This is a genomic window from Roseomonas sp. BN140053 (genome assembly GCF_047690175.1).
Lineage (GTDB): Bacteria > Pseudomonadota > Alphaproteobacteria > Acetobacterales > Acetobacteraceae > Roseomonas.
In genome coordinates, this window is record NZ_JBLLEB010000013.1 from 1 (window position 1) to 57,671 (window position 57,671).

Here is a 57,671-nt window from a genome sequence, read left to right on the forward strand (position 1 = left end):
CGCGGGGCCCGCGGCGCGGGTGCCTCGGCCTCGGCGGCGGCACGGCCGCGCTTGGGGGCGGCCGCCGCGGCGGCACGGGAGGTTCCCGCCTTGCCGGCGGCGGGGCTCTTCGCCGGGCTGCGGCGGGGCTTGGGGGACTTGGTCGCGTCCTCGGGGGTGCGGGCGATAACCGCCTCCTGTGTTCTCGTGGATGTGGCCGCCGCCCCGCCCGCGCCGGAGATGCCCGGGGCGGGCGGGGCAGCGGCAGTTCTAGTCAGCCGCAATGCGCGGACCGGCGCCGCGGTTGCGCCGCCCGGCGATCGGCGGGATGCCCCAGGGCGCGTGCAGCGCCCGCAGCGCGGTGGCGGAAGCGGCGTCCTCGCGCGCCGGGATCAGTGTCCAGCGCGGCGTGCCGTCCGGCGGGGCGGCCAGCAGCGCCCCCGGCCGCCGCCGCCCGTGCTGCAGCGCCGCGGCGGCCTGCCCGTGCAGCGCTCGGCGCGTCCAGTCCGGCCGCGGCAGCACCGCCAGCGCCGTGCGCCGCGCCAGGCGCCGCCAGCCGCCCCAGCGCGGCAGCTGCCACAGGTTGTCGGCACCGATGATGAACACGAAGCGCACGCGCGGAAACAGCTGGTGCAGCCGCGCCAGGGTGCGCTCCGTGCGGCGATAGCCCAGCGCCGCCTCGATCTCCGTGGCCAGCACCCGCCGGCCGTCGGCAATGGCGCGCGCCGTGAGGAGGCGCTGGCGGAACGGCGCCATGCCGGCCCGCGCCTTCAGCGGATTGCCCGGCGACACCAGCAGCCACACCGCATCCAGCCGCAGCGCGCGCAGGGCGCATTCCGCCACGTGCTGGTGCCCGCGGTGGGCGGGGTTGAAGGACCCGCCCAGCAGCCCGATCCGCGCCTGCCGCCCGTCGCCGCGCGGGCCGGGCTCGGCCAGGGGGCGGCGGGACGGCAGCACCTCGATCACGTCGTCCGGCAGCGCCTCGGCCGACAGGGAGCGCGGGGGCAGGGCGGTCACGCCGGCACCCCCCGGCCAGGCAGCGCGCCGAACAGCGCGGGGCGTTGCGCCGCCCGCGCCGGACCCAGGTCCGGCAATCCCGTGCGGCAGGCGCGGCACCACCCCGCCGGGCACGGCGGTGGCCGCCGGACCCGCGGGCGCGGCCACGCGGCGGCCCTGTTTGCCCGGGTGCTCAGCGCAGCGAAACGCTGACGGACACGGGCTGCTCGCGCAGCCCCGTATAGGTCGCCGTCACCGTGCGCCCCGCTTCCGCCGGCAGGGCAGGGGAAAACCCGCCCAGCGAGATCAGGTCCCCCGGCTTCAGTGCCGTGCCCCGCGCCGCGAGGTCGCCCACCAGCCAGGGGATCACGTTCAGCGGATGGCCCAGCAGCGCCGTGCCGGGGGCCTCGCTCAGCTCGCGCTGCTCGTTGACCAGCCGCACGCGCATGCTGCCCAGCCGGGCGGCGAACTCGGCGGTGGCCGGCGGCTCGAAGGCTTCGCCCACCACGCCCAGCCGGGCGCCCACGCCCACCGCCAGCAGGTTCGGCCCGTCCATTTGCCCCAGGTCGGCCAGCGCCAGGTCCGGCAGCTCGATGAACGGGATCACCTGGTCGAGGTGCCGCAGGATCGCCACGTGGTCCGCGCCCGCGGTGTTGATGCCGGCGTCGCGCACCCGCACCAGCAGGTCGGATTCCACCACCGGCACCGCGGCGAAGCGCGCCGGCAGCGTGTCGCCGGATCGTGCCCGCACCGTGGCCTCGTAGATCGGCGCGGCCAGCGGGTGCGGCGTGCGGAAGCGGGTCTGCGCCGCGTCGTTGGTCAGCCCGACCTTCCAGCCCACCACCCGCCCCAGCGAGCGTTCCATGATGGGGACCAGCCTGTTCTGGGCGCACAGCCCCTCGGCCAGGGACATGCCCGGCGCCGGCGGCGGCACGGGGGTGTTGTTCAGCAGCGAGGCCGCCATCGCCGCCATCGCGGCATCGTCCGGACAGGCGGCCCGGGCGGCGCCGGCCAGGACCAAGGGGGCCAGCGCCAGGGCGGCGAGGGTGTTGCGACGCATCTCGGCTCGTTCTCCCGGAAACCGGTGGCGGCGCCTTCAGGGGCGCGTCTGGCCGGTTCCCAGGACATGATAGCGGTAGGTGCAGAGTTGCTCCACGCCCACCGGGCCGCGCGCGTGCAGCCGGCCGGTGGCGATGCCGATCTCGCCGCCGAAGCCGAACTCGCCACCGTCGCAGAACTGGGTGGAGGCGTTCCAGATCCCCACCGCCGAGCCGATGCCGTCCAGGAACTGCCGCGCCGCGGCCTCATCCTGCGTGATGATCGCTTCCGTGTGCTCGCTGCCGAAGCGGGCGATATGCGCGACGGCACCCTCCACCCCGTTCACCACGGCGATGCTCAGCATCGCGTCCAGCCATTCGGTGGCGAAATCGGCCTCGGTGGCGGCGGGCAGTTCGGGCAGCACCGCGCGCGCCCGCTCATCGGCGCGAAAGGCGCAGCCCAGGGCGCGCAGCTCCTCCACCAGGGGCGGCAGCAGCGACGCCGCCACGGGCGCGTCGATCAGCAGCGTTTCGGTCGCCCCGCACACGCCGGTGCGGCGCATCTTGGCGTTGGCCAGCACCGCCCGCGCCATCTCCGGGTCGGCCGCGGCGTGCACGAAGGTGTGGCAGAGCCCTTCCGCATGCGCGAGCACGGGCACCCGCGCCTCCTCCAGCACCCGCGTCACCAGCCCCTTGCCGCCGCGCGGCACGAGGAGGTCGATCAGCCCCGCCGCGCGCAGCATGGCGCCTACGAAGGCGCGGTCGGTGTTGGGGGGGATCTGCACGCAGGCTTCCGGCAGCCCGGCCTGGCGCAGCCCAGCGGCGATGCAGCGGTGGATCGCCGCCGCCGAGCGCGCGCTTTCCGACCCGCCGCGCAGGATCACCGCGCTGCCCGCCTTCAGGCACAGCCCGGCGGCATCGGCGCCCACGTTGGGCCGGCTCTCGTAGATCATGCCGATCACGCCCAGGGGCTGCGCCACCCGGCGGATCACCAGCCCGTTGGGCCGCGTCCATTCACCCAACACCCGGTTCACGGGATCGGGCAGGGCGGCGATCTCCTCCAGCCCCGCGGCCATCGCCTCCACCCGCGCGGGAGTCAGGGTGAGCCGGTCGCGAAACGCCCCGGTCAAACCCTGCGCGGCGTCGAGGTCGGCGGCATTGGCTGCCAGCACCGCCGCCTGGTCCGCCCGCAGCGCCGCCGCGGCGGCGCGCAGGGCGGCATCCCGCACTGGCCCCGGCGCGCGGGCCAGCACGCGCGACGCGTCGCGGGCGGCCTGGGCGGCGGTGGCGAGTTGCGCCGAAGCGCTGTCGGGAATGGCGTTCATGGTGACCCCGGCGTAGCGCTTCCGCACCGGAGGGGGAAGCGCGTTCCGCCGCCGGACACGGTGCATCCGTCCCGCCCGCCGCGTCCCCGCCCCGCAACGCCCGCCCCGCAACGCCCGGCCCGCCGCCATGCCCGGCGCAGCCCGCGACGCCTGGCCGCCCAGCAACGCCGGCGCACCGCGCGGCCGGTCGTGCAATTCACCTGGGGCTTGGCTGCAACCTCTCCCCAGCCGGGGAATTACCCGGACCACGCGTGTTCTTCCCACAAAAACTCAACTTGGGGTTGATGCCATCTCCCGTATAAAGCGACCCATGTTCAAGAGCAGCCCCAACCCCGAAGCCCGCCTCGCCCGGTACTTGGTGCTGGGCGTCGTCCTTGCCGTGCTGCTGGGCAGCGGCGCCGCCGTCCAGGGCAACTGGGAAGGGCTGCGCATCCAGGCCGCCGAGGAACAGGCGGCCGATGAAGCCGCCGATGCCCGCCAGCTGCTCACCGCCCTGCTGGAAAGCGAGGCCGCGCTGCGCGGCTACATCCTCTACGGCAACCCGCAGGAACTCGGCCGCTTCGACCGTGCGGCAACCCTGCTGGAGAATGGCGATGCCCGCCGCATCGCCGCCGCCGTGGACGCGAGCCCCGTCGATGCCAACACGCCGCCCATCCTCGGCCCGGTGATCCGCGTCGTCGCCGCCCGGCGGGAGGTGCTGGCGCGCCTCCAGGCCGGCGAGCGCGAGCAGGTGATCGCCGAGGCGCGGACCGGCGTGCCGCAGCAGCAGGCGGGCGGCGTGCGCATGGTGCTGGAACGCTACATCGCCCACCGCAGCACCCTCGCCGAGGCGCTGGCGCGCGAGATGGGGCAGGTGCAGACCCGCATCCTGTGGCTGGTGCTGCTCAGCACCGCCGTGAGCCTGGGCGCCCTGGTGCTGGCCGCCCTCCAGCTCCGCCGCCGCAGCCTGTCCGAGGTTGCCGCCCGCAGCGAGCTGAACGCCCGCAACGAGGAGGTCGGCAGCCTGCTGCGCATGAGCGAGATGCTGCAGGCCTGCCAGGACGAGGCCGACCTGCGCCGCGTCGTGCTGCACACCGCGCCCGAGGTGCTGCCCGGCGTGCCCGGCGCGCTGTTCGTGTTCAACAACAGCCGCGACCGGCTGGACTGCACGGCCGTCTGGCCCGACGGCATGGTTCTGGCCGGGCCGGACCATTTTTCCCCCGGCGAGTGCTGGGCGCTGAAGCGCGGCCGGCCGCATCTCTACGGCCCCGCCCTGGGCGTGCCCTGCGAGCATGTCCACAACGGCCTGCCCGGGCTGGAAGTGCCGATGACCGCGCGCGGCGAACTCTACGGGGTGATGCAGTTCGGCTGCGCCGTGGCCGGCCGCCCCGGCCCGATCCCGAATCGCGACCTGGCGGTCGCCTTCGCGGACGGCGTGTCCATGGCGCTGGCCAACCTGTCGCTGCGCGAGAAGCTGCGCGGCCAGGCGCTGCGCGACCCGCTCACCGGCCTGTACAACCGCCGCTTCCTGGAAGAAGTCTCGGAACGCTACGCCGGCCAGGCCGACCGCCGCGGCGAAGCCCTGTCCGTGGTGATGCTGGACGTGGACCACTTCAAGCAGGTCAACGACCGCCACGGCCACGCCGCCGGCGACGCCGTGCTGCGCGCCCTTGGCGCCCTGATCACCGGCACGCTGCGCCGCGGCGACGTCGCCTGCCGCTACGGCGGCGAGGAGATCCTGCTGCTGCTGCCCGATTGCGACCCCGCCGCCGCTCGCGACCGCATGGAGGACCTGCGTAACCGCGTCGCCGCCATGCACGAGGGCGCCGATTCCGCCCTGCCGCGCGTCACCATCTCTGCCGGCGTGGCCGCCATCCCCACCCACGGCGGCAACGTCACGGAAACCATCCGCCTGGCCGACGCGGCCCTCTATGCCGCCAAGCAGGGCGGCCGCAACCGCGTGGTGCTGGCGCCGACCGCGGCGGAAAAGGCCGGCCCGGGCCTGCAGTTGCTCGACGCCGGCTGACCCCGGCCGCCGCGCGTGATCCGCTGCCGGGGGCGCGGGGCGGGTGGTGCGGGTTGGTTCTGGGATGTTCTGGCGTTGGCCAGAGGCGCTGCCCCTGGACCCCAGGGCAAAGGCGAAGCCTTTGTCCCGAGCCGGGGAGTTACGAACTCCCCGGACCCCGCGTGAGTGCCTCCAGCGGGGGCGGGATGGCTGACGTTGGCCACCCGGAGAACGCTGTCCCGGCCCGCCCCCGCCGGAGGCACTCATGAGGTCGAGGAGCCTAAGCTCCTCGCGCGGGACGAAGGCTTCGCCTTCGCCCTGGGGTGTCCAGAGGGGCAGAGCCCCTCTGGCCCAGGCCGGAACATCCCGGAACCACCGCCCCACCCGACACGCGCACCGCCCGGCCGCGAGACGCGCCGGCGTCAGGGGCCGGCGAGGACCACGAGCACGACGCCCAGCACCACGGTGACGGCGCCCAGCACTTCGGCGCGGGTGAAGCTTTCGCGCAGGAAGAAGCGGCCGAACAGCAGGGTGAACACGATCTCCGTTTGCCCGACGCTGCGCACCAGTCCCAGCGGTGCCAGCATGAAGCCCAGGAACCAGCAGGCCGAACCCAGGGCCGAGAGCGCCCCCACCGGCAGCGCCGTGCGCCAGCCGGCAAAGGCGCCGCGCAGCTGTTCCGGCTCCCGCCAGGCCATCCAGCCGCCCTGAGCCAGGCTCTGCAGGAGGTTCATCGCCAGCAGCACGCACAGGGCCCGGCGCAGCGCCCCCGTTTCCGTCGGCAGGCCGGAGGCGGCCAGCTTCACGCAAACCCCCGTGGCGGCGAAGCACAGCCCGGCGCCCAGCCCGCACAGCGCCGCCGGCTGCACCGTGGCGCGCAGCAGCGCCAGCGGCCGCAGCGCCCGCCCCGCCAGCGACAGGGTCAGCGTCCCCACCACCCCCGTGACCACCCCCAGCCAGGCCAGGGCCGGCAGCCTTTCCCCCAGCACGGCGGCGCCCAGCACGGCGCCCTGGATCGCGTCCGTCTTGCTGTAGGCCGTGCCCACCACGAAGTTGCGGTAGCCGAAGGCCATGATCAGCAGGTTGGTGCCGAGGATCTGGCACAGCCCGCCTGCCAGCGCCCAGCCCGCGAAGCCCCAGCCTGGCCGCGGCAGCCCGCCGCCCACGGCCAGCAGCTCCGTCCCCAGCAGCACCGCCGCGGTGGGCGCGCCGTAGAGGTAGCGCACCAGACCCGCCGCGTTCACCGACATGGCGCCGCGCAACCGCTGCTGCAGCGCCGTGCGCCAGGATTGGAACAGCGCCGCCAGCAGGGTGACCGGCAGCCAGAGGGGCGACAGGATCACGCCGGTCGCGGCCCGGAGGGTAGAGGGTTCGGCATGGCTCTCCGGTGCTCCCGCAGGGGCGGGCGCGGCCCCGGCGCGGGACCCTCCTGCCACAGGTCCCGTTAGCGCCGCGCGGCCCGGCGCGGAACCCGCGGCGCACCGGCCGCGGCACGAAAACTGCGGGCCACCGCCCGGGTGCGGAACCGCTCCGCCGACGCTTCCCGCCACCGTCGCGCGCCCGGCCCGGACCTGCCCCGCAGCCGGGCAGGGAACCTTTGGCCCCCCCGACGCTTCCGGGAACAACCGATCTGCTCCCGGGAGGCCCGATTCTCCATGTCATCCGTGACCACGCCTGCCAGCTTCGAAACCGACGTGCCCGCCCGGCTCGACCGCCTGCCCTGGTCGCGCTTCCACTGGCTGGTGGTGGTGGCGCTGGGCATCACCTGGATCCTGGACGGTCTGGAGGTCACGCTGGTGGGCTCGCTGGCCGGCGCCATCCACCAGAGCCCCTCCCTGCGGCTGACCGAGACGCAGGTCGGGCTGACCGCCTCCGCCTACCTGCTGGGAGCCGTGGGCGGCTCGCTGTTCTTCGGCTGGCTGACCGACCGGCTGGGGCGCAAGAAGCTCTTCACCGTGACGCTGCTGGTCTACCTCGTGGCCACGATCTGCACTGGGCTGAGCTGGGATTTCTGGAGCTTCGCCTTCTTCCGCTTCCTCACCGGGGCCGGCATCGGCGGCGAATACGCGGCGGTGAACTCCACCATCCAGGAACTGATCCCCGCCCGCCGCCGCGGCGTCACCGACCTGGCGGTGAACGGCACCTTCTGGGCCGGCGCCGCCTTCGGCGCGCTGGGCGCGGTGGTGCTGCTGGACCCCGTGGTGATCGACCCCGAGCTGGGCTGGCGCCTGGCCTTCGGCATCGGCGGCGCGCTGTCGCTGATCGTGCTGCTGCTGCGCCGCTGGCTGCCGGAAAGCCCGCGCTGGCTGATGACCCACGGCCGCCCCGAGGAAGCCGCCGCCATCCTGCGCGACATCGAGGCCCAGGTGGAGCGCGAGCACGGCCCGCTGCCCCCCGTGCAGGGCCGCCCGATCCGCCTCAACCCCCGCAGCGGCACCTCGCTGGCCGAGGTCGCCACCACCCTGTTCCGCACCTATCCCCGTCGCGCCGTGCTGGGCGTGGTGCTGATGGCCTGCCAGGCCTTCTGCTACAACGCGGTGTTCTTCACCTACGCGCTGGTGCTGACCAAGTTCTACGGCATCTCCGCGGCTTCCATCGGCTGGTTCATGCTGCCCTTCGCGCTGGGCAACCTCGCGGGGCCGCTGATCCTGGGCCACTTCTTCGACAGCATCGGCCGCCGCCCGATGATCACCGCCACCTACGCCTTGGCCGGGCTGCTGATGGCCGCCACTGGCTATGCCTTCGCGCAGGGCTGGCTCTCGGCGGTAGAACAGACTGCGGCCTGGACGGTGATCTTCTTCTTCGCCTCCGCCGCGGCCTCCGCCGCCTACCTGACGGTGGGGGAAAGCTTCCCGCTGGAGATGCGCGCCATGGGCATCGCCATCTTCTACGCCATCGGCACCGGCGTCGGCGGCGTGGCCGGCCCCGCCCTGTTCGGCGCGCTGATCCAGGGCGGCGAGCGCACGGATATCTTCTGGGGCTACCTGCTCGGCGCCAGCCTGATGCTGATCGCCGCCGCCACCGAGTGGAAGCTGGGCTTCGCCGCGGAACGCAAATCCCTGGAGGACGTGGCGGCGCCGCTATCCAGCGCCTGAGGAGCGCTGCGCCGGGTGGCCCGCGGGGGGCTCTGCCCCCCGCCGGGGACCTCGTAGGTCCCCGGACCCCGCCGTGAGTTGGCGCTGGCGGACACGGGATCACTTCGCGGGCGTAGCCGCCGCGAAGTGATCCCGTGTCCGCCAGCGCCGTTCTTTTACGAACAAAAGGTCCAGGAAACTCAGTTTCCTGGCGGGGGAGCGCGAGGGGGCAGAGCCCCCCGCGGGCCACCCGGCGCAACGCCCCTCACGCGCCGGGCGGCAGCGCCCCACCCCGCCGGGATCGCGCCCCGCGGCGGCGCTTCACGGCACCACGCACCGGAAGCTCGCCGCGTCGTCCGGCGACCCGCTGCCCTCGAAGCGCGGCCAGCTCGGGTAGCGGCACATCGGGCGGCTGCGGTTGGCACCCGGGTTGCCGTCGCGCGCCACGGGCGCGTCCGGCGCCTCGCCACTCTCCACCCAGCGGTCCAGCAGCCCCAGCCCGTCATACCTGGCGTTAAAGGCGCCGAAGCCGTGCCCCAGCCCGGGGATCACGAAGAAGCGCAGGAACCCGTCCAGCCCCTCCTGCCCGAAGGCCGCCCGCTGCCGCTCGTAATAGTTCACCGTGTTGTGCGGCGTGATGAAGTCGTCCGCCGTGCCGTGCAGCAGGATGATCTTGCCCCCGCGCGCCCGGAACGGCGCCAGGCTGATATCCGTCACGTCCATGATCCGCCCGGACTCCTCCAGCCGCGCCCGCCAGGCGGCGGGGTCGAAGCGCAGCGCGTCGAAGCCGGGCTGCCGGGTGACGATGAACTGCACCGTGGCGGCGCCGGCGTTGAACAGCAGCGCGTCCTCCGCCGTGGGCGGGTTGTTCGGCACCGGCCGCGTCCCGAAGGTCGAGCGTCCCTCGAACCGCGCCCCTTCCAGCAGCGCCCAGCGCGGGAACTCCGCCATCCCCGCGATCGGGAAGCCCGGCCGGTAGGGCGAGGCGATCCGCTCCACCGCCGCGATCTGCGCGTCCGACAGGCAGCCATCGCCCGCGTCGCGCCCCTCCGGGCAGCGCAGCCGCTCGCGCAGCGTCGCCACGCCGAAGGCGGCATTGCAGCCCGCCACGTTGCTGATCAGCCCGTCCGCTGCGCCGTCCAAACCGTCGCAGGCGGCGAACACGGCGTCGGTGATCAGCCGCGTCTTGGCCGGGTTGATCCACCCCGCCCCGCCCTCGCCGTACAGCGCCTGGCCGGCGTTCAGCGACCCCAGGTGCAGCAGCGTGACGTTGTAGGCGGGGTAGTTCGCCACCACCCCGTCGTAGTCGGCGGCGTAGCGCGCGGCGGCGTCCAGCGCCTCGTGCCCGCCCTGCGAGTTGCCGATGAAGTAGAAGCGCCGCGGCGCCGCACCGTAGCGCGCCCGGATGATGGCCGCCGCAACGTCGTGCGTCTTCTTGACCGACTGCTGCCCGAAGTTCAGCAGCGCCTCGTCGTTCAGCCCGAAGGAGCCGTCGAAGCCCGGCGCGCCCTTGTGGCCGCCGTCGCTGCCCAGCGTGGCGAAGCCCTGCCGCAGCGCGCTGGGCGCCTCCGCCGGCTGCAGCCCGGCCGGACCCAGCCCCGTCACCAGCGTCCCGTCGTAGCCGCCGCCGCCCAGCTGCAGCGCCTTGCCGTTCCATTCGCTGGGCAGGTTGACCTGGAATTCCATGTTGGGCGCGGCGGCCGAGGCCGGCACGATCAGCCCGCGCACGGCGCAGTATTCCCCGTGTGGGTTGTCCGCCGCCCCCGCCGCCACGAAGCTGGCCGACTGCACCACCGCGCCGGAGGTCGGCAGCCCGATCTCGTCCGCCCGCACGAACATCCCGGCCAGCCGCGCGCAGCTGTCGCGCGGCGGCGTTTGCGCCGCGGCCGCCGTGGCCAGCACGGCCGGCAGCAGCAGGGCGCCCCCGGCCCGCGCCAACAGCCCCGCCCAAGGGCGCGATCCCCGTTTCGCCATGTGAATTCTTCCTCCCGCGTCCCGCCACGCTACGCGCGGCGCGGCGCCTTGCAAGGCGCCGCGGGCGTCGGGCCAACTCGGAAGCACCTACCCGCCGTCGGCAGCGCGGCGCGGACGCCCGGCCAGCCCGCAAGCGCCCGGCGGCCGCCGGCAGCATGGCGCGTGACGCGGGCGCCCGGCCAGCCCGGAAGCACCCGCAGGCTGCCCGCAGCGCGGCGCACGGCGCGGCACGCGGCATCGGCGCGGCAGCGTCGCTCTCCCACGGTCCCCGGGTCGCGGCGGTGTCGGGCTGCCTCCGCCGCCGCCTCACACCGGCTGCACCACCACCCAGCCGCCGTCCCGCAGCGCCTCCGTCGCGGCCAGCGCCAGTGCCAGCGACCGCGCCGCATCCCGGTAGGGCGAGCGCACCGCCGCCGGGTTGCCGGCGCGGGCGGCGTCCAGGAAGCCGCGCAGCGCGGCGAACCAGCTGGGGCCGCCGAAGCCGTCGGCGCCGCCCGCCGGCCAGTCCGGCTCCGCCGACACGGAGCCTTCCAGCCGCTCCGGGCCCAGCTGCCACACCAGCGTGCCCTCCGGCGTCAGCGCGGTGATGTCCCAGGCCGCGCCGCGGTGTGCCCAGCTGACCTGCGCCGAACCCATCGCACCGCTGCCGAATTCCAGCTCCAGCAGCGCCGTGTCGGGCCCGCGCCGGCCGCCGGGATCGGGGTCCAGGGACGCGCCGCTGCCCCGCACCCGCACGACCTCGCCGCCCACGGCGCGCATCGCGTCCAGCAGGTGGGAGCCGAATTCCACCAGCAGCCCGCCGCTCAGCGCCGCGTCGAAGCTCCAGGCCGGGCCGGGCGGGCCGTTCAGCAGCCGCCCCAGCAGCGCGTGCGGCTCCCCCTTCAGGGCGCCGCGCAGGGCGCGGGCGGCGGGGGTCCAGCGCCACATGAAGCCCACCGCCGCCACCACCCCGGTGCCGTCCACCATCGCGGCGGTGCGGCGCGCCTCGGCCAGGGTCAGGGCGGCGGGCTTCTCGATGAACAGGTGGACACCGCGCGCCGCCGCCTGCGCCACGATGTCGCCGCGCGCGAAGGCCGGCAGGCACAGGATCAGCGCGTCCGGCGCCGCGGCGTCCAGCAGTTCCTCGGCATCGGCGAAGGCGCGCGCCCCGCGCGGCTCGGCCGCGGCGCGCGCCCGGTCCAGCGCGGGGTCCGCCACCCCCACCAGCTCGACATCGGGCATGCGGCCGAGGTTGCCCAGGTGCACCCCGGCGATGATGCCGGCCCCTACCACGCCGACGCGCAGGCGCTCGGGAGAAAGCTGGTCGGACATCGCGCGGGGACTCCGGTGCGGCGGGGGCCGGCGCCGGGTCCGGGAAGCGGTTCGCGCCGCGCCGGACCCGATGCCGGGGTCCATTCCTACGGTCGGGGGACCGGGCGAAACAAGCGCGGCGTGACGGCGCGCGGCACCGCCCCCCGGTCGCGCCTCGGTCGCGTCCGGCCTAGCCAGCCAGGGGCGCGGTACGGAACAGCGTCACCCGCAGCCCGCCATGCGGCACCGGCGCCGCGGTCGGCAGCCAGGGCAGCCCGGTGGCCCGGGCCAGCCGCGGCTCACTGGTCACCAGCCCGACGCGCCAGCCCGCGAAGCGGCCGCGCAGCACCTGCCCCAGCGTGCGGTACAGCGGCGGCAGCGCCGCCGGGTCGCCCAGCCGCGTGCCGTAGGGCGGGTTGCAGATCACCAGCCCCGGCGGCCCTTCGGGCGGCAGCAGCTCGCTGATCGTGCCCTGCCGGAATGCCGTGTGCCCGGTCACGCCCGCCCGCGCGGCATTGGCCAGGCTCATGGCGATCGCCCCGGCATCGCGGTCGCGGCCGTGGCAGGGGGCGGCCGGCGGGCGCTCGCTCCGCACCGCGCGCAGCCGCGCCCAGGCCTCGGCGTCGAAGCTCGCCAGCTGCTCGAAGGCGAAGTGCCGGTTGCGGCCGGGGTTGAGCCGCGCCGCGATCTCCGCCGCCTCGATCACGAAGGTGCCCGAGCCGCACATCGGGTCCAGCACCGGCTCGCCGCCCGTGAAGCCGCATTGTCCCAGGAACAGCGCGGCCATGGTTTCGCGCATCGGCGCGGCGTTCACCGCCTCCTTGTAGCCGCGCCGGTGCAGCAGCTCGCCGGAGGTATCGACGCTGAGCGTGCACAGGTCGTGCTCCAGCCGCGCCCGCACGGTGACCGCGGCCTCCGGCGCGTCCCGCGCGCCGGTGCGGTCGCGGATGGCGGTGGCGACGCGCTGGGCCACGGCGTCGGAATGAAACAGGCGCGAGGCCGTGCAGGAAGCTTCCACCCGGAACGGCACGTCGCGGCGCAGCACCGCCGCCCAGTCCACGCCGTGCGCCAGCGCGTCGAGCTGGGCGAAATGCGTCGCCCGGAACGCCGCGATCCGCGCCAGCACGCGCCCGGCGCCGCGCAGCCACAGGTTGGCGCGCCACACCTCCGGCCAGCCGCCGCGGATGACCACGCCGCCGGGCACGGTGCGCGGCCGCTTGAAGCCCTTGCCCCGCACCTCCTCGTGCAGCGCGGCTTCCAGGCCCGGCGGCGCCGCCAGGAAGATCTCGAATTCGCTGTGCGTGGTCATCGCGCTCGCCGGCAGGGCAGGGAAGGGGGCGGCTCGCGGCGGCAAACCCGGCCCGCGTGGCGACGGCGGCCGCGGGAGGGGCGGCGGCGCGTCGCCGCGACCCTGTATCATCGCGCGGGGCGAAGAACCACCGCGGCGGCCGTTGCGGGCCGGCAGCCCGACCCGGCTACCCGGCCGCCCCCGCCTCGGCACGCCAGGCCGGAAGCGGGAAGAGGCGGTCATAGGCCAGGTTGAAGGCGAAGCCGTAGGCCACGTAGAAACCCGCGATCGCCACGTCCATCAGGAAGGCCTGCAGCAGGCTGATCCCGAGGTACCAGGCGATCGGCGGCAGCAGGATCAGCAGCAGCCCCGCCTCGAACAGCACGGCATGTGCCACCCGCAGCCCCAGCCCCTTGCGCGTATGCCCGGCGAAGCGCTGCATCGCGTGGTCGAAGCCCAGGTTGTAGACGTAGTTCCACGCCGTGGCGGCGAGGCTGCTGCCCACCCCGATCGCGCCCATCTGGGCGGCGTGCAGGCCGAACAGCAGCGTCCCCAGCGGGATCATCAGCAGGAGGCCCACCCCCTCGAAGAGCAGGGCGTGGCGGATACGGTCGCGTGTGCTGCGCATGGTTCTTCTTGCCCCGGAAAGCCTGGGTGATGCGCCGCTTTCTATCTGCCATACTCCGGGCAGCAAGTTAGGACGTATCGGGAAACCGGATAGATGGCCGTCTCCCTCGACCAGCTCCAGTGCTTCGTCGCGGCCGCCGAGGGCGGCTCCTTTTCCGCCGCCGCGCGCCGGCTGCGAAAGGCGCAGTCCGCGGTCAGCACGCAGGTCGCCAACCTAGAAGCCGACCTCGGCCTGGAACTGTTCAGCCGCGCCGGACGCAATCCCAGCCTCACCCCGGCGGGGGAGCGGCTGCTGGGGGAAGCCCGCGTCGTGCTCGACCGGCGCGAGCACCTGATCGGCGTGGCCAGCAGCCTGGAGCGGCGGGTGGAGAACCGCTTCGTGGTGGCGATCGACGAGCTCTACCCCGAGCACGCCCTGGGCGCCCTGTTCGCGGATTTCGCCCGGCATTTCCCCTTCGTGGAGCTGGAACTGCTGTTTCCGCTGATGGAGGATGTCAGCCGCATGGTGCGGGACGGCCGCGCCGACCTGGGCGTGATGTGGCGGCAGGAAGCGCTGCCGACGGAGCTGGGCTTCCAGACCATCGGCTGGGTGCCGCTGAAGCTGGTCTGCGGCCGCCACCACCCACTGGCCAAGGCGCGGGTGGAATGGGAGGAGCTGAAGCGCCACCGCCAGATCCTGGTCGCCGCCCGCAGCGACGGGCCGGAAAAACGTCGCCTGCGCGTGGCCGCCGAGGTGTGGTGGGTGGAAAGCCACTGGGTGATCCTGGAGATGGTGAAGCACGGCATCGGCTGGGCCTTCGTGTCCGACCACGTCATCGCCGCGTCCCCCGCCGCGCCGGACCTGGTGACGCCCGACCTGCAGTTCGACGACGGCGACTGGCCGATCGCCCTGGAGCTGGTGTGGCACAAGCAGCGTCCCTGCGGCCCCGCCGCGGCCTGGCTGCGCGAGCGCTTCGCGGCGCAGCGCATCGGCGGCCTGTCCGCCCCCGGCACCGGCCCGGGATGAGGCGCCGCCGGGGCCGGCCGGGGCGCGCGCCACGTTGCCGGGGCGGCAGGGCGGCCATAGGCTGTTCCAACGAGGGAGCAGTGCGGTGAGCGACAATCGACCCTGGCGGCCGACGGGCGGCAAGGACAGCATTCTCGAGATGCGGCTGAACGCGGGGCTGTGGAACGGCAACCCGATCTACATCCACGTCACCTCGCACGAAGGGCTGGCCGGCATCAACAAGGCGGGCCTCATCGCGAAAACGCCGAAAAAGGACCGCAGGGGCAACGCCGCCAAGGCCGGCATCTACCTCAACCCCTCCTTGCAGGCATTCGGGCCGGCCGATGCCCTCACGCTGCTGTTCTTCGACAACGAGACGTACCGCGCCAGCGCGACGAACTGCATCGTCTTCTCGTTCCTGAATCAGCCAGGGGCCAGCTGGTTCAAGGACGGTTTCATCACCGAAGGCAGCTGGGTCAAGGAGATCATCTATCTCGATGATATCCCCTTCAAGAACATCGACATCCTGTATCGCGGCCCCAATCCCTTCGTCGAACTGCGGCACCAGAACCACCCGAACCCGACGGTGCGGGAAGCCTTCCGGTCGCCGCGGTCGATCTGACGCCGCCCTCCGGGCGGTGGCCGGTGGCTCGCCCGTGGCAGGATGGCGCGGATCTGTCATTTCCGGCCATTCCTGCCATCCGCGCCGCCCCGAACACCCGTGAAGCTTGACGAACGGCATGGTTATACTGTTGAATATACTGAAAAATCATGGCGAGATCGACGCCCTGGCCCGCCGTCCGGCGAAGGCCGCGGTAAGGAAGTAAGATGGTAAGGAAGTAAGGCGAAGGCCTGCCCGCGCCGCCGGTCCCCGTCCGCTTCCGCTCCGGCCCGCGCCCCGCTATGCCTGCACCCCGCGAAGCACCGGAAACCGGGTGGGGAAAAGGAAGCGCGCATGCTGCCGTTGCAGGGGCTCCGGATCGTGGAGCTCGGCCACTACATCGCCGGCCCCTTCGCCACCCGGCTGCTGGCCGATCTCGGCGCCGAGGTGATCAAGGTCGAACCCCCCGAGGGCGACCCGATCCGCGGCTGGGGCGAGGCGGTGGACGGCCACGCGCTGTGGTTCTCCGTCCATGGCCGCAACAAGCGCTGCGTCACGCTGGACCTGAAGTCGCCCGAAGGGCAGCGCCGCGTCCGCGCCCTGTTGCGCCGCGCCGACGCGCTGGTGGAGAATTTCCGCCCCGGCTACCTCGAACGCACCGGCCTCGGCCCCGAGGAATTGCGGGCGGAGAACCCGCGTCTGGTGGTGGTGCGCGTGTCCGGCTACGGCCAGGACGGCCCCTACCGCGACAAGCCCGCCTTCGGCGCCATGGGGGAAGCGATGGGCGGGTTGCGCCACCTCACCGCCTCGCCGGGGCAGGACCAGTATCCGCCGCCGCGCTGCGGCGTGAGCATCAGCGACGACCTGGCCGGCATGTACGCCGCCCTGGCCCTGGTGGCGGCCTGCTGGGGCCGCGACCGGCAGGGCGGCAGCGGGGTGGGCACGGTGGCCGACGTGGACCTCGTCTCCTCCGTGTTCTCGCTGATGGAGGGGATGCTGCCGGAATACGGCCGCCTCGGCCGCGTCCGGCAGCCGGCCGGGGCGGCGATCCCCACGGCCTCCCCCACCAACACCTACCCCTGCTCGGACGGCAAGTGGCTGGCCGTGGCGGGGAATTCCGACCCCATCTTCACCCGGCTGATGCGCATCATCGGCCGCTCCGAACTGGCCGCCGACCCGCGCTTCGCCACCAATGGCGGCCGCGTCCGCCACGCCGCCGAGCTGGACGCCGCCATCGCCGAATGGACCCGCACCCTGCCGGCGGCCGAGGCGCAGGCGCGGCTGGACGCGGCGGATGTGCCCTGTTCGCGCCTCTACGACGTGCGCGACTGCGTCGAAGACCCGCATTTCGCCGCCCGCGAGATGATCCTGCCGGTGGAGGACCCGATCCTCGGCACCGTGCTGCACCCCGCCGCCCCCTTCCGCTTCCAGGGCGTGTCGCCGCGCGACATGGTGCGCTGGACCGGCCCGGCGGTGGGCGCCGACAACGATGCGGTGTTTCGCGAGTTGGAGGGGGAGGCGGCGGCCACCCCCGCGGGCAACCGCCCCGGAGCCTCCGCGGGCGGCGGCGCGGCCCGCGCCTGAAGCACGGAAATGGCCCGGGGTTTCCATCCCGGCCTTTCCCACACCGGGCGCCGGGGATGCGGCGCGGGAAACACGCTGTTCAGCGAGGACGCATGAGCGAACCGGCCATCATCAGCGACGTGTCGCCGCGCGACGGGCTGCAATCCGTCGCGGAATTCGTGCCCACCGGCACCAAGGTCGCCCTGGTGCGCGCGCTCTACGACGCCGGGGTGCGACGGATGGAGGTCGGCTCCTTCGTGTCGCCCCGGGCCGTGCCGCAGATGGCCGACACCGCCGAGGTGCTGGCCGAGGCGCTGCGCCTGCCCGGGCTGGAAGCCACCGTGCTGGTGCCCAACCGCCGCGGCTTCGAGCTGGCCCTGGCCGCGGCCGGCAACCGCGCCGACCAGATGCGCCTGGGCCTGTTCATGTCGGCCACCGAGAGCCACAACCAGGCCAACGTGAACCGGTCGCGCGAAGCCAGCTTCGAGGCGCTGGCCGGCATCGTGCGCGACGCGGCCTCGGCCGGGGTGCCCGTGCGCTTCAACCTCAGCTGCACCTTCCACTGCCCCTTCGAGGGCGTGGTGCCCGAGCCCGAGGCGCTGGACTGGGTGGAGCGCGTGGTGGCGCTGGACCCCTCCATGGAGATCGCCCTGGCCGACACCACCGGCAACGCCGCCCCCGACCAGGTCAGCCGCGTCTTCGCCCGCGCCCTGGCCTCCTGGGGCGAGCGCTTCGCCTTTCACGGCCACGACACCTACGGCATGGGCGTGGCCAACGTCGCCGCCGCCTGGAACGCGGGCTGCCGGGTGTTCGACGCCGCGGCCGGCGGCATCGGCGGCTGCCCCTTCGCCCCCGGCGCGTCCGGCAACGTCGCCACCGAGGACGTCGCCTGGCTGTTCACCCGCATGGGGATCGACACCGGGCTGGACTGGACCGCGCTGCTGGCGGCGGCCGACCTCGCCGCCGCCGTGCCGGGCGCGCTGCCCGGCGGGCGGCTGCGCGGCGTACCGGCGGCGCGCCGCCCGATGTGAGCACCGCCGGCGACCGCTGCGCGACTTCGCCCAGGCCGCGCTGCGCGAGGCGATCGGGCGCAACCGGGACGCGGCCCTCGCCCTGCGCGCGGTGCTGGACGACATTGGGCGCGACCACCCGGCTCTGGGCCCCTTTGCCCAGGCCGAGGCCGCCTGGCGCAGCCTGTTCCGCTGAACCCCGCCCGCCGCCCCCGGTGCGACGCGACGACGCGATGCAAAGGGGGGCAGGAAACGGCCGCCAACCCGGCCTACATGGGACACCATCGACAACGGCGAGGAGTTTGGGGATGCGGTTCGGCGCGGTGATCCTGGCGGGCGTGGCGGCGGCGGTGTTGCAGGCGTTTCCCGCCCGGGCGGCCCCGGGCTACGTCAGCGACCGCATCCCCCTGCGGGCCGGGCCGGGCACGCAGTATCCCCGCCTGGCCGTGCTGCGCGCGGGCGAGGCGGTGGAGATCCTGGGCTGCCTGGACGGCTGGAACTGGTGCGACATCGGCGTCGCCGGGCAGCGCGGCTGGGTGTCGGGCAGCCTGCTGCGCCAGGACTACCGGGGCCGCCGGGTGCCGCTGCCGCAATCGGGGTCGCTGGCCGGGGTGCCGGTGGTAACCTTCCGCTTCAGCGACTACTGGGGCGAGCATTACCGCGACCGCCCCTGGTTCGCCGAGCGCGACCGCTGGAGCGGCCCGCGCAGCCGCGCGCGCGGTTCCGACCGTGATGGTTCCGGCCGTGGTGGCCCAGACCACGGTGGCCCAGACCGCGGTGGTCCCGACCGGGGCGACGCCGGCCGCGGTGGTTCCGACCGTGCTGACCCCAACCGGGGCGACCCCGGCCGCGGGGGTCCCGACCGGAACGGTTCCGCCCGCCCCGGACCCGCGGCGGACCCCGGCGACCGCGGCGGCCTCGGGCGCTGATCCGCCGTTCCGGCCGGGGCGGCCGTCCCGCACGGCCGCGACGGCGCTTCAACCGCTGCCCTTCCCCGCGCTAGGCTCGCCGCACGGCGGGTGGGGACCCGCCGGGGGGGAATCACCGACCGATGCGTCCTTCGCCCGGCCTCGGCGCGCTGCTGCTCGCGCTGGGGGCCTGCGCCGCGCCGCCGGGCTCGCCCGGCTATCGCGGCGCCTTCGATGCCGCGCAGGGCTACCAGGCCGGGCAGGGCTACCAGAGCTGCGTGCCCTTTGCCCGCGAACGCTCCGGCATCCGGCTGGGCGGCGATGCCTGGCAATGGTGGGACGCGGCGGCGGGGCGCTACGCGCGCGGCGGCCCGCCGCGGCCGGGCAGCGTGCTGGTTTTCGCGCGCACCGCCCGGCTGCGCGACGGCCACCTGTCTGTGGTGACGGAGGTGATCTCGGACCGCGAGGTGCGGGTGGACCACGCCAACTGGGCCTCGGGCGGGCTGAAGGGCCGGGTGGCGCTGGACCAGGCGGTGATCGACGTGTCGCCCGGCAACGACTGGAGCGCGGTGCGCGTCTGGTATCCGCCGATCGGCGCGGTGGGCAACACGGTGTTTCCCGCCCTGGGCTTCGTGCACCACGACATCCTGCAGGCCGCGGTCGGGCCGGACCAGTCCTGACGGCGCGCGGACAGGTTGCCCGTGCCGGAATGCGGCGGGGCTGCGCTCAGGCTACCCGTGACGAACCGCGGATGGGGCAACTCGTGACGGATTGAGGGCGGGCTATTCCCGATCGGGCGCCGCGGTACCGGGGTCGAGAAGGGCTTGCGCCAGCGCCGCCATCAGGCCCGGTGGCAACCGGATGCTGCCGTCGGCGGTGAAGGCGAGGTACGTCTCGTTGGCCCAGTAGCCATCGGGCAGCATGCGGCCGTCACGCACCTCGAAGCCGCCGATGATGTCGTGGAACGGCACCTTGCCCTGCGGCCCGTCGGGGGTGCGCAGGTCGATCACGTAGAGCCAGCCCTCGCCCTGCCGCGCCGCGCCCTGCTGCCAGTCCGGCTCGCCCGGTAGCACCCGGCGCAGCGTGTCGTGCAGCAGGGCGGTGAAGGCGGGATTGGGCACGAAGCGCTCGGTTCCGCCGGCCTCCTCCTCCAGGAAGCCCAGGATGGCCGCGTCGGGCAGTTGGCCGAGCCCGGCCACCTGCTCGGGCGCCAGAAAGGACAGGGCGCGCCGTCCCGGCGGCCCGGCGGGTGGCGACGCGGCTGGGGGCAGGGGCGGGGACACGGGCGGCGAGCGGCGAAACGGCCACATGCGGAACCTGCCTTCGTTGCGGCCCACGAATTATGCCGCGAACCACGGCCGGAACCAGCCCACATCCCCGTGGCTCGTCGTAGGTCGCCCCGGCTCCCTGGCCCATCCCCCCGGGATATCCCGGTCCGCATCTCCGGGACCGCCCCCTCCGCCCCGCCCGGCGCCCCCAGCCGCCCCGCCCTGGACGCCGCCGGAACGACGTGCTGAGGACCCCGGAGGGAACCGCCAGAAGGAACCGCCATGCCCATCGCCCCCGGCCGTCGCCGCTTCCTCGCGGCAGCTGCCGCCCTGCCCGCCGCGGCCCTTGCCCGTCCGGCCCGGGCGCAGGCCCCGGCCGCCTGGCCCGACCGGCCGCTGCGGCTGATCGTGCCGTTTCCCGCCGGCTCCACCCCGGACCTCGTGGCGCGCGCCATCGGGCCGCAGCTGGCGGCCGGGCTGGGCCAGCCCGTGGTGGTGGACAACCGCGCCGGGGCGGGGGGCAACATCGGCACCGACATGATTGCCAAGGCCACGGACGGCCACACGATCGGGCTGAGCATCAACGCCCCCATCACCACCGCCCCCGCGCTCTACGGCAACCTGCCCTACGACCCCCGGCGCGACCTGCGGCCGATCGCCATGGCGGTGCGGGCGCCGCAGCTGCTGGTGATCGCCCCCGGCGTGCCGGCGCGCGACCTGCGCGGCTTCCTGGCGCATGTCCGCGCCAACCCGGGCAAGCTGAGCTTCGCCTCCGTCGGCGCCGGTTCCGGCGGCCACCTCGCGATGGTGGAGCTGATGGCGCGCGAAGGGCTGCAGATGGAGCACGTTCCCTATCGCGGCTTCCCGCAGGCGGTGCTGGACCTGATCGCCGGCCGCATCGAGACCATGGTGGTCACCATCGGCGCCGTGCTGCCGCAGGTACGCGAAGGCCAGGCCATCGCCCTGGCCTGCACCGGCGAAAAGCGCGCCCCCGAAGTCCCCGAAATCCCCACCCTGGCCGAGGCCGGGGTCAGCGATGCCACCTCCTACGGCTGGTCCGGCCTCTTCGCCCCCGCCTCCATGCCCGAGGCGCATCGTGCCCGGCTGGAGGAACTGGCCGTGGCCGGCTTCCGCGAACCCGCCGTCCGGGCGCCGATGGAAGCCGCGGGCTTCGAGGTGATGGGCCTGCCCGCCGCCGAGTTCGCCCGCTTCATCGAGGAGGAAACCAACCGCTGGGGCGGGCTGATCCAGCGCCTGGGTATCCGCGCCGAGGGCTGAGACCGGAAGGGCAGGGAAGGCCGGGGGAGTGAACTCCCCCGGACCCCCTCCTTCTTTCGGGAGTTTAAAGAGCTCTGGCGGCCACGGGCGCCCCCGAAAACTCCCGAAAATAGAAGGGGGTCCGGGGGGATACTTCCCCCCCGGCTTGCTGTGTCGCCCCGCGCCGCCGACACCGTTACGCATCGTTGCGCAGGTCTTGCCCCCCGCCCCGTTGTTCGCGGCGGGGGGCCGCCCCACGTCCCTGTCTCGTACCGGTTTGCGCCGCGGGGCCGGGAACACTAGTGTCCGGCCGCAATGCGTGTACGAGGGCTGGCGCCGCCGGGTGCGCCGCCCAGCAAACGAAACGGGATCGAGGACGAACGATGGGTTCCTTCAGCATCTGGCACTGGCTCGTCGTCCTGCTGGTGGTGTTGCTGCTGTTCGGCAGCGGCAAGATCAGCGGCCTGATGGGCGACCTGGCCACCGGCATCAAGTCGTTCAAGAAGAACATGAAGGACGAGGACGACGTGTCCATGGCGGACACCGCCCACCTGCCGCCGGCCGGCAACCTGCCGCCCCCGGGCACGCCCACCACGGGCACCAACAACGCCACCACCACCGCCGGCGGCCGTCCCGCCGCCTGACTGCGCAGGGCCGCCCCGCCGGGGTGGCCCCGACGACCGGCCGGTGCCCGGGCAACCGGGCGCCGCGCCCCCGGCAGGCTTCGCCGCGCGCCGAACCGGCCGCCTGCCCAGCCCGATGCCGGACCCCCGCACCATGACCGAGGCCGAAGCCGCGGCATCCATCCTGCGCGCCGCGCGGCGCCTGGACGCGCTGGGCTGGGTGCCCGCCACCGCCGGCAACATTTCCGCCCTGCTGCCGGAAGGCCGGGTGGCCATCACCCGCTCCGGCTTCCACAAGGGGTTCCTGCAGGCCGAACAGGTCATGGTGGTGGACCTCGACGGCCGCGCCGAGGACCCGGCGCTGCACCCTTCGGCGGAAACCCTGCTGCACTGCGGCGCCTATCGCCGCTGGCCCGGCACCGGCGCCGTGCTGCACGGCCACAGCATCGCCGCTACCGTGCTGTCCCGCCTGGCCGGGTCCAGCTTGCGCCTGCAGGGCTACGAGCTGCTCAAGGCCTTTCCCGGCCTGCCCACCCATGATGCCGCAGTGGAGATCCCCGTGCTGGACAACAGCCAGGACATCCCCGCGCTGCAGCGGGAGGTGGAGCGCCGCTGGGACGCGCTGCAGGACGCAGGGCAGCCCATACCCCCGGGGTATTTGATCCGCGGCCACGGTGTCTACGTATGGGGCCCCGACATGGACGCGGCCCTGGCGCGCCTGGAGGGGCTGGAATTCATGCTGGCCTGCGAGCTCGCGACGCGGCAGGCCGGGGCAACCCACACCGGAGGATCGCAGGCATGAGCCGACTCGTGGTGCACGACGCCGCCACCAATGCGGTGGTGCTCAACACCGACAACGCCACCGCCATCGCCGAGGCCCTGGCCGGCATCGGCGTGCGCTTCGAGCGCTGGCCCGTGGCCGCCCTGCCGCCCGGCGCCGATGCGGAGGGCGTGCTGGACGCCTACCGTCCGCACCTGGACGCCTTCATGGGCGAAACCGGCGCCGGCACGGCGGACGTGATCCAGCTCGACCCCTCGCATCCCGGCAAGGACGCGATGCGCGCCAAGTTCCTCAGCGAGCACACCCACACGGAGGACGAGGTCCGCTTCTTCCACGAGGGCTCCGGCAACTTCGTGCTGCACGTGAACGGCCGCGTCTTCGACGCCCACTGCACCGCGGGCGACCTGATCTCCGTGCCGGCCAACGTCACCCACTGGTTCGACGCCGGCACCGAGCCCTCCTTCACCGTGCTGCGGGTCTTCACCGACACCACGGGCTGGACGCCGCACTACACCGGCACCGACATGGCCGAGCGCTTCCCCGCCCTGACGGCCACGGCGTGACCGCAGCCGGGCCGGACGACGCGGCGGCGGAAGCGGCCGCCGCCGCGGTGCCTGCCGACGGCACCGTGGTGCCGGGCTCGGCCGGTGCCGCGTCGGCCATGGCCGCGCCGACCGCGTCCGGGGCCGCGCCGACCGCGGCCGTGGTCACCGACATCGAGGGCACCACCTCCGCCATCAGCTTCGTCAAGGACACGCTGTTTCCCTTCGCCGAGGCGGCGCTGGACGGCTTCCTGGAAGCGCAGGGCAGCCGTCCCGAGCTCGCCGCGATCCTGGAGGAGGTGCGCCGCCTGGCCCCGGACGAGGCCCCGCGCGACGCCCTGCACCGCTGGATGGCCGAGGACGCCAAGGTTACCCCGCTCAAGGCGATTCAGGGCATGATCTGGCGCCAGGGCTTCGAGGACGGCCGCCTGCGCGGGCACCTCTACCCCGACGTCGCCCCCTCACTGCGCGCCTGGGCCCGCGGCGGCCTGCGGCTCTGCGTGTATTCCTCCGGCTCGGCCGAAGCGCAGGAACTGCTCTTCGGTTATTCCGTGGCCGGCGACCTGCGCCCGCTGTTCACCCGCTTCTTCGACACCCGGATCGGCACCAAGCGCGAAGCCGGCAGCTACCGCACGATCGCGGCCGGGCTGCACCTGCCCGCGGCCGAGATCCTGTTCCTGTCCGACATCGCCGCCGAGCTGGACGCCGCCGCCGCCGCCGGGCTGCGGACCTGCCAGCTGCTCCGTCCGGCCGACGGCACCCAGCCCTCCGGCCGCCACCCCGAGGCCGCCGATTTCCCCGCCGTGGCGGCGCGGTTTTCCCTTCCGCGAGTTTAGGAACCGTCCCCGTGACAGCCTCCGCGCCGGGACGCTAGAAGCGGGAGCCTTCCTGCCCCCTCTCGTTTCCCCTCGGCCGCGCGGAGTTCCCGACCCTCCATGCTGACGACCTTCACCGTCGCCAACGGGGCACTCGTCGCGCTCGAGGGCACGCAAACCCCCGAGGCGCTGCGCGCTGCCGTGTGGCTCGACCTGCTGAATCCCACGCGCGACGAGGAGCGCGCGGTGCAAACCGCGCTGGGCCTGGAAGTGCCCACGCGCGAGGAGATGCAGGAGATCGAGAGCTCCTCCCGCCTGTACCGGGAAGACGAGGCGGTGTTCCTGACCGCCAACTTCCTCTACGGCGTCGAGGAAGGCGAGTTCGGCAGCACCCCCATCACCTTCGTGCTCGCCGCGCGCCACCTGGTGACCGTGCGCTATGCCACGCCCAAGGCCTTCGCCGTCTTCGCCGCTCGCTGCCGCAAGCACCCGCCCAGCCTGCTGCGCTCCGCCGACCACGTGATGCTGGGATTGTTCGAGCAGGTGGTGGACCGGCTGGCCGACGTGCTGGAACGGGTGGGCAGCGACATGGACACCGCCAGCCGCAGCGCCTTCCGCTCCGCCAAGTCCGGTGCCAAGGCCAACCGCCGCGACGCCGACCTTCGCGAGGCGCTGATCGCGCTGGGCCAGGTCGGCGAGGTCACCAGCCGCGCCAGCGAAACCCTGCTGGGCCTCAGCCGCATCCTGACCTTTCTGGGCACGGAGCGGGACGTGCTGATCCGCAAGGAGAACACGGGCAGCATCAAGATCATCCTGCGCGACCTGCGCTCGCTCGTGGAACACGCGAACTTCCTGAACAGCAAGGCGAACTTCCTGCTCGACGCCGTGCTGGGCATCATCAACATCGACCAGAACGGCATCATCAAGACCTTCACCGTGGCCTCGGTGGCGCTGATGCCGCCCACCCTGGTGGCCAGCATCTACGGCATGAACTTCCAGCACATGCCGGAGCTGAGCTGGCACCTCGGCTACCCGATGGCGCTGCTGGTCATGGTGGCCAGCGCGATCCTGCCGGTGCTGTTCTTCAAGCGGAAGGGCTGGCTGTAGGACTGCCGGGGGCGGCACGGCGGGCTGGGCGCGGGGCGCACCCCACCTCCCCCGCCCCACCCCCGGCCGCAACATGCCGCAGGATCGTGATCGCCTCGGGCACGTGGGCGGCGCCCGACCCCTGGAGCATGGCCGGGCCGCGGCCCATCTCCTCGCGCGCGGCACCGCGAGGGCGCAAGCTGCGCCTTGGGGGCGGAAGCCCCGGGCCGGCGCCGCGACGTGAGGGAGAAGCACAGGCATGGCGCGATCGGGAGAGCAGGGCAGGGTGCCGGCCGCCAACCGGCCGCGGCCGGACGACTACGCCTTCGACCTGGACCGGGCGCTGTCCGCCGTGGTGGCCCTGCGCGCCCGCGTGCCGGAGGACGCCTACACCGCCGGCACACTGGGCACGGAGCGCACCGGCAGCGCCGTGCTGATCAACGACAGCGGCCTGCTGCTCACCATCGGCTACCTCATCACCGAGGCGGAGGAGATCTGGCTGACGGCCGTGTCCGGCCGCGTCGTGCCCGGCCACGTGCTGGGCTTCGACAACGCCTCCGGCTTCGGGCTGGTGCAGGCGCTGGGCCGGCTGGACCTGCCGCCGCTGCCGCGCGGCGATTCCCGTGCGCTGAAGGTGGGCGAGCCGGTGGTGCTGGCCGGCGCCGGCGGCCGTGACGGCGCGCTGGCCGGGCGCGTGGTGGCCCGGCAGGAATTCGCCGGTTACTGGGAATACCTGGTGGACGAGGCGATCTTCACCGCCCCCTGCCACCCGCACTGGGGCGGCACCGCGCTGATCGGCCCGGCGGGCGAACTGCTGGGCATCGGCTCCCTGCAACTGATGCAGGAAGCCGGCGAAGGCCGCCCCATGCCGATCAACATGGTGGTCCCCATCGACCTGCTGGAACCCGTGCTGCCCGACATCCTGGCCGCCGGCCGGGTGCAAACCCCGCCGCGCCCCTGGCTCGGCCTGTTCGCCGCCGAGGATGACGGCCGCGTGGTGGTGGCGGGCTTGGCCGGCGACGGACCCGCGCGCCGGGCGGGGCTGCGGGTGGGCGACGCCATCCTGGCGGTGGGCAACAACGCCGTCACCGACCTCGCCGGCCTGTTCCGCCGAACCTGGGAACTGGGCGCCGCCGGGGTGGAAGTGCCGCTGACCCTGAACCGGGACGGCGACACCTTCAGCATGCGCGTCACCTCCGGCGACCGCCAGCGCTTCCTCAAGGCGCCCTCCCTGCACTGACGCACCGGCTGCGTCCGGGTGGTATCGGTTGGTTCTGCGGTGTTCGGGCGTCGGCCAGGGGCGCTGCCCCTGGACCCCGCCGGGGAGTTTAAACTCCCCGGACCCCACGTTGAGTGCCTCCGGCGGGGGCGGGTTGGCCGACGGTGCCCGCTATGACCGACGTCGGCCATCCCGCCCCCGCCGGAGGCACTCATGAGGTCCAGGAGCCTAAGCTCCTGGCGGGGGCTCCAAGGGGGCAGAGCCCCCTTGGCCCAGGTCCGAACATCGCAGACCCACCCGGCACCACCTGGACGCGGAGCCCGGCACCGAGCAGGGATTACGGTGGTACGCGGCGGTGCGCCGCGCTGGGGGAGGGGGCTGTCATGGGTGAGGCGGCGGATCGGGCGGCATCCGGACAGGCACCCGGCTCGCCCTGGCTGTCCCCCGGTGCGCCGGTGCTGGAAGGGCTGGGCACCGCCACCGGACTGATGCTGGGCCTGCCCTGCTACGGCGGCCTCCTCACCACCGCCACGCTGCGCGGCCTGCTGGAAACCCAGCGCGCCTGCCTCGGGCTGGAATTGCCCTTCACCTGCGTCACCCTGACCAACGAGAGCCTGATCCCGCGCGCCCGCAACACGCTGCTGGCCTTCTTCCTGGCGTCCGAGGCGTCGCACCTGCTGTTCGTGGACGCCGATATCGGCTTCGGCGCCGCTTCGGTGCTGCGGCTGCTGGCGCATGACCGGCCGCTGATCGGCGGGCTGTACCGGCGCAAGCGGCTGGACCGGCAGGACTGGGTGGTGGGCTGGCTGCCCAGCCCCGACGGCAGCGCCCGGCGCGACCCCCGCACCGGCGCGGTAGAGGTCGCCCATCTCGGTACCGGCTTCCTGTGCCTCCGCCGCGACCTGGTGGAACGGATGGCCGCCGCCCATCCCAATACCCGCTACCGCCCCGACCCGGAGGACGGCCCCCCCGGCCCCTGGCGCGACCGCGTCCACGCCCTGTTCGAGTCCGGGCTGGACCCTGAGACCGGGCAGTATTTCAGCGAGGACTACCTGTTCTGCCGCCGCTGGCGCGCCCTGGGCGGCGAGGTCTGGTGCGACCCCGCCATCCTGCTGGAACACCACGGCCAAGCCAGTTTCCGCGGCGACCCCATGGACCAGTTCCGCCCGGGCTGAGCGGGCCGCGCAACGCCGCTGCGGCCATCCCGTTTCGCGCGATGGTGGACATTTCCGCGTGGCAGCCGCACCATTGCCCCTGCGTGATGACCGGCTCCCCACGCCGGGTCCCGATCAGAGGACAGACGGTTGCCGGCCCAGCTTTCCCGCTCCGCCCTTCTGCCGGTCCTGCTCGGGGCGGCCTTGTTCGCGGCTGCGCCCGCGCGCGCCCAGGTGCCCGTCGGCACACCCGGTGCCCCGGCCGGCGCCGTGCTGCCGCCGCAGGGCACCCCGATCCCCAACCTCGCCCCGCCGGACGTTCCGCGCGTCGGCCCCGGGACGCAGACCCCCGGCCCGGTGCCCGCCGCCCCCGGCGTGGCCGGCGCCGTGGCCGTGCGCGCCGTGCGGGTGGACGGCGCCACCGCCTTTCCCGCCGACCAGCTGCTGGGCCTGGCCGGGCCGCTGACCGGCCCCGCCGTGCCGCTGGCGCGGATCGAGGAAGCCCGCACCGCCATCCTCAACCGCTACCGCGAGGCCGGCTACGTCTTCACCGTGGTGGACGCCACCGTGGAGCGCGACGGCACGCTGCGCCTGGTGGTCGGCGAGAGCGAGGTCACCGAGGTCCGGCTGGACGGCGACATCGGCCCCGCCGGCACCCAGGTGCTGCGCTTCCTCAACAACCTGGTGGGCCAGCGCCCGCTGGACGCGGCGACGCTGGAACGCTGGCTGCTGCTGGCCTCCGACGTTCCGGGCGTCGCGCTGCGCTCCGTGCTGCGCCCCGCCGGCACCGTGCCGGGGGCGCTGAGCCTGGTGGCGCAGGTCGGCCGGCAGGCGGTCAACGGCTACGTCACCGCCGACAACCGCTCCTCCCGCGTCACCGGGCCGGAGGAGTTCCTGGGTGCTGCGCAGTTCAACAGCTTCACCTCGTTGGGCGAGCGCTCGGAGCTGGCGCTGTACTACGCCTCCGGCCTGACGCAGATCTTCGGGCAGGCGTCGACGGAATTCTTCATCGGCGGCTCCGGCCTGCGCGCCCGCCTTTATGCCGGCCGCGGCGACGCCAACCCGTCCGGCGCGCTGCGCGCCCTGGGCTACGAGGGTGAGACCACCGTGGCCGGCGGCTCGCTCTCCTATCCGCTGATCCGGCAGCGCCAGCAGACCCTGCTGCTGTCGGGCACCTTCGACGCGCTGGAAACCGAGATCCGCGTGGACGGCAACGACGGGCGCGAGCAGCGCCTCAGCCGCGACAGCCTGCGGGTGATCCGGCTGGGGGCGGACTGGGCGGTCTACGACCTGCTGCTGGGCGACGCGCGCCCCGCCGCCAACACCGTGGTCGCCCGCCTGTCGCAGGGCCTCAGCGCCTTCGGCGCCTCGCGCGACGGCGCTTCCGTGTCGGCGGCCGGCCTCAGCCGCACCGGGGCGCAGGTGGACTTCACCAAGATCGTGGTGGACGCGACGCGGGCGCAGACGCTGTTCTCGCCCTGGCCGGACGCCACGCTGACGCTGCAGGCCACGATCGCCGGGCAGTATTCCGCCGACGTGCTGCCGCAGGCGGAGAAGTTCTACCTCGGCGGCAACCGCCTCGGCCGCGGCTTCTTCTCGGGCGAGGTGACGGGCGACAAGGCCCTCGCCGGCTCGATCGAGCTGCAGCTGGCGACCCTGCTGGAAACCCAGGTGCTCGGCCGCCCCGTGCGGATCGACCCGGTGCTCTACGCCTTCTACGACGTGGGCCAGACCTGGGAGAACCGGCGCGAGGACAGCGACCGCTACCTGTCCTCCGTGGGCCTGGGCGCCCGCATGCGCCTGACCGAATACCTCGAGCTGCAGCTCGAGGGCGTCCACCGCAACACCCGCCGCCCTTCCGGCGGCACGGCCCAGAAGGCCGACGCGCTGTTCTGGCGCGTCCTGGCCCGGTTCTGAGCGGAAGGAAGCGCCGAGCCATGGCCACGCCGATGCCGAACCGCCGTCTCCGCCTCGCGCTGCTCTGCGGCACCGCGCTGGTGCCCTGCCACCTCGTGCTGTCCCCTGCCGCCTTCGCCCAGGCGCCCAATGCGCGGCCGCAGGGCGGGCAGGTCACGGCGGGCGTCGCGGGCATCGCCCAGGACGCCGCCCGCACCCAGGTCAACCAGTCCAGCGACCGCGCGGTGATCGACTGGCAGCGCTTCGATGTCGGCCGCGACCACACCGTGGCCTTTCAGCAGCCCAACGCGCGCTCGATCACGCTGAACCGCGTCACCACGCCCGAACCGTCGCAGATCGCCGGCCGCATCACCGCCAACGGCCAGGTCGCCATCGTCAACCAGTCCGGCGTGGTGTTCTCGCAGGGCGCGCAGGTGGACGCGGCGGGGCTGATCGTGTCCTCCGCCGACATTTCCAACGGCAACTTCATGGCCGGGCGGATGAACTTCGACCGCCCCGGCCGCCCCGACGCGCGCATCGAGAACCACGGCAGCATCACCGTGCGCGAAGCCGGGCTGGCCGCGCTGGTGGCGCCGCAGGTGGCCAACCGCGGCACCATCAACGCCCGGCTCGGCCGCGTGGCGCTGGCCGGCGGCGAAGCGCACACGGTGGACCTCAACGGCGACGGGCTGCTTTCCATCGAGGTGACGCGCCCGGTGTCCCGCGCCCCCGCCGATGGCGGCGCCCTGGTCACCAACACCGGCACCATTGATGCGGCCGGCGGCGTGGTGCAGCTCACGGCGGCCGCGGCGGACGGCATCGTGCAGGACCTCGTGCGCGCCGGCGGCCGCATCAGCGCGGGCACCGACGCCGCCACCGGCCGCACCGGCCGCGTGGTGGTGCAGGGCACCGGCGGCACCGTGCGGATCGAGGGCGAGGTCAGCGCAACGGGCACCGCGGCCAACACCGCCGGCGGCACGGTGGACGTCACCGGCGACCGCGTCTGGCTGGCTCCCACCGCCCGGGTGGACGCGTCCGGCGCGGCCGGTGGCGGGCGTGTCGGCGTCGGCGCCGCGGCGCGGGCCGGGGCGCCGCGCACCGCGCGCCGGGTCGGCGTGGCGGCCGGGGCCACGGTGCGGGCCGATGCCACGGAGCGCGGCAATGGCGGCGCGGTGCGGATCGATTCCACCGGGTTCACCGGCCATGCCGGCGCAGCCTCGGCGCGCGGCGGCCCGGCGGGCGGCGATGGCGGCACGGTGGAAATTTCCGGTGCCCGCGGCCTGCGGGTCACCGGCACCGCCGATGCCGCGGCCCCGGCCGGCCGGCCCGGCACGGTGCTGCTGGACCCCGACACGCTGGAGATCGTGGCCAGCGGCGGCGATGTCAGCCCCGCGGAACTGGCCGACAACGTGCTGGGTGCCGGCGAGGGCGAGCAGAACGCCCGGATCAACGCCTCCACCATCAACACCTTCGCCGACGGCAGCGACCTGCGGCTGGAAGCCTTCGACCTCATCACCGTCAACGCCCCGGTGGACCGCACCACGAGCGGCGGGCTGGTCCTCGCCGCCGGCATCGAGAGCACCGGCAACATCGTGGTGAACCAACCGGTGCGGCTGCGCGCCGGCGACTTGGCGCTGGTGGCCACCGGCACCATCACCCTGAACGCCGACCTGCGGGTGCCGGTGGCTGGCGAGAACGGCATCGGCAGCCCCGGCAATCAGGTCTTTTTGGACAGCTTCTCCGCGACCACCCAGGCCGCCACCGCCGGCATCATCGCCGCGCAGCTGAGCGCCTCCTCCGACTCCTCCTCCATCACGCTGCCCGGCAACAACCAGGTCGGCCGGGTGTTGCTGGGCGCTCCCGGCGCCATCCAGTTCCGCAACCTCGGCACGCTGAACGTCGCCGACAGCATCCGCAGCAGCTCCTCCTCCGTCCGGGTGGACGTGGTGGGCGGCGACCTCAACATCAGCGGTGGCGCCACCAGCAACGTGTTCGGGGCGTCCAGCGCCGACGGCTTCGCCGTGCAGCTGCGCGCCAGCGGCAGCATCACGGTCGCCCCGGGCTCCACGGTGATCAATGCCGGGGTGCTGGGCAACGGCGTCCGCCTGCAGGCCGGCTTCGACTTCGCCACTGACGCCGTGGACCCCGCGAGCACGGGCGGCATCTCGCTGTCGGGCTATCTCCGCTCCGGGGCCAGCAGCACCACCATCGGCAGCGGCACCTCCGTGACCACCGTCACGGCCGGCAGCGTCGACAGCCCCGTGGACCTCGGCGCCGGCCGGGGCGGCATCGTCCAGACCAACGCGAGCGTCAACGCGGTCCAAGGCAGTGTGCTGACCCTCAACTCCGGCGGCGACGTCAGGCTCGAACGTGCAGCGGGCGCCCCGTTCAACGAGAACCGCGTCCGCACGCTCGGCCCCTCCACCGTGACCGGCAACCTGACGCTGGTGAATTCCGGGCGCGTCAGCTCGGATGACCTCACCCTGGCAGCCGGCACGCTGCGCGTGGACGGTGCCCTGTCGCTGGACCAGCGCGTCGGCAGCATCCGCCAGGACGCCGATTCCGTGATCCAGACCTCCAGCCTCGCTGCCACGGCGGAACAGCGGCTGGTGCTCACCGGCAACAACCGGATCGGCACGCTGGGCGCGGTTTCAGCGCCGGAGCAGCTGGACGTCACCAACACCACCAGCCTGCGCGTCGCCGGGCCGGTCAGCGCCAGCAACACCAGTGTGCGCATCGACGTGGTGGGCGACCTGGACGTGGACGGCGCGATCACGGGCCGCACCGGCGTCGCGCTGCGCTCCGGCGGCAACCTGTTCCTCAACCCCGACAGCGTCGTGCGGCCCACGGAATCCGGCGGCACCGTGGCGCTGAGCGCCGGCGTCGAGACTCCCGGCGGCACTTCCAACGGCGTCGGCGGCGTGTTCCTGCAGGGGACGCTGGGTGCTCCGGGCACCAACATCACGCTGGTCGGCGGTAGCAGCGGCATCTTCCAGGGCGGCGGCGGCGGCAGCACGGTCACGGCGGCGCGGCTGAGCACGATCTCCGGCGGCGACACCGTGCTGTTCGGCGCCAACCTGGGCGACCCGCTGCAGCCCGGCAACGCGATCGGCGCCCTGGTGGGGGACAACCGCGCCGCGGGCGATTTCCGGCTCGACAACGGCGTCACCGATCTGCTGGTCAGCTCCCCCGTGCAGGCCGGCAACATCGGCATCCGCACCGCCGGGCTGCTGCAGTTCAAGGACGGCAGCGCCGCCGCCCCGGGCGGGCGCGTGTCGCTCCTCGTGGGCGACCTCGACATCGCCGCCCCCGACACGATCAGCGGCGCGGTGGTGGAGATCGCACCCTTCGGCAATCTCGGCCTGCGCGTCGGCGTGCCCACGGAATCCTTCTCCGGCTTCCAGCTCTCCAACACCGTGCTGGGCCAGGTCACCGCCACCGACACGCTGCGCCTGGGCGCCGCCACCTTTCTCGGCACCGCCCCCGTCACCACCGCCGCGCTGATCCAGCTCGACAGCGGCGTCGCCACCGCGAACACGCTGGACCTGCGCTCGCTGGGCAGCATCAGCCAGTCCGGCGGCTCGGACCTGGACGTCGGCACCCTCACCGGCACCGCCGGCGGCGTCACGGCGCTGGACAACCCCGGCAACCGCGTCGGCACGCTGGGCGATTATTCCGCCGATGGCAGCTTCGCCCTTACGGTGGGTGGCGGGCTGAACCTGGGCGGCTTCCTCGACGCCGCGGGGCAAACGGCGACGCTGACGGTGCCGGGCGGCAGTCTTGCCTCCACCGGCACCGGCCGGGTGGCGGCGCAGAACCTGGCCCTGAGCGCCTCGGGCAGCATCGCGCTGGCCGGCAACAACGACGTGCGGGTGCTGACGGGCGCCAGCAGCGGCGGCGGCACGCCCGCGGTCACCTTCCGCAACCTCGGGGACCTGTCCCTGGCCGGCCCGGTTTCGGCCCGCAGCGTGGTCGGCGGCACCGTTCCCATCATCACCCTGGGGCCGGTGCGGCTCGACGTGACCGGGGCGCTCGGCCAGACCGCGGCGGGCGTGATCACCGCCACCCAGTTCAGCGGCAATGCTGGCGGCGGCGCGACACTGGACACGGCGAACAACCAGTTCGCCACGCTGGGCGATTTTTCCGCCGGCGGCGAGGTGCGGCTGCGCGTGGCCAACGGTCTAACCCTGGCCGACCTGCTCAGCGCGCCCGGCCAGCGCGTGACCCTGACGGCCGCGAATGGCGGCATCGCGGAAGGCCCGGCCGGCCGCGTCGTCGCGGACCGGCTGGACCTGTCGGCCACCGGGCCCGTGACGCTTGCGGGCGCCAACGCGCTGCGCGCCCTGGGCGATGCCGCTTCGGGCGGCGACCTCACCCTCAACAACAACACGCTGCTGGCGATCGAGGGCGCGGTGAGCGCGCCCGGCAGCACGATCGACCTGACCACGGTGGGGGGCGTCACCCAGGCGGCCACCGGACGCCTCGCGGCCGCCGCGCTGCGCCTGTCCACCAGCGGCGATGCCGAGCTGCTGTCGCCGGCCAACGATGTCGGCCGTATCCTGTCGGTGACGGCGCCGGAATTCAGCTTCAACACCCTGGGCGACCTGGTGCTGGAAGGGCCGGTGGACGTGGCCGGCGGCACGGTGCGGCTGCAGGCCGGCGGGCTGCTGTCGCAGCTGGCATCGGGCACCATCACCGCTGACACCCTGGCCGGCAGCGCCGGGGGCAGCGTGCAGCTGACCACCGCCAGCAACGCGGTGGGTGCGCTGGGCGACTTCGCTTCCGGTGGCGACGTCGCCCTGGCGGTCACCGGCGATCTGGCGGTGACGGGGTTGGTGTCTGCCCCCGGGCAGTCGGTGGTGCTGAATGCCCTGAACGGTTCGATCACCGGGAGCGGCACCGCGGGCGTGGAAGCCGAACGCCTGTCCCTGACGGCGCGCGACGCCATCGACCTGCGCGGCACCAACCGCCTCGCCGTGCTGGGCGAAACCGCGGCGGGCGGCAATGTCGCCCTGTCCAACACCGGTGACCTCGTGCTCGACGGCGGCATCTCCACCCCCGGCAGCGCGCGGCTGGAGGTTTCGGACCAGCTCACCCAGACCGCGACCGGCGGCATCAGCGCCGGCTCCTTCGGCGGGCGCGCCGATGGCGGCGCCATCCTGGACACCGCGGCCAGCGGCTTCGGCACGCTGGACGACTTCTCCGCCGGCGGCGAGGTGCGGCTGCGCGTGGCTGGCGGGCTGCTGCTGAGCGAGTTGCTCAGCGCGCCCGGCCAGCGCGTCACCCTGGTCACGGACGATGGCGGCATCACCGAGGTCGGCCTTGGCCGCATCGTGGCGGACCGGCTGGACCTGTCCGCCTTCGGGCCGGTGGCGCTGGACGGCGACAACCAGCTGCGCGCCCTGGGCGACGCCACCGCGCTGGGCGACCTCAGCCTGCGCAACCGCACCCTGGCGCTGGAGGGCGCGGTGGCGGCGCTGGGCGGCGACGGCGGCACGCCCTCGACCATCAACCTGGTCGTGATCGGTGGGCTGACCCAGGCCGACACCGCCAGCCTCGTTGCCGACCGGCTGCGGGTGGCTTCCCTCGGCCCGGTCACGCTGCTGGCCCCCGGCAACGACATTTCCGTGCTCGGCGAGCTCGCGACGAACGGCTTGAACAGGCAGTTCAGCTTCGCGCTCGCCACGGTGGGCGACCTCACGCTGGATGGCCGCACCGAGGCGCCCGGGACGGTGCAGCTGGTGGTGGGCGGCGCTCTGAACCAGACCGCTGCGAACGTCCTGGACGTGCGCACGCTGACCGGCAGCGCCGCGGGCGGCGTGGACCTGACCGCTGCGCCCAACACCGTGCGCGCGATCGGCAACTTCGCTTCGGGCGGTGACTTCGCCCTGCGCAGCCCCGGCGGGCTGGACCTCACGGGGCTGTTGGACGCCACCGGCCACCAGGTGCGGCTGGAAGTCGGCAGCATTGGCCCCAGCACGGGCCGGGTCGTGGCCGACACGCTGAGCTTCCTGGCGAGTGCCGGCTCGGTGACGCTGGGGGGCGACAACGCCGTGCGCGTCCTGGGCGCCTCCGCCGCGGCCGGGAACATCGGCTTCCGCAACACCGGCGCCCTGCTGCTGGATGGCGGCCTGACCACAACCGTGCCGGGCGGCACGGTGCGGCTGGACGTCAACGGTGCCCTCACGCAAACGGCCTCCGGCGCGATCCGCACCAGCCGGGTGGAGATCAGCGCCGCCGGCAGCATCCTGCTCGACACCGCGAGCCTGCTGCCCAACACCGTCGAGATTTTCGGCCCGGTCGACGCTGGCGGCGAGGTGCGGCTGCGCGTCCTGGGCCCGCTGGTCCTGACCGACCGGATCAGCGCCCCCGGCCAGCGCGTGACGCTGACCGCGCAGGGCGGCGGCATCGCCGCCCCGGGGGCCGGCCGGGTGCTGGCAGATCGGCTGGATCTCGCGGCCGACGGGCCGGTGATCCTGGCGGGCGACAACCAGCTGCGTGCCCTGGGCGACGCCATCCTGACCCCCGCCGCGGGCAGCACCGCGGCCGGCGACCTGCGCCTGCGCAACACCGCCGACCTCCTGCTGGAAGGCCGGGTGGCGGTGCCCGGCGGCACGATCGGGCTCGACAGCACCGGCGGCATCGCCGAGGCCGCGGGCGCCACCCTGCAGGCCGCGCGGCTGGAACTCTCCGCCAGCCGCGACGTGTCGCTGCTGGGAACCGGCAACGCGGTGCCGGTGCTGGGCACGGTTGTCGCGCCCAGCCTCACCCTGGCCACGGCGGGCGGGCTGACGCTGGACGGTCCCGTGACGGCGGGCGGCACCCTGCGGCTGCAAATCCCCGGCGTGCTGGCGCAGACCGGCAATGGCACCCTGTCGGCCGGGCAGCTTTCCGGCTTCGCCACGGGCGGTGCGGCGCTGGACCTGGCCGACAACGCCGTCGCCGCCCTGGCCGATTTCACCTCCACCGGCGACATCCTCCTGCGCAACGGCGGCAGCGGCCTCCTCGTGCCGGCGGGCACGCAGGTGACGGCCGGCGGCGTGCTGGAAGTCGTCCAGACCACGGGCGCGCTGGTGGTGGACGGCACCGTGTCCGGCGCCGTCACCAGCCTGTCTGCCCCGGCGGGCACCTTGGCGGTGAATGGCCGCTCCGCCATCGCCCGCACCGGCGATCTGTCCCTCCTCGCGCGGGAGGTGGCGCTGAACGGGCTGCTGGCCGCCGGCGGCGACATCCGCCTGTCCGCCGGGGAGCGCGCCACCCTGGCCGGCCGCGCCGAGGCGGCCGGTACGCTGCTGGTGGACGCCCCGGTGGTCCTGTTCGGCGGGCTGGACGCCGCCCGCACGGCGGTGGTGCTGCGCCTGGGCCCGGTGGGCACCGCCGACGGCACGCTGGATGCCCGCACGCTGCTGGTGCAGGACGGCCTGCGCGCCACCCTGTTCGGCACGGTGGCCGGCACGACGGGCGAAGCGGCCGCGGCGCTGGGCCGGCGCGGCACGGTGAATGGCGGGGAAGGGGGCACCGTGTTCGGCGACCCGCCGCCGAACGCGCAGAGCTTCACCCTCAACGGCTGTCCCATCGGCGTGGCGGTCTGCCGCCCGGTGATCGTGCTGGAGGAGGACCCGGTGGTGGTGGTGGACCCGGTGGTCGTGGTGGAGGGCCCGGTGGTGGTGGAGCCCCCGCCCGAGCTCACCGAACTGCCGGTGACCCTGGCCGACAATCCCGGCCAGGCCGTGTCGGTGCTGGACCCCGCCGCCAACCTCGTGACGCTGGAACGGCTGCGGCCCCCCGTGCCCGACCTGGTGATCCGCCTGCCGCGCGACCGGTCGGAGGAGAATGCCCTGTCGCCGCCCGACATCCGCGGGGAGGATTATTGATGCGCCCGATCCTCGCCCCGTTGCTGCTGCTCGCGGCCGCCGGCTGCGTGTCGCCGCCGCCCTCCGCCTATGTCGGCGGCTCCGCCGGCGGCACCCCCACCGCCGAGGCGATCGGCCGCGACGCCGCCGGCGAGGAATGCCGCATGGTCCGCTCCGGCAGCGGCGCGGATATCCTGTGCGGCGCCTGGGACTCCCCCTCCGCCCGGGTGCGCGAGGTTTCCCCGGCCCAGCCCGCCGCCGCCCTGGCGGAACAGTTGCGCGCCGGCGTGTCGGACCGCCTGACCTGCGGCGCCCCGGCCGCCACGACCATCCTGGGCAGCCAGCCCGCGGCGCTGCTGGACTGCCGCCGCGTGGCCGGCGGCTGGCCCGCCTTCGTGCTGGCGGCCAATGCCGGTGGCCGCGCCTGGCAGGCCGACGGCGTGCTGCCCTCGCTGCCCGCGGCGGAGCGCGCGGTGGGCGTGCTGTCCGGCCTCGCCACCGCCGACGCCGCCCTGCCGCGCTCCGCCGCGCTGGAGCTGCTCGCCGGCCGGCTGTCGCGCGAGGCCTTCGGTTCCAACGACGTCGCCCAGTACGAAGCGCTGATGACGGTGGGCCGCGACAGCAACCAGGCCGAGCGCTTCGCCACCGCCGAGACCGCCTATCGCGCCGCCCTGGCCGTGCAGGAACGCCAGCTCGGCGCCGGTTCGCCGGAAACCTTCGCCCCCCTGGTGCGGCTGGCCCTGCAGGTTTCCAACCAGGGCCGCTTCCCCGAGGCGGAAGGGCTGTTCAACCGCGCCGCCGCCCTGGCCCCCCGCGCCGCCGACCCGCTGGCCACCGCCGTGCTGCTGCACCATCGCGGGCTGCACGAGGCCAATCGCGGCCGCACCGAACAGGCCCTGGCCACCCTGGCCCAGGCTGAGGCCGCCTACACCGCCGCCCTGCCGCCGGGCGCGGCCGGGGGCGGCGTCGCCCGCGCCCGGCTGGCCTCCGCCGGCCCGTCCTCCGGCGCGCTGGCCCCCCTGGGCGGTGGCGGCCTGGCACTGGACGCGCTGGAATCCCGCGCCGTGGTGGGGGTGGTGGAAGCCCGCCGCAACCGCGCCGCCATCCTGCGCGCCGCCGGCCGTTCCGCCGAAGCCGAGGCCGCCGCACGCGACGCGTCCCGCCTCGCCGCCGCGGTGCCGGGCGTGGTGGAAACCGACAGCATGGCCGCCCGCCTCGCGCGCACCGGCGGGGCGGCCGCTGCCGCTGCCGCCGGCACCGGCAGCGCGGGGGAGGGGGATTTCGCCCGCTCCGCCGCCCGCTTCGCCCGCGGCCTGCCGCGCTCGCGCCCCTATGCCGATACGCTGCTGCTCCAGGCGCAGTCCCTGGCCGCCGGCGGGGCCTCGCCCTCCCGCGTGATGGCGCTGTGCCGCGACGCCGTCGCCGTGCTGCGCGAGCTGCGCGAAGGCACCACGCCGCAGCGCATCGCCCCCTGCGTGGACGCCTTTGCCGCCGACGGTGCCGACCAGGCCCTGCTGGCCGAGGCGATCGAGGCCGCCCAGCTGGCCCAGGGCGGCGTCACCACCACCCAGATCGCCCGCGCCGCCGCCCGCCTGGGCCAGAGCCGCGGCAACCCCGCCGTGGCCGACGCCATCCGCGAGCGCGAGGCCGCCCAGGCCGAGCTGGGCGAGCTGTTCCGCCAGCGCGACGCCGCTGCCGGCACCGCGCCCCCCGGCCGCGCCCCCGCCGCCCTGGCGGAGATCGACGCCCGCATCGCCGCCGCCCAGGGGCGCGCCACCGAGGCCGACGCCGCCGCCCAGGCCGCCGCCCCCGGCTACGCCCAGCTGGTGCAGTCCGTGGCCTCCACCCGCGACGTGCTGGCGGCGCTGGCCCCCGGCGAAGCGCTGGCGGTGATCACCCTGCCGCCCAATGGCCGCGGCTGGACCTTTGTGCTGTCCGACGGCCGGATCGCCGCCGCCCGCCTGGGTGCCGATGCCGCGACTATCGCCTCCCTGGTGACCCGCATCCGCGCCGGGGTGGAATCCGGCGACAGCGCCAAGCCCTTCGACGCCGAGGCCGCCTTTCAGCTGCACAGCGCCCTGTTTGCCGGCGTCGCCGCCCCCGTGGCGGCGGCCAAGTCGCTGATCGTGGTGCCCGCCGGGCCGCTGCTCTCCATCCCCTTCGGCCTGCTGGTGGAAGCCGCGCCGCCGCAGCCCCGCTCGCACGAAGGCGCCAGCTTCCTGCTGGCCCGCCTGCCGGTGGCGCATGTCCCGGCCCCCTCCAGCTTCGTGGAGCTGCGCCGCACCGCCCCGTCGCGCGCCCCGCGGCCCTGGTTCGGCTTCGGCGACCCGCGCCCGGTGCCGGCCAACGTCGCCGCCCGCACCTTCCCGGCCGACCCCGCCTGCGGCCGGCTGCTGTCCACCCTGCCGGCGCTGCAAACCGCCGCCGTGGAGCTGACCGCCGCCGGCCAGCTGCTGGGCGCCAACCCCGCCGAGCGCCGCACCGGCCCCGCCTTCACCGCCAATGCCGTGGCGCAGGTGCCGCTGCGCGACTACCGCATCCTGCACTTCGCCACCCACGGCATCCTGCCCAGCGAGCTGTCCTGCCTGTCGGACCCGACCATCCTGACCTCGGCGCCCGGCAATGCGCCCGACGCCTCCGGTGCGCTGCTTTCCTCCTCCGGGGTGCTGGACCTCAACCTGGATGCGGACCTGGTGATCCTGAGCGCCTGCAACACCGGCGGCGGCGCCGCGGGCGGCGAGAGCCTGTCCAGCCTGGCCCGTGCCTTCTTCTACGCCGGTGCCCGCGCCCTGGTGGTGACGCACTGGTACGTCAACGACGTCGCCGCCACCCGCATCGTCGCCTTCACCCTGCGCAACCTCAACTCCGGCCAGCCCCTGGCCGAGGCCCTGCGCGCCGCCCAGCTCGACCTCGCGCGCAACGTCCCCGGCGCCAGCCACCCCGCCCTCTGGGCCCCCTTCGCCCTGGTCGGCCCCGGCCCCCGCCCGGGCACTGCCCCGGGCGGCACGACCTGACCCATCCGCGGCCGGCTCCCGGCTGCGTGGCGCTCCTCGTCAGCGTGCCCGACGGCGCGAGCGGACCTGGCCGAAGCTCCCGGCGAAGCCTTCGGATAACCCCTGCTTCCCGAAGGCATGGGTCACCCACCCAGCAGGATCATGCTCGGGCATCGGCGTCCTGCGGCGGCGCGCGGTGGCCGCGCCGCAGGAGATCCGCGAAGTGTTGGGCCGCCGGCGTCAGCGGCAGGCCGGTGCGCTGAATCAGCACGATCGGCGAAGCCTGCAGCGGCTCGTTGAGCTGCAAGCGGATGATGCCGCGCCGGAACAGCCCCACCTCGGTCCATTGCAGCGGCGCCATCGCCAGGAAGTCCGTGCTGGTGAGCGCCATCAGCAGCGAAAAGGCGGATTGCGTCCGCATCGCGAAGCGGGGTTGCGGAAGCCCATGGCTCGAGAACAGGACGCCCAGTTCGGCCGCCGTTGAGTGGGTATAGGAGGTCGAGATCCAGGCGGCCCCGACGAGATCCTGCAGCGACCGGGCCTGGGCCAGGGGATGCCCGTGCCGGGCCAGCACGACGATGCGGTTGTCGAACAGGAGCTCGCGGCTGAGCCCCGGTGCCAGCGCACCTTCGGGCGCCGGGCCGACATAGAAGTCGATGCTGCCGTCGAGCAAGGCCGGTTCGGTCGGCGGGTACACGCCTTCGATCAGGTGCAGGTGCACCCCGGGATAGCGGGCCGCGAAGGGCCGCAGCGCGTGCGGCAGCAACGCGATGTGCGGCACGGCGGACAGGCAGGCGACGACCTTGCCTTGCTCCGTTCCGTTGAACTGGTCCAGCTCCTCCTTGGCACGTTCCATCTCGCGGGTGATGGAGGCCGCGCGGCGCAGAAACAGCCGCCCCGCCGTTGTCAGCGCCACGCCGCGTGCCTGCCGGTGGAACAGCGCGACGCCCAGCTCGCGCTCCAACTCGCTGATGCTGCGGGTGAGCGAGGGCTGCGCGATGCCGAGATGGCGGGACGCCGCGCGAAGGCTTCCCCGTTCCGCGACGGCCACCACGTCGCGCAGTTGGTGCAGCTTCATGAACCGATGCCTGCCGACGATCAGTGCACGGAAACTGCCATCTTCTGGGCGATTCCGGCCAGCCCTAATCTCGTTCCAGCACGCCAAGAACCGGAACACCGGGCGGGGGGGGATCCATGTCTTTCAAGGCGATCGCACGCGCATGACGGCCAGGTCGGCGCAGGAAGCGGACTACGTCATCGTCGGCGCCGGCTCGGCGGGCTGCGTGCTCGCCGCACGCCTCACCGAGGACCCCGGCACCGAGGTGGCCCTCCTCGAGGCCGGCGGCCGCGACTGGAACCCGCTGGTCCAGGTGCCGCTGGGCTGGGGCATGGTGTATTCGCGCAAGCTGCACGACTGGCGGCTGAAAACCGAGCCCGAGGCCGCGCTCAACAACCGCGTCGTCGAGTTCGCCCGTGGCAAGCTGCTGGGCGGCTCCTCCTCCGTCAACGCGATGGCCTATGTCCGCGGCCATCGCAGCGACTATGACGGCTGGGCGGAACGCGGCCTGTCCGGCTGGTCCTTCGACGAGATCCTGCCCTGGTTCCGCAAGCAGGAAAGCTGGGAAGGCGGCGCGAGCCCGTATCGCGGCGGCGACGGCCCGCTGTCCACGCAATACGCGACCTACCAGGACGACCTGGTGCAGGCCACCATCGATGCCGGGCGCGAGACGGGCCATCCCTGGACCGACGACTACAACGGCGCCCAGCAGGAAGGCTTCGCGCGCATCCAGTCGACCATCCGCCGCGGCCGCCGCTGCAGCGCCTCGGTGGCCTATCTCCGCCCGGCGCTGCGGCGCCCCAACCTGCACCTGCAGATGCACGCCCGGGCGACCCGCATCATCATGGAGGGAACCACCGCCAAGGGCATCGAGTACCTCCACCGCGGCGAGCGCCGCCGGGTCATGGCGCGCAAGGAGGTCATCCTCAGCGCCGGGGTGGCCCTGTCGCCGCAGCTCCTGCTGCTGTCCGGCATCGGCCCGGCGGCCGAGCTGCGGGCCCAGAACATCGCCACCGCCATCGACCTGCCGAAGGTGGGCCGCAACCTGCGCGACCACGTGTCGCCGGTGTTGCTGTTCCGCCGCAAGCAGCCCGGCCCCTTCCACGCGGCGATGCGCTACGACCGGATCGCCCGCAAGATGGCCGAGGCCCTGTTGCGCGGCACCGGCATCGCCAGCGACGTGCCCTGCGGCATGATCGCCTTCCTGCGCAGCCCGCTCGCCTCATCCCCCGTGCCCGACGTGCAGTTCCTGCTCAACGCGGCGCCGCTCACGGCCAAGCCCTACCTCCGCGCCGCGAACAGCTTTCCCGACGGCTTCGGGCTGCGCGTGGTGCTGCTGCGGCCCGAGAGCAGCGGCACCATCTCGCTCGCCAGCAGCGACCCGCTGGCGCAGCCGCGCATCCACCAGAACTTCCTGCAGCACGACCACGAATGGCGGCTGCTGCGCCACGGCATCCGCATGGCGCGGGACATCGCCGCGCAATCGGCGCTCGGCGGTTTCATGGGCGGCGAGGTGGTTCCCGGCCCGGATTGCTCCAACAGCGATGCCGATCTCGACGGCTTCATCCGAAACCGCGCGCTCACCACCCACCACCCGCTCGGCACCTGCGCCATGGCGACGAGCGCGGCGGAGGGCGTGGTGGACGACCGGCTGCGGGTCTTCGGCGCCGAGCGGCTCCGGGTCATCGACGCTTCCGTCATCCCGGAGATGATCGGCGGCAACATCAACGCCGGCGTCATCATGATCGCGGAACGCATGGCGGATCACCTTCGGGGCCGGCCGGCAGCCTGATGCCACCGCGCGATGTCACGCCAACGGAACAGGGGGGCAGTATGAACGCCATGATGAGCCGGACGGAGGAAGTGGATTTCGTCATCATCGGTGCCGGCCTGGGCGGTCTCACGACGGCAGCCAAGCTGCTGGAGGCCGGCGCCGGGCGGGTGGTGCTCCTGGAACGGTCCGACCGTCTCGGCGGGGTGTGGGGCGCCAATCATTATCCCAACGTCGCCTGCGACACGCCGATCGACCTGTACGCGCTGAGCTTCTATCCCGGCCGCAAGTGGACGACGAACTTCGCCCCCGGCCAGGAAATCCTGGCCTACCTCCGGGAATTCGCGGAACTCCACGGCGTCGCCGACCGCATCCGCTACGGCACCGAGGTCAGGGCGGCCCGCTGGGATGAGAGCCGCCAGCGATGGAGCGTGGCCGCCGCCGACGGCCGCGAATGGCGCAGCCGCTTCCTGGTCTGGGCCGGCGGGATCCTGTCGCAGCCGGTAGTGCCCGAGGTGCCCGGGCAGGAGCTGTTCCGCGGCGAAAGCCTGCACACCACCGCCTGGTCCGAGCACGTTTCGCTGGAAGGCAAGCGCGTCGCCGTGATCGGGGGCGGCGCCACCTCCATCCAGGTCGTGCCCTATGCCGCCGAGCACGCCAGGGAAACGGTGGTCTTCGTGCGCACGCCCTCCTACGTCATGCCGCGCCCGGACCTGTTCTTCGACCACGAGACCACGGACCCCGAGAAATTCGCCGAGCAGCAGCGTGAACGGCGCGAGCATTGGTTCCAGCAGTTCGAGTTGATCGCCAAGGGCCGCTTCCCGATGAACCACGCGATCATCGCGCAGCAGCAGGCGGAATGGCGCAAGCACTTCGACCAGGTCATCCACGACCCGAAGCTGCGCGAGCTGCTGACGCCGAAATACCCCTTCGGCTGCAAGCGGCCGCTGTTCAGCAATCTCTACTACCCCGCCCTGAACCGGCCCAGCGTCACCGTGGTCGGCTCCGGCGTGGTGCGGTTGACCGAAGGCGGCGTCGTCGATCGCGACGGGCGCGAATACCCGGTGGACGCCATCATCTGGGCCACCGGCTTCGATCCGGTGGGCATGCTGGGCGCGCTGGACATCCACGGCCGCGACGGGCAGCCCCTCAAACACCTCTGGAGCGACGGCCCGGAAGCCTTCTACGGCACCTTCGTCAAGGGCTTCCCGAACCTCTTCGTGATCAACGGCCCCAATGTCAGCGGGGCCTCGGCGACCGACTTCATCGAATCCCAGCTGCGCGTCATCCTCGATGTCCTGGCCGAGATGCGGGCGGAGGAGGCCGGCACCGTCGAGGTCAGCCCCGACGCGCATGACGCCTTCAACGCGGCCATCCAGGCACGCGCCACGAACAGCGTCCTCGTCCACTGCGAGTCCTGGTACCGCGCTGGCGGCACGGGCAAGATCTTCACCCACTGGCCGGGCACCATCGAGGCCTTCCGCGCGGAAAGCGCTGCCCACACGCGGGAAGGCCTGGTCTTCTCGCCCCAGCGGGTCGAGGCGTGATGGCCGGGCACGGGGAGCTGCATCCCGCCCTGAAGGCACTGCTGGCCTTCCAGGCGGGCGCGCCTCCCCTCAGCCGCCTGCAACCGGCCGAGGCGCGGCGGCAATTCGCACGCCCCCGCGCCGCCTTCGGCACGGGACCGGCACTGCCGCGGGTCGAGGACCGGCTGATCCGGCACGCGGGGCGCGAGGTGCCGTGCCGCCTCTACGTGCCCGAAACGCCCGTGGGCCTCTGCGTGCAGTTCCACGGCGGCGGCTGGGTGCTGGGGGAGCTCGACGACTTCGACGCCTTCCTTCGCGAATTCGCCCGTCGCAGCGGCTGCGCCATTCTCGCGGTGAACTACCGGCTGGCGCCGGAACACCCGTTTCCGGCCGCCCTGGACGACGCCGCGGCCGCGATCGGCTGGGCGGCGGAGGAAGGCGTGCGGGAACTGGGGCTGCCGGCCGGCCTCGTCCTGCTGGGCGACAGCGCCGGCGCCAACATCGCCACCGTTTCGGCGCTCGACCTGGCGGACCGCGTCGGGATCCGGCTGCAGGTGCTGTTCTACCCGGTGGTCGACGCCGACTTCACCCGGCCGAGCTTCCGCGACTTCGGCGAAGGCTACCTGCTCTCCAGCGCCGACATGCGGTGGTTCTTCCGCCACTACGCGGCCCCGGAACAGTGGCGCGACCCGCGGATCGCGCCACTGCACCGGGCCGACCTGGCCAAGGCGCCGCCGGCCTGGATCGCCGTGGCCGCCCACGACGTGCTGGCGGATGAAGGGCGCGCCTACGCCCGGGCGCTGGCCGCGGTGGGTGTCCCGGTTCAGCTCAGGGACTGCGGCGACCTGATGCACGGCTTCGCGCGCATGTACGCGATGGCGGACAGCGCGAATGCCGCGATGGACGATGCGGCCGCGGCGACGGGAGCCGCTTTCAAACGGGCGTGACCCGCTGGGCCGGGCACGCAGGCTGCCATCAACGAAGAAGGGGAGGGGGAAGAACCGAATGACGGACGTGGCCATCGTCACCGGCGGTGCGGGCTCGATCGGGCGAGCCATGGCGGAAGAGTTCGCAGGCGCCGGCCTGCATGTCGTGGCGGCCGATCTCAAGGGCGATGCGCCGCCCGGCGGCTCCTTCGTGCCCACGGATGTGACCGATCCGCACAGCGTCCAGGCCCTGTTCCGCTTCGCGGCGGAGAAGGGCTCCATCACCCGCCTCGTCGTGGCGCACGGCGTCCTGTTCGAAACCAACCCCGGCGCGCAGAACTTCGCCGCCGTCGGCACCACCATCGACGTCAACCTGAAGGGCGTCGCCTTCATTTGCGACGTGGCGGGTGCCTACATGGCCGATGGGGCGTCGATCGTGCTGATCTCCAGCATGTCCGCCTTTCTCGGGCGCATCCGGGGCTCCTTCGCCTACCAGTCCACCAAGGCCGGGGTGGAAGCGATGACCCGCGCCTTCGCCGTGGCCTATGCGCCGCGCGGCGTGCGCGTGAACGCGATCGCGCCGGGCTTCGTGTCGCAGCCGATGCAGGGCGAAGGCGCCGTGCTGCGCGAGCGCCAGGGCGGGGCCGAGGCTGCCAGCAAGCATGTGCCGCTCGGGCGCCTCGTGACGCCCTCGGAACTGGCGAAAGGCGCGGCCTTCCTGTCGTCCGACCATGCGCGCTCGATCACCGGGGTGGTGCTGCCCATGGACGGCGGCACCATGGCGTACTGATCGCAACACGGAGCCACCGGGTCTGGCGGCGGGAACCCGCTCGGCGGACGCGAGGCAAACACACCCGTCCCGCTGACATGGAAGCGGGACATCGCTCGGCCGAACGGGCCGAACGCGAAGAAAAGCGAACAAGGGAGAGAGGACACAAGGATGACACGAACACTCAATGTTTCGCGCCTGATCGACGACAGGCCGGTCAGCGCCCTCCAGGTCGCCGTGATCGCCATGTGCGGCCTGGTCAACTTCTTCGACGGGATCGACACCCAATCGATCGGCGTCGCGGCACCCTTCATCGCCCGGTCGCTCGGCCTGCCCATCCCCAGCCTCGGGCCGGTCTTCTCGGCAGCGCTGCTCGGCGCGGCCGTGGGGGCGATCTCCTTCGGTGCCATTGCCGACAAGGTCGGGCGCAAGCGCCTGCTGATCGTCGCGGCGCTGATGATCGGCGTCTTCACGCTGCTGACGGCCTTTGCCGGCAGCTTCGAAACGCTGCTGCTGTGCCGCTTCCTCGCCGGCATCGGCCTCGGCGGCGCCACGCCCTGCGTCATCTCGCTGACCGCGGAATACACGCCGAAGCGGCACCGGGCGAGCTTCGTCACGCTGATGTGGGCCTTCTTCCCCCTGGGCGCCATGGTGGGGGCCTTCGTGAACTCGCGGCTGATTCCCGAATTCGGCTGGCAGGCCATCTTCTACCTGGGCGGCTTCGTGCCGCTGCTGATCGCCGTGATCCTGGCGATCTGGCTGCCGGAATCGCTGAAGTTCCTGATCGCGCAGCGCGGCAACACGGGGGCGGCGCGCGGCATCCTCCGGCGCATGGGAAACACCGGGGTCACGAACGACACGGTTCTGACGGTCGATGAGGACCAGGTCCACCGCACCTCCTTCCAGGCGGTGTTCCGTGACGGCCGGGCGGTCGGCACCGTCCTGCTCTGGGTGACCTTCTTCATGGGTTTCGGCGTGCTGGCCCTCGTCACGCTCTGGACGCCGGCGCTGATGGGCATGAGCGGCGTTTCCCCGGCGGATACGGCCTTCGTGGTCGCCTTCAACGGCCTCGGCGGCTTCATCGGCCAGGGCAGCGCCGGCCGGCTGATCGAGCGCTTCGGCATCGTGCCGGCCATGGTCCCTGCGCTGATCCTGGGCTGCATCGCGACGGTCGGGTTGGGATACAGCGTCGATTCCGTGCCGGCCGCGGCCCTGTGCATCGGCCTGGTCGGCCTTTTCGTCGGGATCGGCACCGGTGGTGCCATCGCGCTCGCGGCCGAACTCTACCCGACCTTTATCCGCGGCACCGGCGTCGGCCTCGCCATGGCGGTCGGCCGGGTCGGCCAGGTTTGCGCGCCCGCCATCGTCGGCATGATGCTGGGCTTCGGCATGCCTCCCAGCCAGGTCATGTTCGTCGCGGGGGCCGCGACCTTCGTGGGCGCGCTGTTCGTGATCTTCTTCAAGATGTGGCTGTCCCGCCAGCACTTCCCGGCCGCCGTGGAAGTGGCATCGTAGCGGGCGCACCGCGGCGATGCCCTGCCGCGCGACAGGGCATCGCCGCAGCGCTGCGGATCACGGCCCGACCGCACGCCGTGATCCGGACGGGCGTCCCGCCGCACCGCACCCGGAACAGGGGAAAGGCGGGGCGTCCTGCAAGGCTGTTGACATCACAACGAGCCGCCTGCCATCGTCCGACGAAAGGGACCGTATTTTCCGAGTGCGGATAACCGGGGGAAGAAGCGCCATGACCACCAGGCGTCGCTTGCTGGGCGCAGCGGCATCGGCCCCTCTTTTCACGCCGGCGATCGTCCGGGCCGCGGAAACGGTGAAGGTCGGCGTGGTCGGCACCTTTTCCGGCCCCTTCGCCCGCTGGGGCGAGCAGTTCCGCCAGGCCATCCAGGTTTTCCAGGCGCAGCGCGGCCGCACGGTGGACGGCAACCCGATCGAGGTGATCTACCGCGACGACGGCGGCGCGGACCCCAGCCGCGCCAAGCAGCTGACCGAGGCGCTGATCCTGCGCGACAAGGTGCGCTTCCTGGGCGGCTACGTCTTCACCCCCAACATCCTGTCCGTGGCCGAGCTGGTGACGGAAGCGACGATCCCCACCGTCATCTTCAACGCGCCCACCGCCTTCGTCACGCGCCGCTCGCCCATGTTCGTCCGCACCAGCCATACCATCCCGGCCGTGGCGGAGCCGATCGCGGAATGGGGCCTGCGGAACGGCGTCAGCCGCGTGGTCACCGCCGTGTCCGACTACACCGCCGGCTTCGATTCCGAGGCCGCCTTTCTGCGCGCCTTTCGCGCCGGCGGCGGCACGGTGCTGGAATCCATGCGCATCCCGCTGGCCACCACCGACTTCTCGCCGTTCTTCGAGCGCGTCGCGGCGCAGCGCCCCGACGCCATCTTCATCTTCGCGCCCGGCGGGCCGCCGGCGGTGGGCATGATCCGCACCTGGGCGGCGCGGCTGAAGCCCGCCGGTATCCGCCTGCTGTGCACCGCCGAAACGCAGGAGATCGACCTGCCGCTGGTGGGGCCGGACGCGCTCGGCGTGGTGTCCGCCTTCCACTACACCGAAACCGTGGACAACCCGCTCAACCTCGCGCTGCGGGCCAAGCTGGTGGAGATGTTCGGGCCGGCCACGGTGCCCGACCTCGCGTCCGTCGGCGCCTATGACGGCATGGAGCTGATCTACCGCGCCGTGGCGGCGCACGGCCCGCGGGTGACGGCGCAGCAGGCGCTGGGAACCTGGCGGGGCCTGGCCTTCGACAGCCCGCGCGGCCCGATCCAGATCGACGCGCGCGAGCGCGACATCGTCGAGAACATCTACCTTCGCCGCGTGGAGCAGCGCGACGGCCGGCTGGTCAACGTCAACATCGCGACCTTTCCCATGGTGCGCGACCCCTGGAAGGACCAGAACCCGGCCTGAGCCGCCGAACGGAACGCGCGGCGCGATGTCGTACCTGACGATCCTGCTCGACGGCCTCGCCTACGGGATGGTGCTGTTCATCATCTCCGTCGGCCTCACCGTCACCATGGGGCTGATGCGGGTGGTGAACCTGGCGCACGGCGCCTTCGCCATGATCGGCGGCTACGCGGCCGCGACGCTGCTGGGGGCGGGGCTGCCCTTCGCCGCCGCGGCACTGGGGGCGATGCTGCTCTGCGCCGCCCTGGGCGCGGTGACGGAGCGGCTGCTGTACCGCCCGCTCTACCGCAAGGGGGAACTGCCGCAGGCGCTGCTGACCTTCGGCATCTGCTTCGTGGTGATCGCTTCCCTGACCACCCTGTTCGGCACCGGCCTGCGCACGCTGCCCGTGCCGGCGGTGCTGGATGGCCTGGTGTCCATCGGCTACCGCGACTACCCGACCTACCGGCTGTTCCTGATCGGCGCCGGCTTCGCCACGCTGGCCGGGCTGTGGTTCGTGATCGACGGCACCCCCGTCGGCGCGCGGCTGCGCGCGGCGGTGGACAACCCGCGCATGGCGCAGGCGGTGGGCGTGGACGTGGACCGGCTCTTCACCCTCACCTTCGCGGCCGGCTGCGCGCTGGCCGGGCTGGGCGCGGTGCTGGGGGCGCCGATGCTGCCGCTCGATCCCTACTACGCCCTGCGCTACCTCGTGCTGTTCCTGGTGGTGGTGGGCATCGGGGGCTTGGGCAGCTTCAAGGGCTCCTTCGCCGCCGCCGCCGTGCTGGGGGTGGTGGACACGGCCTGCAAGTACCTGCTGCCGGGGGCGGCGGCCTACGTGCTGTACGGCCTCGTGCTGCTGCTGCTGCTGTGGCGGCCCGAGGGCCTGCTGCCCGCGCGGGCCACCGCGTGAGCGCGCCCGGCCTGCGCGTGAGTGTTCCCGGCCTGCGCGCCCGGCTGCCCGCGCCCGGCGCCGTCCTGCTGGCGCTGCTGCCCTGGGCGGCGGCGCTGGCGGTCTATGCCCTGGCCGACAGCTATCTCGGCCTCGGGACCAGCGTGCTGGTGATGATCCTCTTCGCCCTGTCGCTCGACCTCGCGCTCGGGCACGCCGGGATCGTGACGCTGGGGCACGCCGCCTTCTACGGCATCGGCGCCTATGCCGCCGGCGCCTGCGCGCTGCACCTCAGCACCGACCCGCTGCTCGGCCTGCTGCTCGCCAGCCTGGTGGCCGGGGTGTTCGGCGCGCTGTCGGGCATGCTGATCCTGCACACGGCGGGCATGACGCTGATGATGCTCACCCTGGCGGTGGCGGCGCTGGTGGCGGAAGCCGCCAACCAGTTCTACGCCCTGACCGGCGGCGATGACGGGCTGCAGCTGCCGCGGCTCGACCCCGTGCTCGGGCTGTTCCGCTTCGACCTCTGGGGCCAGACCGCCTATCTCTACGCGCTGGCGGTGCTGCTGCTGTGGTTCCTGCTCAGCCGCCGGGTGTTCCGCTCGCCCTTCGGCCGCTCGCTGGACGGCATCCGGCAGAGCCCGCGCCGCATGCGCGCGGTCGGCACGCCGGTGTGGTGGCGGCTGGTGGCAGCCTACGCCCTGTCGGCCACCATGGCCGGCAGCGCCGGCGCCCTGGCCGCCCAGACCACGCGCTCCGTCGGCCTCGGCTCGCTCGGCCTGCTGATGTCGGGCACGGTGCTGGTGGTGCTGGTGCTCGGCGGCATGCGCCGGCTCTACGGCGCTTTCGTCGGCGCCGTGGTGTACCTGGTGCTGCAGGACGTGGCGGCGGAGGTCGACCCGTTCCGCTGGATGTTCGCCATCGGCGCGCTGCTGATCGTCGTGGTGCTGTTCCTGGAAAACGGGTTGATGGGCCTGGCCGACATGGCCGGCCGCGCCTTGGGCCGCGGCGGGGTCTCCCGTGACGGCTGAGCCGGTGCTGCAGGTACGCGGCCTGAGCAAGCGCTTCGGCGCCCTGGCCGTGGCGCGCGCGGTGGACCTCGACCTCGCGCCCGGGGCGCGGCTGGGGCTGATCGGCCCCAACGGCGCGGGCAAGACCACGCTGATCAACCTGCTCACCGGCACCCTGCGCGCCGATGCCGGCACGGTTCGCCTCGACGGCGAGGAGATCGGCGGCCTCGCGCCGGAAAGCCGGGTGCACCGCGGCCTGGTCCGCACCCACCAGCTCAACACGCTGCTGCCGGAGAACACGGTGGCCGACAACGTGGCGGTCGCCATCGCCGAGCGCGACCGCCTGGCCTGGCGCATGTTCCGCTACGGCGCCGCCTGGCGCCGCTGCTGCGAGGAAGCGCAGAGCTGGCTCGCCGCGGTCGGGCTGGCCGGGGCCGGGGCGCAGGCGGTGTCGCGCCTGCCCTATGGCCAGCAGCGGCTGCTGGAGATCGCCATCGCGCTGGCCCTGCGCCCGCGCGTGCTGCTGCTGGACGAGCCCGCCGCGGGTGTCCCCTCCGGCGAGGCGCACGCCATCCACGCCATCACCGAGCAGCTGCCGGCCGACATCGCCGTGGTGATGATCGAGCACGACATGGACCTCGTGTTCCGCTTCGCCCGGGAAATCACGGTGCTGGTGGCCGGCGCCGTGCTGACCAGCGGCCCGCCCGCTGCCATCGCCGCCGACCCGGAGGTGCGGGCGGTGTATCTCGGGCGCCAGGCGGCGTGAGGCGCGGCCGTTGAGCCTGGCCCTGGAAGCCGAAGGGCTGGTCGCCGGCTACGGTTCGGCGGTGGTGCTCGACGGGGTGTCCTTCGCCGTGCCGGCGGGCGGCACCCTGGCCGTGCTGGGCCGCAACGGCGTGGGCAAGACCACGCTGCTGGCCACGCTGATGGGCTTCACCACGCTGCGCCGGGGCCGCATCCGCCTGGGCGGCACGGCCGTGGAGGCGGTGGCGCCGTTTCGCCGCAACCGCCTCGGCCTCGGCTACGTGCCGCAGGAGCGCGAGATCTTCGCCTCGCTCTCGGTGGAGGAGAACCTGTCCGTGGCCGCCCGGCCGAAGGGCTGGGCCGCCGCCGCGGTGTTCGAGCTGTTTCCCGGGCTGCGCGCGCGCCGCCGCAACGCCGGCAACCAGCTCTCGGGCGGGGAACAGCAGATGCTCGCCATCGGCCGCGCCCTGGTCGGCGCGCCGGAGGTGCTGCTGCTGGACGAGCCGATGGAAGGGCTGGCGCCGATCGTGGTGGACGCGCTCTACGACGCGCTGGCCGCGATCCGCGACCGCTCCGGCCCCACGGTGATCCTGGTGGAGCAGAAGGCCGACCTGGCGCTGCGCTTCGCCGAGCGGGCGATCGTGCTGGACCGCGGCCGCATCGTGCACGAGGGCCCCTGCGAGGCGCTGCGCGCCGACGCGGCCCTGCAATCGACGCTGCTCGGGATGGGCGGCCTCGCACCCGGGGCCGCGGCACCCGGACACGGCACGCCCGGCCACGACGGGCAGGGGGAACCGGCTTGAGGATCGAGGAACTCTTCACCGTCGCCGGCCGCGCCGCGCTGGTCACCGGCGGCGCCAGCGGCATCGGCCTGGCCATCGCCGAGGCCCTGGCCGCCAACGGCGCCCGCGTCGCCCTGCTCGACCGCGACGCGGCGGCGCTGGCACGGGCCACGGCGCGCCTGTCCGCGCTGGGCCCGGCCCCGCACGCCGAGGCGGCGGACATCACCGACCGGGCGGCGCTGGAAGCCGCCTTCAACCGCAGCCGCGACGCGCTGGGCGGCCTGGAGATCGTGTTCGCCAATGCCGGGATCAGCGGCGGCCCCGGCTTCCTGCGGCCGGACGGCAGCCGGGACCCCGCCACCGCCATCGAGGCCCAGCCCGCCGAGCGCTGGGAGCAGGTGATGGCGGTGAACCTCACCGCCGCCTTCGCCACCATCCAGGCCGCCGTGCCGCACCTCAAGCGGGGCGGGGGCGGGCGCATCATCGTGACCTCCTCCGTGTCCGCCACGAAAACGGAACTCTTCGTCGGCACGCCCTACGTCGTGTCCAAGGCCGGCATCGCGCAGCTGGTGCGGCAGGCGGCGCTGGAACTCGCGGCCTTCAACATCACCGTCAACGCCATCGCCCCCGGGCCCGTGGTGACCAACATCGCGGGCGGCCGGCTGCAGGACCCGACCGCGCAGGAGTTCTTCGCGCGCTTCTGCCCGATGGGGCGGATGGGCAGCCCCGCCGACCTGCAGGGCGCCGCGCTGTTCCTCGCCTCGCCCGCCGCGGCCTTCGTGACGGGGGCGGAGATCCTGGTGGATGGCGGCGTCACCCTGGGCGCCGTGCGGGCCTGACATCCCGCGCGACCCCAGCGCCACGCGTCTGATCGCGCGATGGTGCTCGGGATCGGGGGCGGGACGCCTTCCCGTGCTTGAGCGGCGGCGGCGAAGCCGGCCATAAAACCGCAACGGCCCCCGGCGGCTCTTCGGGGGCGACGACCGAGAAGAGCAGGGAAGAACGTCCATGCCGAGCATCGCGCGCCGCCAGCTGGCGGCGCTCCTGGGGGCCGCCCTTCCCGCCGCGCTGCCGTGGCCGGGCGGGGCGCGGGCGGCGGCGCCGGGCTTTCCCGACCGGCCGCTGCGGGTGGTCATCCCCAACACCGCCGGTGGCACCGTCAACGGCATCGCCCGCATGGCGATCGAGGCGATCAACCGCTTCTCGCCGCAGCCGCTGATCCCCGACAACCGGCCCGGCGGCGGCGGCACCCTGGCCAGCAGCTACGTCGCCCGCGCCGCGCCCGACGGCTACACCATGATGTTCGCGACCTTCAGCGCCCTGGTGCTGCAGCGCTACTTCCACCCCGACCTGCCCTTCACGCCGGACCAGGCCTTCGCGCCGATCGGCATGGTGTCGGAAACCGCCTACACGCTGGCGGTGCACCAATCGATCCCCGGCAACACCCTGGCCGAGATCCTGGACTACGTGCGGCAGCACCCCGACGACGTCACCTACGCCTCCACCGGCATCGGCTCCTCGCCCCACGTGCTGGGCCAGCGGCTCTGCGACCTGTCGGGGGTGAAGATGCTGCACGTGCCCTATCAGCAGGCGCCCAACATGGTGACGGACCTGATGGTGGGCCGCGTCCACATGACCTTCGAGACCCTGGTCAACGCCCTGGCCATGACCGAGCGCGGCACCATGCGGGTGGTGGCCGTGACCTCGCCCGAGCGCATGGCGCTGGCGCCCGCCGCGGAAACCATGCTGGAAGCCGGCTTTCCCGGGCTGAGCACCATGATGTGGACCGCGCTGGTGGTGCCCGCCGCCACCCCGGCCTCGGTGCAGGACTGGCTGGCCGAGGTGCTGGCTCGGGCGCTGCGGGCGCCGGAAACCGCCGCCTCCTTCGCCAATTACGGCGTGCGGCCGCGGCCCATGCCGCCGGCCGAGGTCCGCGCCCTGCTGGAGGGCGAGGACCGCAAGTGGCGCGACGTGGCGCAACGGATCAGCCAGGCGGCCGGCTGATGCCGGCGCCGCCGCCCGGGGCGATCGACTGCGACGTGCACCCCGCCGTGCCCGGCACGGCGGCGCTGCTGCCCTACCTCGACGAGCAATGGGCCGACACCGTGCGCATGGTGCTGCGCGGCATCGGCCAGCTGGAGCTGAACAGCTACCCGCCCAACGCGCCGCTCTCGGCCCGGCCGGACTGGCGGCCGGCGGAAGGCCGCGCGGGCAGCAGCCTCGAACAGCTCCGCGAACAGCTGCTGGACCGCTTCGCGCCCCGCCTGGCCATCTGCAACCCGCTGTTCGGCGGGCAGGTGCTGTTCCACGAATACCTGGCCGCGGCGCTGTGCCGCGCGGTGAACGACTGGCTGGCGCGGGAATGGCTGGACCGCGAGCCGCGGCTGCGCGGCTCCATCACCGTGTCCACCGTGAACCCCGAGCTGGCGGCGGAGGAGATCGAGCGCCTCGCTGGCGACCGGCGCTTCGTGCAGGTGCTGCTGCTGGTGGGCAACGAGCTGCCGCTGGGCCGCCGCGCCCACTGGCCGATCTTTCGCGCCGCGGAACGGCACGGGCTGCCGGTCGGCGTGCATGCCGGCAGCATGTTCCGCCACCCGCCGACGCAGAGCGGCTACCCGTCCTCCCTGGTGGAGGACTACGTGCTGCAGTCGCAGGTCTTCGCCAGCCAGCTCGCCAGCCTGGTGGCGGAGGGCGTGTTCACCAAGTTCCCCGCGCTGAAGGTGGTGCTGATCGAGTCCGGCGTGACCTGGCTGCCCGGCTTCCTGTGGCGCTTCAACAAGGACTGGCGCGGCGTGCGCACGGAAGTTCCCTGGGTGCACGGCTCGCCGGCCGAGGTGGTGCGCGAGCACGTCCGCCTGACGATCCAGCCGCTGGACGGCCCGCCCGATCCCGGCGCGCTGGAACGGTTGATGGAGCATTTCCGCTCCGACGAGATGTTCCTCTTCTCCACCGACTACCCGCACTGGCAGTTCGACGGCGACGCGGCCCTGCCACCCGGCCTGCCCGCAACGCTGCTGCACAAGCTGCTGGTCGACAACGCCCTGGACACCTTTCCCCGGCTGAAGGAAGCCACGCCATGAGCGCCGTCCTGAACGAAGCCGACCGGCCGCGGAACCGCGACGCGCGCCCGACGGTGGTGGATTGCGACGTCCACCCCGCCATGCGCTCGCGCGCCGAGCTGCTGCCCTTCCTGTCGCAGCGCTGGCGCGACCACATGCGCAGCTTCGGCGCCCGCGCCGCGCAGCCGCTGGTGGGGGAGATCCCCTGGCCGCGCATGACGGTGGGCAACGGCTCGCGCCTCGACGCCTTTCCGCCCGATGGCGGCCCGCCGGCCTCGGACCTCGACTTCCTGCGCACGCAGCTGCTGGACGGCTACGGCGTCGAGCACGGGATCCTGCAGCCGCTCTCGGCCGGCGCCCACACGCTGGACCTGGAACTGGGCGCGGCGCTGTGCAGCGCCACCAACGACTGGCAGCTGGAGAAGTGGGTGCGGCCGGAGCCGCGGCTGCACGCCTCCCTCTGCGTGCCGCAGGAACACCCGGACGCCGCGGTGCGCGAGATCGAGCGCCGCGCCGCCGACCCGGCCTTCGTGCAGGTCGAGATGAAGCCGCGCACGATCGAGCCGGTGGGGCGGCGGCGCTACTGGCCGATCTACGAGGCCGCGGCCGCCGCGGGGCTGCCGGTGGGCTTCCATTCCGCCGCCTTCGGCCCGCACAGCAACAGCGGCGGCGGCTGGCTGTCCTTCTACATCGAGGAACACTACGCCTTCGCCAGCAGCCTGCAGGCGGTGGTGGTCAGCCTGGTGATGGAAGGCGTGTTCGAACGCTTCCCCACGCTGAAGGTGGTCTGCGTGGAGGGCGGCTTCGCCTGGGCGCCGGCGCTGGCCTGGCGACTGGACAAGCACTGGGAACGCATGCGCGCCGAGGTGCCGCAGGTGAAGCGCCCGCCTTCCGAGTATATCCGCGAGCACATCTGGTACACCACGCAGCCGGTGGAGGAGCCGGAAGTGCCCGACCACCTGCGCGACACGGCGGAGTGGATCGGTTGGGACCGGCTGATGTTCTCCACGGATTATCCGCACTGGGACTTCGACGACCCGCGCTACGCCTTCAAGATGCCGATGTCGCAGGGCGAGAAGGAGAAGATCTTCCGCGGCAACGCCCGGTCGCTGTACCGCCTGGACTGAGGGCGGCGTTGCGGCGGGGCCGGAGCGGCGGCGCCTGCGCGAGGACGCGCCCTTGCGCGATGCGGGGCGAGTGGCGATCTGCGACGCGACCGGCGGCGAAGCGGGGCGTGCCCCTCCCTTCGGCGCGACCTGGGAGGAACGGCGAGTCTTGGACCTGAAGAGCCTGGGCGCGGTGGATTGCGACATCCATCCCGCCCTGCAGAACACGGACGTGCTGCTGCCCTATCTCGACGACTACTGGCGGGAGATGGTGCAGATGCGCTCGGTGGCCGACCTGGAACTGTTCAGCAACGCCGCCGCCATGCCGATCGGCGGCCGCGCCGACTGGCGTCCGGCCAAGGGCAAGCCCGGCACGGATTTCGCGCTGCTGCGGGAACAGGCGCTGGACGGGTTCGGGCTGCGCTTCGCCATCTGCAACGTGCTCTACGGCGCGCCCTACCTCGCCAACGAGGATTTCAGCACCGTGCTGACCCGCGCGATCAACGACTGGGTGGCGGCGGAATGGCTGGCGCGCGACCCGCGGCTGCGCGCTTCCATCGTGATCCCCACGGAGAACGTGGACGCCTCGGTTGCCGAGATCGAGCGCCTCGCGCCCGACCGGCGCTTCGTGCAGGTGCTGGTGCTGGCGGCGGGCGAGCGGCTGCTGGGCAAGCGCAGCTTCTGGCCGATCTACGCCGCGGCGCAGCGGCACGGCTTGCCGATCGGCATCCACGCCGGCAGCTCGCGGCGGCACGCGCCCAGCTCGCTCGGCTGGGGCTCCTTCCACTTCGAGGATTACGTCGGCCACGCCCAGGCCTTCCAGGCGCAGCTGCTCAGCCTGGTGTCGGAGGGCGTCTTCGCCGAGTACCCGGAGCTCAAGGTGGTGCTGATCGAGAGCGGCTTCACCTGGCTGCCCGCCTTCCTGTGGCGCTTCGACAAGACCTGGCGCGGCCTGCGCCACGAAACGCCCTGGGTGAAGCGCCCGCCCACGGAGATCGT

Annotated in this window: 44 protein-coding genes (1 of these 44 running past the window's edge); 34 read left to right on the top strand and 10 right to left on the bottom strand. The window is 73.6% G+C overall.

Annotation, left to right across the window (positions count from 1 at the left end; translation table 11 throughout):
• Positions 1-249: 249 nt before the first annotated feature.
• The 3 genes from ACLIBK_RS13560 to ACLIBK_RS13570 form a co-directional block, all read right to left on the bottom strand.
• Positions 250-915 (bottom strand): nicotinate-nucleotide adenylyltransferase, encoded by a 666-nt coding sequence (locus tag ACLIBK_RS13560; protein WP_415387893.1) that lies wholly within the window; start codon positions 913-915, stop codon positions 250-252.
• 253 nt (positions 916-1,168) lie between these two features.
• Positions 1,169-2,035, bottom strand: a complete 867-nt coding sequence (locus tag ACLIBK_RS13565; protein WP_415387801.1) for a 2-keto-4-pentenoate hydratase — start codon at positions 2,033-2,035, stop codon at positions 1,169-1,171.
• A 36-nt stretch (positions 2,036-2,071) separates the two neighbouring features.
• Positions 2,072-3,466 carry a glutamate-5-semialdehyde dehydrogenase gene (locus tag ACLIBK_RS13570; RefSeq protein ID WP_415387802.1) on the bottom strand — a complete coding sequence of 465 codons (1,395 nt, stop codon included), beginning with the start codon at positions 3,464-3,466 and terminating at the stop codon, positions 2,072-2,074.
• 181 nt (positions 3,467-3,647) lie between these two features.
• Here ACLIBK_RS13570 and ACLIBK_RS13575 point away from each other — a divergent pair, with 181 nt between their 5' ends.
• Positions 3,648-5,342 (top strand): diguanylate cyclase, encoded by a 1,695-nt coding sequence (locus ACLIBK_RS13575; RefSeq protein WP_415387803.1) that lies wholly within the window; start codon positions 3,648-3,650, stop codon positions 5,340-5,342.
• Positions 5,343-5,743: 401 nt separating this feature from the next.
• On the opposite strand, the gene ACLIBK_RS13580 is transcribed toward ACLIBK_RS13575, so the two are convergent.
• Entirely contained in the window at positions 5,744-6,664 is a 921-nt protein-coding gene (locus ACLIBK_RS13580; protein ID WP_415387804.1) for an EamA family transporter, read from the bottom strand.
• 312 nt (positions 6,665-6,976) lie between these two features.
• Here ACLIBK_RS13580 and ACLIBK_RS13585 point away from each other — a divergent pair, with 312 nt between their 5' ends.
• Positions 6,977-8,416: an MFS transporter gene (locus tag ACLIBK_RS13585; RefSeq protein WP_415387805.1), complete on the top strand. Its 1,440-nt coding sequence runs from the start codon at positions 6,977-6,979 to the stop codon at positions 8,414-8,416.
• Positions 8,417-8,716: 300 nt separating this feature from the next.
• On the opposite strand, the gene ACLIBK_RS13590 is transcribed toward ACLIBK_RS13585, so the two are convergent.
• The 4 genes from ACLIBK_RS13590 to ACLIBK_RS13605 form a co-directional block, all read right to left on the bottom strand.
• On the bottom strand, positions 8,717-10,369 hold the full coding sequence (locus ACLIBK_RS13590; protein WP_415387806.1) for a tannase/feruloyl esterase family alpha/beta hydrolase: 1,653 nt from the start codon (positions 10,367-10,369) through the stop codon (positions 8,717-8,719).
• Between the two features lie 306 nt (positions 10,370-10,675).
• Entirely contained in the window at positions 10,676-11,680 is a 1,005-nt protein-coding gene (locus ACLIBK_RS13595; protein WP_415387807.1) for a Gfo/Idh/MocA family protein, read from the bottom strand.
• Between the two features lie 169 nt (positions 11,681-11,849).
• Entirely contained in the window at positions 11,850-12,968 is a 1,119-nt protein-coding gene (locus ACLIBK_RS13600; RefSeq protein ID WP_415387808.1) for a THUMP domain-containing class I SAM-dependent RNA methyltransferase, read from the bottom strand.
• A gap of 166 nt (positions 12,969-13,134) precedes the next feature.
• A complete protein-coding gene (locus ACLIBK_RS13605) occupies positions 13,135-13,575 on the bottom strand; it encodes a PACE efflux transporter (protein ID WP_415387809.1) in 441 nt (146 codons plus the stop codon).
• A gap of 93 nt (positions 13,576-13,668) precedes the next feature.
• On the opposite strand from ACLIBK_RS13605, the gene ACLIBK_RS13610 reads away from it, so the two are divergent.
• The 6 genes from ACLIBK_RS13610 (at position 13,669) to ACLIBK_RS13635 (ending at position 19,321) form a co-directional block, all read left to right on the top strand.
• Positions 13,669-14,580 (top strand): LysR family transcriptional regulator, encoded by a 912-nt coding sequence (locus tag ACLIBK_RS13610; protein ID WP_415387810.1) that lies wholly within the window; start codon positions 13,669-13,671, stop codon positions 14,578-14,580.
• 85 nt (positions 14,581-14,665) lie between these two features.
• Positions 14,666-15,181 (top strand): hypothetical protein, encoded by a 516-nt coding sequence (locus ACLIBK_RS13615; RefSeq protein WP_415387811.1) that lies wholly within the window; start codon positions 14,666-14,668, stop codon positions 15,179-15,181.
• Positions 15,182-15,514: 333 nt separating this feature from the next.
• Entirely contained in the window at positions 15,515-16,744 is a 1,230-nt protein-coding gene (locus ACLIBK_RS13620) for a CaiB/BaiF CoA transferase family protein (protein WP_415387812.1), read from the top strand.
• 92 nt (positions 16,745-16,836) lie between these two features.
• Positions 16,837-17,754: a hydroxymethylglutaryl-CoA lyase gene (locus ACLIBK_RS13625; RefSeq protein WP_415387813.1), complete on the top strand. Its 918-nt coding sequence runs from the start codon at positions 16,837-16,839 to the stop codon at positions 17,752-17,754.
• 287 nt (positions 17,755-18,041) lie between these two features.
• On the top strand, positions 18,042-18,662 hold the full coding sequence (locus ACLIBK_RS13630; RefSeq protein ID WP_415387814.1) for an SH3 domain-containing protein: 621 nt from the start codon (positions 18,042-18,044) through the stop codon (positions 18,660-18,662).
• A 122-nt stretch (positions 18,663-18,784) separates the two neighbouring features.
• Positions 18,785-19,321 (top strand): CHAP domain-containing protein, encoded by a 537-nt coding sequence (locus ACLIBK_RS13635; protein ID WP_415387815.1) that lies wholly within the window; start codon positions 18,785-18,787, stop codon positions 19,319-19,321.
• A gap of 102 nt (positions 19,322-19,423) precedes the next feature.
• On the opposite strand, the gene ACLIBK_RS13640 is transcribed toward ACLIBK_RS13635, so the two are convergent.
• On the bottom strand, positions 19,424-19,951 hold the full coding sequence (locus ACLIBK_RS13640; RefSeq protein WP_415387816.1) for a hypothetical protein: 528 nt from the start codon (positions 19,949-19,951) through the stop codon (positions 19,424-19,426).
• Between the two features lie 240 nt (positions 19,952-20,191).
• Here ACLIBK_RS13640 and ACLIBK_RS13645 point away from each other — a divergent pair, with 240 nt between their 5' ends.
• The 11 genes from ACLIBK_RS13645 to ACLIBK_RS13695 all read left to right on the top strand — a co-directional run bounded on the left by ACLIBK_RS13645 (position 20,192) and on the right by ACLIBK_RS13695 (position 40,149).
• Positions 20,192-21,187, top strand: coding sequence for a Bug family tripartite tricarboxylate transporter substrate binding protein (locus ACLIBK_RS13645; RefSeq protein ID WP_415387817.1), 996 nt, complete (start codon positions 20,192-20,194; stop codon positions 21,185-21,187).
• A gap of 362 nt (positions 21,188-21,549) precedes the next feature.
• The gene (locus ACLIBK_RS13650) at positions 21,550-21,810 is read left to right on the top strand and encodes a twin-arginine translocase TatA/TatE family subunit (RefSeq protein ID WP_415387818.1); all 261 of its coding nucleotides are present in this window, start codon (positions 21,550-21,552) and stop codon (positions 21,808-21,810) included.
• 133 nt (positions 21,811-21,943) lie between these two features.
• On the top strand, positions 21,944-22,591 hold the full coding sequence (locus ACLIBK_RS13655; protein WP_415387819.1) for a methylthioribulose 1-phosphate dehydratase: 648 nt from the start codon (positions 21,944-21,946) through the stop codon (positions 22,589-22,591).
• Positions 22,588-23,133 carry a 1,2-dihydroxy-3-keto-5-methylthiopentene dioxygenase gene (locus ACLIBK_RS13660; RefSeq protein ID WP_415387820.1) on the top strand — a complete coding sequence of 182 codons (546 nt, stop codon included), beginning with the start codon at positions 22,588-22,590 and terminating at the stop codon, positions 23,131-23,133. The genes ACLIBK_RS13655 and ACLIBK_RS13660 overlap by 4 nt, the downstream gene beginning before the upstream one ends.
• A gap of 98 nt (positions 23,134-23,231) precedes the next feature.
• The gene (mtnC, locus tag ACLIBK_RS13665; protein WP_415387894.1) at positions 23,232-23,948 is read left to right on the top strand and encodes an acireductone synthase; all 717 of its coding nucleotides are present in this window, start codon (positions 23,232-23,234) and stop codon (positions 23,946-23,948) included.
• A 99-nt stretch (positions 23,949-24,047) separates the two neighbouring features.
• Positions 24,048-25,034 carry a magnesium/cobalt transporter CorA gene (corA, locus tag ACLIBK_RS13670; RefSeq protein ID WP_415387821.1) on the top strand — a complete coding sequence of 329 codons (987 nt, stop codon included), beginning with the start codon at positions 24,048-24,050 and terminating at the stop codon, positions 25,032-25,034.
• A 238-nt stretch (positions 25,035-25,272) separates the two neighbouring features.
• Positions 25,273-26,253, top strand: a complete 981-nt coding sequence (locus ACLIBK_RS13675; RefSeq protein ID WP_415387822.1) for a S1C family serine protease — start codon at positions 25,273-25,275, stop codon at positions 26,251-26,253.
• 362 nt (positions 26,254-26,615) lie between these two features.
• Positions 26,616-27,407, top strand: a complete 792-nt coding sequence (locus tag ACLIBK_RS13680) for a glycosyltransferase family 2 protein (protein WP_415387823.1) — start codon at positions 26,616-26,618, stop codon at positions 27,405-27,407.
• A 129-nt stretch (positions 27,408-27,536) separates the two neighbouring features.
• Positions 27,537-29,303 (top strand): ShlB/FhaC/HecB family hemolysin secretion/activation protein, encoded by a 1,767-nt coding sequence (locus ACLIBK_RS13685; protein ID WP_415387824.1) that lies wholly within the window; start codon positions 27,537-27,539, stop codon positions 29,301-29,303.
• A 20-nt stretch (positions 29,304-29,323) separates the two neighbouring features.
• Positions 29,324-37,156, top strand: a complete 7,833-nt coding sequence (locus ACLIBK_RS13690) for a filamentous hemagglutinin N-terminal domain-containing protein (RefSeq protein WP_415387825.1) — start codon at positions 29,324-29,326, stop codon at positions 37,154-37,156.
• Positions 37,156-40,149: a CHAT domain-containing protein gene (locus ACLIBK_RS13695; RefSeq protein ID WP_415387826.1), complete on the top strand. Its 2,994-nt coding sequence runs from the start codon at positions 37,156-37,158 to the stop codon at positions 40,147-40,149. The genes ACLIBK_RS13690 and ACLIBK_RS13695 overlap by 1 nt, the downstream gene beginning before the upstream one ends.
• A gap of 139 nt (positions 40,150-40,288) precedes the next feature.
• Here ACLIBK_RS13695 and ACLIBK_RS13700 read toward each other — a convergent pair whose 3' ends face one another.
• Entirely contained in the window at positions 40,289-41,305 is a 1,017-nt protein-coding gene (locus ACLIBK_RS13700; RefSeq protein WP_415387827.1) for a LysR substrate-binding domain-containing protein, read from the bottom strand.
• Between the two features lie 43 nt (positions 41,306-41,348).
• Here ACLIBK_RS13700 and ACLIBK_RS13705 point away from each other — a divergent pair, with 43 nt between their 5' ends.
• From ACLIBK_RS13705 to ACLIBK_RS13775, 15 genes are all read left to right on the top strand, one after another.
• The gene (locus ACLIBK_RS13705) at positions 41,349-42,977 is read left to right on the top strand and encodes a GMC family oxidoreductase (RefSeq protein WP_415387828.1); all 1,629 of its coding nucleotides are present in this window, start codon (positions 41,349-41,351) and stop codon (positions 42,975-42,977) included.
• 41 nt (positions 42,978-43,018) lie between these two features.
• Positions 43,019-44,503: a flavin-containing monooxygenase gene (locus tag ACLIBK_RS13710; RefSeq protein ID WP_415387829.1), complete on the top strand. Its 1,485-nt coding sequence runs from the start codon at positions 43,019-43,021 to the stop codon at positions 44,501-44,503.
• Positions 44,503-45,429, top strand: a complete 927-nt coding sequence (locus tag ACLIBK_RS13715) for an alpha/beta hydrolase (protein WP_415387830.1) — start codon at positions 44,503-44,505, stop codon at positions 45,427-45,429. Before ACLIBK_RS13710 ends, ACLIBK_RS13715 begins: the two co-directional genes overlap by 1 nt.
• A gap of 58 nt (positions 45,430-45,487) precedes the next feature.
• Positions 45,488-46,198, top strand: coding sequence for an SDR family NAD(P)-dependent oxidoreductase (locus ACLIBK_RS13720; protein ID WP_415387831.1), 711 nt, complete (start codon positions 45,488-45,490; stop codon positions 46,196-46,198).
• 150 nt (positions 46,199-46,348) lie between these two features.
• Entirely contained in the window at positions 46,349-47,692 is a 1,344-nt protein-coding gene (locus ACLIBK_RS13725) for an MFS transporter (protein WP_415387832.1), read from the top strand.
• 229 nt (positions 47,693-47,921) lie between these two features.
• A complete protein-coding gene (locus ACLIBK_RS13730; RefSeq protein ID WP_415387833.1) occupies positions 47,922-49,103 on the top strand; it encodes an ABC transporter substrate-binding protein in 1,182 nt (393 codons plus the stop codon).
• Between the two features lie 25 nt (positions 49,104-49,128).
• Positions 49,129-49,992, top strand: coding sequence for a branched-chain amino acid ABC transporter permease (locus tag ACLIBK_RS13735; RefSeq protein WP_415387834.1), 864 nt, complete (start codon positions 49,129-49,131; stop codon positions 49,990-49,992).
• On the top strand, positions 49,989-51,002 hold the full coding sequence (locus tag ACLIBK_RS13740) for a branched-chain amino acid ABC transporter permease (protein WP_415387835.1): 1,014 nt from the start codon (positions 49,989-49,991) through the stop codon (positions 51,000-51,002). The genes ACLIBK_RS13735 and ACLIBK_RS13740 overlap by 4 nt, the downstream gene beginning before the upstream one ends.
• Positions 50,992-51,747: an ABC transporter ATP-binding protein gene (locus ACLIBK_RS13745; RefSeq protein WP_415387836.1), complete on the top strand. Its 756-nt coding sequence runs from the start codon at positions 50,992-50,994 to the stop codon at positions 51,745-51,747. The genes ACLIBK_RS13740 and ACLIBK_RS13745 overlap by 11 nt, the downstream gene beginning before the upstream one ends.
• Positions 51,748-51,757: 10 nt before the next feature.
• Complete coding sequence (locus ACLIBK_RS13750; protein ID WP_415387837.1) at positions 51,758-52,528, top strand: ABC transporter ATP-binding protein; 771 nt, start codon at positions 51,758-51,760, stop codon at positions 52,526-52,528.
• A complete protein-coding gene (locus ACLIBK_RS13755) occupies positions 52,525-53,346 on the top strand; it encodes an SDR family NAD(P)-dependent oxidoreductase (protein ID WP_415387838.1) in 822 nt (273 codons plus the stop codon). Before ACLIBK_RS13750 ends, ACLIBK_RS13755 begins: the two co-directional genes overlap by 4 nt.
• Positions 53,347-53,683: 337 nt before the next feature.
• Entirely contained in the window at positions 53,684-54,511 is an 828-nt protein-coding gene (locus ACLIBK_RS13760) for a Bug family tripartite tricarboxylate transporter substrate binding protein (RefSeq protein ID WP_415387895.1), read from the top strand.
• Positions 54,511-55,587 carry an amidohydrolase family protein gene (locus ACLIBK_RS13765; RefSeq protein ID WP_415387839.1) on the top strand — a complete coding sequence of 359 codons (1,077 nt, stop codon included), beginning with the start codon at positions 54,511-54,513 and terminating at the stop codon, positions 55,585-55,587. The genes ACLIBK_RS13760 and ACLIBK_RS13765 overlap by 1 nt, the downstream gene beginning before the upstream one ends.
• Complete coding sequence (locus ACLIBK_RS13770) at positions 55,584-56,693, top strand: amidohydrolase family protein (protein WP_415387840.1); 1,110 nt, start codon at positions 55,584-55,586, stop codon at positions 56,691-56,693. The genes ACLIBK_RS13765 and ACLIBK_RS13770 overlap by 4 nt, the downstream gene beginning before the upstream one ends.
• 148 nt (positions 56,694-56,841) lie before the next feature.
• A protein-coding gene (locus ACLIBK_RS13775; RefSeq protein WP_415387841.1) for an amidohydrolase family protein crosses the window boundary here: on the top strand, positions 56,842-57,671 show its 5' portion. Its footprint extends 235 nt past the window's final position; the window shows 830 of its 1,065 coding nt (coding positions 1-830); its start codon is at positions 56,842-56,844; its stop codon lies beyond the right edge, outside the window.

Bases quoted from the DNA above. Each gene is read 5' to 3' on its own strand.
- ACLIBK_RS13565 (WP_415387801.1), bottom strand. From the start codon at position 2,035: ATGCGTCGCAACACCCTCGCCGCCCTGGCGCTGGCCCCCTTGGTCCTG.
- ACLIBK_RS13570 (WP_415387802.1), bottom strand. From the start codon at position 3,466: ATGGCGGCGGGCCGGGCGTTGCGGGGCGGGCGTTGCGGGGCGGGGACG.
- ACLIBK_RS13575 (WP_415387803.1), top strand. From the start codon at position 3,648: ATGTTCAAGAGCAGCCCCAACCCCGAAGCCCGCCTCGCCCGGTACTTG.
- ACLIBK_RS13585 (WP_415387805.1), top strand. From the start codon at position 6,977: ATGTCATCCGTGACCACGCCTGCCAGCTTCGAAACCGACGTGCCCGCC.
- ACLIBK_RS13590 (WP_415387806.1), bottom strand. From the start codon at position 10,369: ATGGCGAAACGGGGATCGCGCCCTTGGGCGGGGCTGTTGGCGCGGGCC.
- ACLIBK_RS13595 (WP_415387807.1), bottom strand. From the start codon at position 11,680: ATGTCCGACCAGCTTTCTCCCGAGCGCCTGCGCGTCGGCGTGGTAGGG.
- ACLIBK_RS13600 (WP_415387808.1), bottom strand. From the start codon at position 12,968: ATGACCACGCACAGCGAATTCGAGATCTTCCTGGCGGCGCCGCCGGGC.
- ACLIBK_RS13605 (WP_415387809.1), bottom strand. From the start codon at position 13,575: ATGCGCAGCACACGCGACCGTATCCGCCACGCCCTGCTCTTCGAGGGG.
- ACLIBK_RS13610 (WP_415387810.1), top strand. From the start codon at position 13,669: ATGGCCGTCTCCCTCGACCAGCTCCAGTGCTTCGTCGCGGCCGCCGAG.
- ACLIBK_RS13620 (WP_415387812.1), top strand. From the start codon at position 15,515: ATGCTGCCGTTGCAGGGGCTCCGGATCGTGGAGCTCGGCCACTACATC.
- ACLIBK_RS13625 (WP_415387813.1), top strand. From the start codon at position 16,837: ATGAGCGAACCGGCCATCATCAGCGACGTGTCGCCGCGCGACGGGCTG.
- ACLIBK_RS13630 (WP_415387814.1), top strand. From the start codon at position 18,042: ATGCGGTTCGGCGCGGTGATCCTGGCGGGCGTGGCGGCGGCGGTGTTG.
- ACLIBK_RS13635 (WP_415387815.1), top strand. From the start codon at position 18,785: ATGCGTCCTTCGCCCGGCCTCGGCGCGCTGCTGCTCGCGCTGGGGGCC.
- ACLIBK_RS13640 (WP_415387816.1), bottom strand. From the start codon at position 19,951: ATGTGGCCGTTTCGCCGCTCGCCGCCCGTGTCCCCGCCCCTGCCCCCA.
- ACLIBK_RS13645 (WP_415387817.1), top strand. From the start codon at position 20,192: ATGCCCATCGCCCCCGGCCGTCGCCGCTTCCTCGCGGCAGCTGCCGCC.
- ACLIBK_RS13650 (WP_415387818.1), top strand. From the start codon at position 21,550: ATGGGTTCCTTCAGCATCTGGCACTGGCTCGTCGTCCTGCTGGTGGTG.
- ACLIBK_RS13655 (WP_415387819.1), top strand. From the start codon at position 21,944: ATGACCGAGGCCGAAGCCGCGGCATCCATCCTGCGCGCCGCGCGGCGC.
- ACLIBK_RS13660 (WP_415387820.1), top strand. From the start codon at position 22,588: ATGAGCCGACTCGTGGTGCACGACGCCGCCACCAATGCGGTGGTGCTC.
- mtnC (WP_415387894.1), top strand. From the start codon at position 23,232: ATGGCCGCGCCGACCGCGTCCGGGGCCGCGCCGACCGCGGCCGTGGTC.
- corA (WP_415387821.1), top strand. From the start codon at position 24,048: ATGCTGACGACCTTCACCGTCGCCAACGGGGCACTCGTCGCGCTCGAG.
- ACLIBK_RS13675 (WP_415387822.1), top strand. From the start codon at position 25,273: ATGGCGCGATCGGGAGAGCAGGGCAGGGTGCCGGCCGCCAACCGGCCG.
- ACLIBK_RS13680 (WP_415387823.1), top strand. From the start codon at position 26,616: ATGGGTGAGGCGGCGGATCGGGCGGCATCCGGACAGGCACCCGGCTCG.
- ACLIBK_RS13690 (WP_415387825.1), top strand. From the start codon at position 29,324: ATGGCCACGCCGATGCCGAACCGCCGTCTCCGCCTCGCGCTGCTCTGC.
- ACLIBK_RS13695 (WP_415387826.1), top strand. From the start codon at position 37,156: ATGCGCCCGATCCTCGCCCCGTTGCTGCTGCTCGCGGCCGCCGGCTGC.
- ACLIBK_RS13705 (WP_415387828.1), top strand. From the start codon at position 41,349: ATGACGGCCAGGTCGGCGCAGGAAGCGGACTACGTCATCGTCGGCGCC.
- ACLIBK_RS13710 (WP_415387829.1), top strand. From the start codon at position 43,019: ATGAACGCCATGATGAGCCGGACGGAGGAAGTGGATTTCGTCATCATC.
- ACLIBK_RS13715 (WP_415387830.1), top strand. From the start codon at position 44,503: ATGGCCGGGCACGGGGAGCTGCATCCCGCCCTGAAGGCACTGCTGGCC.
- ACLIBK_RS13720 (WP_415387831.1), top strand. From the start codon at position 45,488: ATGACGGACGTGGCCATCGTCACCGGCGGTGCGGGCTCGATCGGGCGA.
- ACLIBK_RS13725 (WP_415387832.1), top strand. From the start codon at position 46,349: ATGACACGAACACTCAATGTTTCGCGCCTGATCGACGACAGGCCGGTC.
- ACLIBK_RS13730 (WP_415387833.1), top strand. From the start codon at position 47,922: ATGACCACCAGGCGTCGCTTGCTGGGCGCAGCGGCATCGGCCCCTCTT.
- ACLIBK_RS13735 (WP_415387834.1), top strand. From the start codon at position 49,129: ATGTCGTACCTGACGATCCTGCTCGACGGCCTCGCCTACGGGATGGTG.
- ACLIBK_RS13760 (WP_415387895.1), top strand. From the start codon at position 53,684: ATGGCGATCGAGGCGATCAACCGCTTCTCGCCGCAGCCGCTGATCCCC.
- ACLIBK_RS13765 (WP_415387839.1), top strand. From the start codon at position 54,511: ATGCCGGCGCCGCCGCCCGGGGCGATCGACTGCGACGTGCACCCCGCC.
- ACLIBK_RS13770 (WP_415387840.1), top strand. From the start codon at position 55,584: ATGAGCGCCGTCCTGAACGAAGCCGACCGGCCGCGGAACCGCGACGCG.